A 57,325-nucleotide genomic window follows, 5' to 3' on the forward strand; every position below is an offset into this window, starting at 1 on the left:
TGGAATAGTGCGCATGCTGTCAGCCATGTGTTTCGCCATTGCCGCTTTAATACCACGCAAAGGTTCAGTTCGTTGGCCGCTAGCGCTAGTGATGGGTGCAGGTTTAGTCGCAGTGATATCTGCCGTAGTTTCAGGCGCTTGGGTTAAAAATGCCTGTAGATCTTCTTTAAGTACGCGGCCATTTTTCCCGCTGCCTGCTACTTGTTGTAAATCAATCGCTTGCTCCCGCGCTATTTTACGCACTGCAGGCGTAGCCAATGCACGGGCTTGGGTTTCTTGGGCGCTGGGTTCGCCAAGGCTTTGCGAAATAGCTATTGGTTGTTGCGTAGCGGACGAGCTTTTTAGATGAGAGGCCTCTGCCATGTCCTTGATTACGCTGTGCGTTGCTTGGGATTCTGCTAAAGCAGTTGCAGCTGTGCTGTTTTCTTCGCCCTCAATTGTTAGCGCAAATAAGGGTTGTCCCACTACTGCAATTTCGCCTTCGGCATAATAGTGTTTTGCGATTATGCCGTCATGCATCGCCGGGATTTCTACGGTGACTTTGTCGGTCATCACATCGGCAACGGTTTGGTCTTCTTTAACCGCTTCGCCTTCTTGCACGTACCAGGTTAAAACTTCGCACTCGACAATACCTTCGCCAATGTCGGGTAAAACAAAATCTACATTCATGGGGTTCTCCTTACAGCAGCGCTGCAACCTACAGGGTGAAAACTAATAGTTGATGCTGCTGCGGATCGCATCGAGGGTTCTAAATTCGTTAGGCAGATACTCTTTTTCCAGTGCATAAGGAAAAGGAGTATCCCAGCCGGTTACCCGCAAAATAGGGGACTCCAACGAGAGAAAACATTCTTGTTGTATGGTGGCTGCAATTTCAGCACCAAAGCCGCTAGTCAATGGGGCTTCATGATTAATCACTAGCCGCCCGGTTTTTTTAACCGAAGCAGCTACGGTTTCTACATCCCACGGCAGCAGCGAGCGCAAATCAATTACCTCGCAAGCAATGCCTTCCGCTGCAGCCAACTGAGCGGATTTTTCGATAATTTCCATTTGTGCGCCCCAAGCTAGTAGGGTGATATCAGTTCCTTGCTGCACAACCTCTGCTTTAGCTAACGGCAGCTCATAGTAACCTTCTGACACTTCGCCAACCGCAGCGCGATAGAGGCGCTTGGGCTCAAAGAAAATCACCGGGTCAGGGCAATTAATTGACGCCAGTAATAACCCTTTAGCCTGTTCAGGGTTGCGGGGAATCACCACACGAATTCCAGGAATATGGGTAAAGAAACTTTCCGGCGATTGGGAGTGATAATGCCCGCCGCTGATGCCGCCACCATAGGGAGTGCGTACGGTTAAGCCACCGACATTAAACTGATTGCCTGAGCGATAACGAAACTTGGCGGTTTCATTTACGATTTGGTCAAACGCAGGAAAGATATAATCGGCAAACTGAATTTCAGCCACCGGCTTATGGCCAAAAGCGGCTAAGCCGTTGGCAAAGCCTAAAATACCTTGTTCGGTCAGTGGTGTATTAAAGCAGCGCTCGCGTCCATATTTAGCTTGCAGGCCTTGGGTGGCACGAAACACGCCACCAAAACTACCCACATCTTCACCAAAGCAAATCACGCTAGGATCTTGCTGCATAGCGATATCGAGCGCTTGGTTAATCGCTTGCAGGAGATTGATTTTACTCATTATTTTAGACCTCCGGCAGTGAGAGGAAAGTGTTCAGGATAGCGTTTAATATGGGCCTCAAGCTGTTGCTGCTGTTGTTTTAAATGTTCTGGCAACTGCTGATAAACATCGCTAAATAAGCTATCTAAGCCTGGTTTTCCGAGTTGCTCGGCGCGTTTCATCGCTGCAACCACTAAGCCTGAGTATTCCTCTTTGCGCGCAAGGTCTTGCTCATCGCTCCACCAGCCTTGTTTAATGAGCCAATGTTTAAAGCGGGGTTCCTTATCTTGTTTACGCCATGGTTCCTCTTCATCTTGGCTGCGATAAGCTGATGGATCGTCGGAACTGGAGTGAGCGCCTAAACGATAAGTCATGGCTTCAATTAGCACCGGCTGTGAGCCTTCAATTGCCAAGCAGCGTGCTAGGCGCGTGGCTTCGTAAACTGCCAGCACGTCATTACCATCTACCCTTAGGGTTTTAATCCCATAACCTGCGCCACGTGCGGCAATGCCATCGCCGGCATATTGCTCGTGAGCAGGGGTGGAGATGGCGTAACCGTTATTGCGGCAAAAGAATATTACCGGCACTTTCAACACCGCGGCCATATTCAGCCCAGCATGAAAATCACCCTCGGAAGCCGCGCCCTCGCCAAAGTAACAAATCACACAGTTAGCTTGCTGGCTGACTTTAAAGCCATAAGCGTAGCCTGTGGCTTGTGGAATCTGTGTGGCTAAGGGAGATGAAATAGTCAGGTAGTTGAGTTCACGCGAGCCATAATGAATAGGCATTTGCCGGCCTTTGCCAAGGTCTAGCTCGGTGGCAAAAATTTGCTGCATAAATTGATCAAGGGTAAAGCCGCGATAAGCCAAAGCACCTTGCTCACGGTATTGGGCCATGATCACGTCATTGCTATCGAGTGCGGCGCAGCTGCCAATATCGGTGGCTTCTTCACCGGTTTCGGTCATATAAAAACTGATGCGCCCTTGGCGTTGGGCAGCAATCATGCGTTGATCTAACGCGCGAATCAGTAAATAGGTATCGTATATTTTTAGCGCGGTGGCTTGATCCAAATGGATGGAGTAATTCGGATCGTACAAACTACCGTCAGTTTGTAGCAGGCTGAACATCGGCATATTGTCGTGTTCAGGTTGAGTAAAGTGCGCTTGATGAGTTAAGACACTGGGTTTGCGTAAGTCTTGCATAGCGGTTCCCTTCTTATTGTTATGTGGAGGGAGCGAGGCATTGATTGTGTCAGTGCCCTAAGGCCCATAGGCGAGATCATCGTTTATGGGCAGTTCAGTCAGCGGTAAGCTGTTACTCACGCTAGCATGTTTGTGCCGAGTGGTAAGTTATCTAAAAGTTTTAGCTGGCGAGCTGGCGCAGCATTTACTGCCAATAGCGAGTAGAATGCAGCGTTTTGCAAGCAGAGTGATGTATGGCGTTACAACCGACCACCTTAAAAGTTGAGATCAATCTGTCTGACTTAGATCGCAATGTGTATAGCAATCAGCGTTTTACTTTGGCGCAACATCCCTCAGAAACAGCAGAACGGGTATGTGCCCGTTTATTAGCCATAGCACTGTGGTTTAGTGAGGCGCTTAAATTTGGTCGAGGTTTAGGGTTTCCCGATGAGCCTGCGTTGCTTGAGGAAAGCTTAGATGGGCAGCTTTTGCATTGGATTGATGTGGGGCAGCCTGATTTAGAGCGGATTACTGCAAGCAGTCGTAAAGCCTTGCAGGTGAGTATTTTGGCGTATGGCGGTTTAAAGAGTTGGCCCGACAAAGTGGTGGCTAAGCTGGGTAAATTGGCTAATGTGAAAATTGCTCACCTTGAACCCGAACCCTTAGCTGCACTCGCTGAAACCTTAACTCGCAGCGTGCAATGGTCGGTGCTGATCAGTGAAGGTGTGCTTTATATCACCACCCAGGATCAGCAATTCAGCATCCAACTGCAATGGTTGAAAGGAGATTAGGTCCCCCATGTTAATCCAGCAACGTCCGCTGCCAGCCCAACTGCCTTATTTAGGTGAATTACCTGAGTTGCTCCAGCGCTTATATGCCGCCCGTGGCGTGCAATCTGAGCAGGAGCTAGAAAAAGGTTTAGCTCACTTATTGCCCTATCAGCAGTTAAAAGGTATTGATCAAGCAGTTGACTTGTTGTGCCAAGGCTTAGATAAGCAGGCGAGGATATTAATTATTGGGGATTTTGATGCTGATGGGGCAACAGCCAGTGCAGTAGGGGTGTTGGGATTAAAACAGTTGGGTTTTAACTCAGTTGATTATTTAGTGCCGAACCGCTTTGAGTATGGTTATGGGTTAACCCCTGAAATTGTTGAGGTTGCCCTAGAAAAGCAACCGGATATTTTAATCACGGTTGATAATGGTATCTCAAGCATTGATGGCGTGGCTGCGGCTAAGCGTGCTGGGTTAACAGTGATTGTCACCGATCACCACTTACCTGGTCACGAGCTGCCAGCAGCCGATGCTATCGTCAATCCCAATCAGCCAGGGTGTGAGTTTCCCAGTAAAGCCATGGCGGGTGTGGGTGTGATATTTTATCTACTGATGGCATTGAGGGCTACATTACGCAATAACGGCTGGTTTACACTGCATGGTGTTACTCAGCCCAACCTAGGTAATTTGCTGGATTTAGTGGCGCTTGGCAGTGTGGCGGATGTGGTGCCATTGGATGCCAATAACCGCATTTTTGTCCATCAGGGACTGGCGCGGATTCGGGCAGGTCGCGCTCGTCCAGGATTGCAGGCGCTGTTACAAGTTGCGCGTAAAGATGCGCATAAAGTTTCTTCGGTTGATTTGGGCTTTATTCTCGGTCCAAGGCTAAATGCTGCAGGCAGGCTCGATGATATTAGCTTAGGCATTGAGTGCTTACTGTGTGAGGATCATGCCTTAGCGTTAGATATGGCGCAGCAGTTGGATCAGCTCAACCATGATCGAAAAGCCATTGAGCGCGGCATGCAGCAAGAAGCATTGGTGCAGCTGCAAGCCATCGAGCTGAATGATTTGCCATTCGGTTTATGTGTGTTTGAAGCAGAGTGGCATCAAGGCGTCATTGGCATTTTGGCTTCACGTTTAAAAGAAAAATACCATCGCCCTGTGATTGCTTTTGCTGATGCGGGTGAGGGGCAGCTCAAGGGGTCAGCGCGCTCGATTCCGGGATTTCATATTCGTGATGCGTTAGATGCTATCGCCGCGGCTAATCCTAATTTAATTAGTAAGTTCGGTGGCCACGCGATGGCTGCCGGTTTGTCGATTGCTGCTTCTCAATATGAGGCATTTGCCCAAGCCTTTGATTGCGAAGTGCGCCGTCAACTTTCAGAAGATGATTTGACAGGGCGCTTACTCTCTGACGGTCCGTTAGCAGCCAACGAGTTTGATTTGGAGTTAGCTAAGCAGTTAAAGCATGCCGGGCCTTGGGGGCAGCATTTTCCAGAGCCGTTATTTCACGGGAACTTTATTTTAGAGGGTCAGCGTTTGGTGGGCGAGAAACACTTAAAGCTGATGTTGCGAACCGAGTGCGGCAGCAAACAAGTGGATGGCATTGCGTTTAATATTGATCTTGAACAGTGGCCCAATCCTACTATTCGTCAGGTATTAGTGGCCTATAGTTTGGATGTGAATGAGTTTCGTGGGCAGGAGTCAGTACAACTGATTGTACGGCATATCCAAGCGGCTTAAGGCCGCTGGATAGCCTCAATGCCCATTACTGATAGCCTTTAAGTGCTTGATTTAAGGCCTCAATAATTTGTTGGCGGGTTGGTTGCTCACTCTCAACTTCGCCCGTGCCCTGCCAAACACCTTTACCGCTCTGGTTGTCGACTAGACGTAAATTAAAGGTAGTGACTGTACGTCGATAACTTTCTGAGTTAAGCGGAAAGTCGGCCCCGATTCCCACACCACTATAACCATGGCGAGAATAATGGCGGTTACGATGGACGCCACCGCCATAGTACACCGATGGATTGATTTGCCGCTGATAGAGGCGTTGTTGCTGACCAATAGTGAGTTGCACAGTGATCTCGGCACTTGCATCTTGTGCGGGGCGTAGGCCTTGTTGATCTAAGCGCTCTAAAACTAGCAACTCTAATTCACTGTGGGACTGATGGGGCAAACTACCATGAATCGAAGGGGTAGCCCATTGCCAGGTTTGGTATTGCGTTTGGCGCTCTGGCGCTGGATAAGCGCTGTAGTCTACTGCATGAGCGGCTTGTGGTGGCGCTGGATCTAATCCCATGGATTCTGCTTGATAGGGGTTATGCGTTGCGCAGGCAGCTAAGCCAAGGCAACTGATAGCAAAAACAAGTGAGCGCATCATGGGTTCTCCATGTGAGGTTGGCACAGCCAATGTAAATAACGTCCTAAAGGGCCAAGGCTAGGATGGCGACGATAAGACAGTTCGGTACTGATTATCTCATCTAGGGCAATTTTTTGCTGAAATTTAGGCAGCATATAATCATGGAAGACGCGTACCCCGCTTTGAGTTTTGATCTGCCAGTACGGTGTTAGCTGCTGCTGTACTTCCCGTGGGTCTAAAGGTTGTTGTGGAGTTAAGCCACCGGCATCACCTTGAAATTGCATTTTACTCAGCTTGCGCAAATTACCTTTAATTAGATTGCGAAAAATCAACGCATCTTTATTGTAAAAGGCTAAGGATAGCCAACCGTGCTGGCGCGTAAATTGCTGCAGAACAGGAAGAATAGCCCAAGGTTCAGCCAGCCATTCTAGTACTGCATGGCAAATGACTAAGTCAAAGGTTTCGCCTGCTAATAACTCTGGCAGCTTTTGCCAAGGACTATGAATAAAGCGGGCCGTGCAATTAGCTTCGGCAAAGCGTTGTTTGGCTGCTTCGAGCATCGGCTGCGCAGGTTCAGTAAAGGTGATGGCATGGCCTTGTTCAGCCAGCCATAAAGCAATATGACCTAAACCACCACCTATATCCAACACACGCAGGGGGCGTTCTGGCAGTTGTTCTAGCAGGTCTTGTTGAATTACCGCTAAACGAATTGCTCCTTTAGTGCCCCCGTAAATTTTTTCGGCAAAGCGTGTGGCCAGCTCATCAAAGTGATGATCGTGCATAATAAAAACTATCTTTTAATTTAGCGCTGCCAAGGCAGCGCTGGTCAATAATAAAATACGTGACTTAACTGAATGGAAAGCGATAAGGCTTAATGGGCTTGATCCCAGTTATCCCCCACACCTGCCTCAACAATTAAAGGAACATCCAGCTCAGCTGCGGCTTGCATACGTTCAATTAAGCCTTGGCTAATAGCATCTACCTGATCCTTTCGAACTTCTAAAATCAATTCATCATGTACCTGCATAATCATCTGGGCATCCCATTGCTTATCTTGCAGCCACTGCTGTACTTCAATCATTGCGCGTTTAATGATATCTGCAGCGCTGCCTTGCATTGGCGCATTAATCGCGGTGCGTTCGGCGGCGCGGCGCATAGCGGGATTTTTGGCCTTAATTTCGGGTAGATATAAGCGACGCCCAAAAATGGTTTCGACATAGCCTTGCTCAGCGGCTTGCTGACGGGTGCGTTCCATATAATCTTGCACCCCAGGGTAACGAGTGAAATAACGCTCGATATATTCTTGTGCTTCGCTGCGTGAGCATTCAATTTGTTTGGCTAAACCAAAGGCACTCATGCCGTAAATTAGTCCGAAGTTAATCGCTTTCGCCCGGCGCCGTTGTTCATTACTAACCTGTTCTAAGCTGACGCCAAAGACTTCAGCGGCAGTGGCGCGGTGCACATCGCGGTCATGCCGGAAGGCATCTAATAAGCTGGCGTCTTGAGCGAGGTGCGCCATGATGCGCAACTCAATTTGCGAGTAGTCAGCGGCAATCAGTTTATAACCTGGCTTGGCAATAAATGCTTGGCGAATGCGGCGACCTTCAGGGGTGCGGATTGGAATATTTTGCAAGTTTGGATTACTAGACGACAGGCGTCCAGTGGCAGTAACTGCTTGATGATAGTTGGTATGAATGCGCCCCGTGGCGGGATTAATTTGTTGTGGCAAACTATCGGTATAGGTACTTTTTAGTTTACTTAGGCTGCGGTACTCCATTAGCAGTATGGGGAGTTGATGACCATCTTCTGCTAATTGTGAAAGGACTGATTCTGCCGTGCTAGGCTGGCCCTTAGCGGTTTTGGCCAAGATAGGTAGGCCAAGCTTTTCATACAAAATAGTGCCTAACTGCTTAGGTGAGGCAAGATTAAATTCTTCACCAGCAATTTCAAAGGCTTGTCGCTCTAGTTCAGTCAGTTTTTCACCCAGCTCTAAACTTTGTTTACCTAGCAAGTGGGCGTCTACTAATGCCCCATGGCGCTCCATTTGCGCCAGTACCGGTACCAATGGCAGCTCTATCGTATCGAGTACTCTTTGTAAGCTTGGAATAGGGGCTAGCTGTTGCTGTAGTGCCTGATGTAAGCGCAGCGTCAGATCAGCATCTTCTGCAGCGTAGTGGCCGGCTTGGGCTAAATCAATTTGATCAAAAGTAAGTTGCTTAGCGCCTTTGCCAGCAATGTCTTCAAACTTGACCGTGGGCTGGCCTAGGTATTTAAGCGCTAAGCTGTCCATATCATGGCGAGTGGCGGTTGAGTTTAATACATAAGACTCAAGCATGGTGTCAGCGGCTAAGCCTTGCAGTTGAATGCCATGGTTAGCTAGCACGTTGATATCATATTTGGCGTTCTGGCAGATCTTACCAATGGCAGGATTTTCTAAAATAGGCTTAATTTTGCTCAGTACCTGTGCAAAATCCAGTTGTTCAGGTACGCCCATATAACTGTGGGCCAGAGGCACATAAGCTGCGATGCCTGGCGTGATTGCCACTGAAAAACCTACCAGCTGCGCTTGTTGTGCATCGACACTGGTGGTTTCGGTATCAAAAGCGAACACCTTGGCTTGTGCTAGCTGTTGTAGCCATGCATCAAATGTTTCCCAGGTTAGAAGGGTTTGGTAGTCGATAGCTAACTCAGGCTCGGCCGGCGGTAAATCGATGGCTTTGGCTTCGGCTTTATTACTTAAGGCGTTGAGCCAACTTTTAAATTCAAGCTCGCGGTAAAGCTCGGCGAGAGTAGCATAATCTGGCTCACTGGCTTTGAGTTGATCGGCGCGGTAATCCAACTCAACATCCAGTTTAATAGTGGCTAATTCACGGGATAAGTAAGCCATTTCACGGTGTTCTTCCATTTTAGGTGCTAATGTTTTAGCGCCACGGAAAGACAGCGTAGCAATTTTATCGAGGTTGGCATAAATCGTATCCATGCCACCGTTTAAGCCGGTCAGTAAGCCAAGCGCTGTTTTTTCCCCGACGCCAGGTACGCCAGGAATATTGTCGGCTTTATCGCCCATCAAGGCTAAAAAGTCGATAATTAACTCAGGGCCAATACCGAACTTGGCTTTAACGCCTTCTATATCCATCACGGTGTTGGTCATGGTGTTAACCAGTGTGATGTGCTCGTTGACGAGCTGCGCCATATCTTTATCGCCGGTGGAAATTACCACCGGAATTTGTAACTCAGAGGCTTGAATTGCCAGGGTGCCAATCACATCATCCGCTTCTACACCTTCAACGCATAATAAAGGCAAGCCCAAGGCTTTAACTGCTTGGTGGAGCGGAGCAATTTGGCTACGTAAGTCATCAGGCATGGGCGGACGTTGCGCTTTGTACTGCTCGAAGAGGGTGTCACGAAAGGTTGGGCCTTTCGCATCAAAGACCACCACGAGGGTGCTATCGGGATAGTCTTTTTCTAGGCTGCGGAGCATATTGAGTACGCCCTTAATCGCCCCTGTTGGCTGGCCTTTGGAGGTGGTTAGTGGAGGTAAGGCGTGAAATGCTCGGTATAAATAAGACGAGCCATCAACTAAAACTAAAGGTGCAGTAGACATGCGCAAGGTCAACCCTTGGTCAAACGACCAGTTGTAATATCAATCAGAGAATATGGAGTAAATGCTAGAGCAAAAAGTGGTCAAATTGAATGGCCTTTTTTGCTAGCCTGTTAATTCATTAGTAACTCGATATAAGGAGAGCCTCATGTTTTCATTAACAGAACAAATTGCCATTGTAACAGGTGGCGCCAAAGGGATTGGTCAAGGGATTGCTGCGACCCTAGTTAAAGCGGGCGCTAAAGTAATTATTGCGGATATTGATCAAGAGCAGGGAGCCGCCACCGCCGAACAACTCGGCTGTGCGTTTAAAGCACTGGATGTGACTTCACAAGTCCAGTGTCAGCAAGTAGTGGCTGAAGTAGTTAAAGAATATGGCCGTTTGGATATTCTCTGCTCCAATACCGGTATTTTCCCCCAAGCAACGATTGCTGAAATGACCGAAGAAAACTGGGATCAGATGCAATCAGTTAACGTAAAAAGTATGTTTTTTATGGTGCAGGCGGTGTTACAGCCGATGCGTGCGCAAAATTATGGCCGGGTGGTGATTACCTCATCCATTACCGGCGCGATCACGGGCTACCCTGGCTGGTCTCATTATGGCGCTAGTAAAGCTGCACAGTTAGGATTTATGCGCAGTGCCGCACTAGAAGTGGCGCGTGAAGGCGTGACTATTAACGCAGTCATGCCGGGTAATATTTTAACCGAGGGCCTTAAAGCCCAAGGTGAAGAGTACTTAGCGCAAATGAGTCGCAGTGTGCCGACCCACACCTTAGGTGAGCCAGAAGATATTGGGCATGCGGTGTGCTTTTTAGCCTCTAAAGAAGCTAAATTTATCACCGGACAAACCATTATTGTCGATGGTGGGCAAATTTTGCCAGAATCTCCAGAAGCATTGTTGTAATGACACTCATACACCATGGCGGCAAGCCGCCATGGTGTATGGACTTAACGGCAGCTTTCAGCTTGCACGATGGCTAACAGTTTTAGCCCAGGCACATGCTGTGCAAGCCGTAAGATCGGCGTCGTCATCCAGTTTAATCCTTGAGTTAAGCTATGGGTCAAGGGAGTGCAGTAGCCCCAAGCTAGGCTTTGCAGAGCTAAAAAAAGGCCGCCGACTAAGTTATCACTGAGCCAATGTGCGCCAGCGACTAAGCGCGGCAGAATAAAAAAGATCCCTAACGCAATGACTAACAGTCGCTGCTTACCTTGGGCAAAATAACTGGTAAAGAGCAACCACAACAATAAAACCGAGGCATGGTCACCAGGGAAACTACGACTGGAGCGGTCTTTAATTTCTAGATAGCGTTCCATCCAAGGAAAGGCTTGCGACAGTTGAAAACCATCACCAAAAAACACCGAAGGGCTAGCATGCTGTAGCCCCAGCTGGGTAATCACTTTAGTAAAAACTGTGCGCCAGATGAGCATGACAGTAAGCAAGCTGATAAAGGTCAGCAAGGCGATTTTGAGCTGGGCTTGTTTGAAAATAAAATCTTTATAAATTAAAGAAATTAACATCACGCTACCTGCAAGTAGGTCAGCTACGCGAGTACTTAAAAAAGCCCATAACAAATCCCAAGCGGCGAAATGGCCTAAACTTCCATTCAGTAGTCGATAGACGGGCTCATCCACCCACCTCCAGAGGCTGGCGGTGCTGGGTATTAGCCAGCTACTCAGTAACAGGATGCTGAATAACTGCAGTAGAATAAAGGACGTTTTACGCCAGCGTGCTTGAATAATTGATACAGAAGCCATAGATACAGAGAATTACATTGATTGGTTAAGAGTAGAAGTAAGCTATTGTTAGGTGACTATCATACAGTAATTAGTCACTGGTTTTAGCTGGCTGTTCCAGATTGCTTTTGCCCCTTAGTTTTATAGGTTGAGAGAATGCACGATAAAGATTTTACCCAGCGTTTTTTATTTGAAGACGCAGACGTCCGGGGCGAGCTAGCGCAACTGGATCAAACCTATCAGCAGGTATTGCAGCGCCATGCTTATCCTCCTGCAGTCGCTGTTCTATTAGGTGAGCTATTGGCTGCCGCGGCTTTATTGGTCGGCACCCTTAAGTTTGATGGTTTGTTAACCCTGCAGGCCCGTTCAGAAGGACCAGTTTCTTTACTGATGGTAGAGTGCTCCAGTGAGCGTGAAATGCGTGCTATTGCCCGTTATGATCAGGCCCAATTAGGTGCTGAGCAAGGCTTTAAGCAGTTGATGCCCAATGGCATTATGGCCATGACCATTGAACCCAAAGATGGCCAGCGTTATCAGGGCTTAGTGGCCTTTGAAGGAGAAACGCTAGCTGACTCACTGAATGCTTATTTCGCTAATTCAGAGCAATTAGGTAGCCATTTTTGGTTAGCCGCGGATGGTCAGCAAGCCCGGGGCTTTTTGTTGCAGCAATTGCCCGTTGACCGCGTACCAGAAGCGGATCAGCGGCAGCAGCACTGGGAGCATGTACTCACCTTAGCCCAGACCCTGACTAAAGATGAATTGTTTGCCTTAGATAATGCGACCATCTTGCATCGTCTTTACCATGAGGAAAATATTCTATTATTTGATCCGGCGACAGTGTGCTTTAACTGCAGCTGCTCACGAGAACGTTCAATTCATGCTCTGGTAAGTTTGGGGCGTGAGGACGTTGAAGCGCTGCTGAAAGAAAAACAAGATCTAATTGAGATTGATTGTCAGTTCTGCAACGAGCGCTATTTATTTGATGGTAAAGATGTGGCGCAAATCTTCGAACAAGCAGAACAGAGTGATCAGTCGCAGACCGTGCATTAATTAGTAAAAGCTGGCATAATTACGCACACAATTTTTCCATGTAGTGCCTAGCCTTTTGGCACTACAAAACTTTTGGAGGAGTCGGCACTTGCCGATGGGGACTACATGACGCAAGCAAAACCTGCTGTGTACACCAATATTAGTGCAGCTCAATTAGTAGAAGAAGCTGTATTACGTGGCGAAGGCACCTTAGCTGATACTGGTGCACTCGTTGTTAAAACTGGCCATCGTACAGGCCGCTCTCCTGCGGATCGTTTTATCGTACAAGAGGCAAGCACCGAAGCGCATATTGCTTGGGGCCCAATTAACCGTCCATTCTGTGCCGATAAGTTCGCTGCACTGTGGGATCGTGTTGAAGCCTTTAACAATGCACAAGATCACTTTGTTTCCCATGTACACGTAGGTTCTGCTGAAGCTCATTACCTACCAGTGAAAATGACTACGCAAACCGCGTGGCAGAACTTGTTTGGTCGTTGCTTATTTATTGAGCCAGAGACCTATAACCCAAGCAATAAAGATGAGTGGCAGATTCTTAACGTTGCCAACTTTGAATGTGTGCCAGAGCGTGATGGTACTAACTCAGATGGTTGCGTGATTATTAACTTTGCTGAGCGTAAAGTTTTAATTGCTGGTATGCGTTATGCCGGTGAAATGAAAAAAGCCATGTTCTCAGTGCAGAACTACCTGCTGCCAGCGGTAGATGTATTACCTATGCACTGTGCGGCTAACATTGGTGAAGAAGGCGATGTGAGCTTGTTCTTCGGTTTATCCGGTACCGGTAAAACCACCCTGTCCGCCGATGAAAGCCGTTACCTAATTGGTGATGATGAGCACGGTTGGGGCGAGGGTGTGGTATTTAACATTGAAGGCGGTTGCTACGCCAAATGTATTGACCTGTCAGAAAAGAATGAGCCTGTTATCTGGAAAGCCATTAAATTTGGTGCAGTTCTAGAAAACGTTGTGCTAGATGAGCAACGCAGCCCAGACTATGAAGATGATAGCCTCACGCAAAACAGCCGTGCAGCTTACCCTTTGACTCACGTTGAAAAGCGTTCAGAGAAAAACTTTGGCGGTGAGCCAAATGCAGTTATCTTCTTAACCTGCGACCTAACAGGCGTATTGCCACCGGTATCTATCCTGAATAACGAGCAGGCGGCTTACCACTTCTTGTCGGGTTACACGGCGTTAGTTGGTTCAACCGAAATGGGTTCTGGCGAAGGTATTCGCTCTACTTTCTCTACGTGCTTCGGTGCGCCATTCTTCCCACGTCCAGCGGGCGAGTATGCTGAGTTACTGATCAAGCGGATTAACGCCTTTGGTTCGAAAGTGTACTTGGTAAACACCGGTTGGACTGGTGGTGGTTACGGCGTGGGTCAGCGCTTTAACATTCCGACCACCCGTGCAGTGATTGCGGCTATCCAAGGGGGCACCTTAGTAGGTGCAGAAACTGAACACTTGCCAATTATTAACTTGGATGTACCAACATCAGTGCCTGGCGTAGACAGCAACTTGCTCAATCCACGCAATACATGGGCCGATAAAGCAGCCTATGATGCCGCTGCTAAAGAGCTAGCCGCTAAATTTATTGATAACTTTGAAAAGTTTGACGTATCTGAGGCGATTAAAGCTGCAGGTCCTAAGCTGTAAGTTAGTTTTGCGTTACATAAAAACCGCCTAATTCTGGGCGGTTTTTTATTGGTGGACGATTTTTCTGCAGCCTAACAATCGTTTAGTGAACACTGTGCAGGGCACCTAGGTCTGAGCTAGGTATCTGTGTAAGCCATGTTTGCAGGTGAATTTGCTCGAAGGAGAGGGTCATGAATCAGCAGCTGTTAATTTATGTCTTTGGTGGAACTGGGGATCTGGCGCTGAGTAAGCTCATTCCAGCGTTGTATGTCTTATTTAAAGATCGCTGCCTGCCAGAGCAGATGCAGATTGTCGGAATTTCCCGAAAAAAAATGAGTGATGCTGAGTACCAGCAATTGACTGAAAAAAGCTGCCGTAGTTTTGAGGGGCAAGCCTTTGATGCGGCGAGCTGGCAGCAGTTTAGTCAGCATTTAGCTTACCTTGCGTTGGATGCGAGCCACGCTGCTGAGTACGCCAAGTTAAAAGCCCATCTTCTGCAGCAGGCGCCAGATGCAGCCGCGCGCACGGTGATTTATTATCTGGCGACAGCGCCGCAGTTATTTGCCCCTATTGCTAACCACATTGGCACGATCGGCTTGGCCGAAGCCAACGCACGGATTGTGATTGAAAAACCGTTAGGGCATTCCTTAGCTTCAGCATTAGCGATTAATCAGCAAATTGGTCAAAGTTTTGCAGAAGAAAATATTTATCGCATTGATCATTATTTAGGCAAAGAAACAGTGCAAAATCTAATGGCATTACGCTTTGCCAATGCCTTGTTTGAGCCGGTATGGCGGGCTGCGCATATTGATCATGTGCAAATTAGCGTGCTGGAAACGGTAGGGATCGGCAGCCGGGGTGAGTACTACGATCAAGCTGGCGCCATGCGTGACATGCTGCAAAATCATTTGCTGCAATTACTGTGCTTAACCGCCATGGAAGCGCCTATGCGCTTTGATGCGGAAGCGGTGCGCAATGAGAAGGTTAAGGTGCTTCAAGCACTCAAACCGATCACCTCAGCCAGTGTGCAAGAGAAAACGGTGCGCGGGCAATATACAGCGGGCACGCTAAATGGTGAGGCGGTAGCGGCGTATTACTTTGAGAAAAATGTCGATAATGACAGTGACACCGAAACCTTCGTCGCACTGGAAGCTGAAATTGATAACTGGCGCTGGGCAGGCGTGCCCTTTTATTTGCGTACCGGTAAACGCTTAGCGCAAAAAACCTCAGAAATTGTGATTCAGTTTAAGCCAGTACCGCATTACTTATTTAATAACAATGCGGTTAATCGGTTAATTATTCGGCTGCAGCCAGAAGAGCGGATTACCTTAGAGTTAATGGCGAAAATTCCTGGTAAGGGCATGAATTTGCAGCCTGTAGCCTTGGATATTGATTTGGCCAATGCGTTTAAAACTACCCGCCGTTGGGATGCGTATGAGCGCTTATTGTTAGATGTAATTGAGGCTGATTCGACGCTATTTATGCGCCGCGATGAGGTGGAAGCGGCTTGGCAATGGGTGGATGGTATTTTACGCGCCTGGAAAGCCAACGCTAAGCAACCCAAAGCCTATGCCGCAGGAAGCGATGGGCCAGAAGATGCCCGGCAAATGTTAGCCCATCAAGGGCGGCAATGGTTTAAAGCACCAGCTAAATAAACTGTTGAACAATTAATAGCTGCGGAAAATATATTTTTGTAGTATAACTACAGCCTCACTACATATTGGTTTAAAGTTGAGTAGGTTGCGTGAATTTATTACAGCAGGTAGCAGAATCCCGTGAGGTTCTGCGTAAGTCAGAACTTAAAGTCGCCGATTATGTACTCCAGCATCCAGCGGATGTGATGCATAGCTCGATGGCTGAGTTGGCGGCTGCCGTAGGTGTTAGTGAGCCGACCATTGTGCGTTTTAGTCGCGCTGTGGGTTGTGCTGGTTTTCAGGATTTAAAACTTAAGCTGGCGCAAAGCCTTGCCTCTGGGGCGAGCTTTGGTCAGTTTGAAATTAAAGAGTCAGATGCGGTTACTGATTTTTCGCTAAAGATTTTTGACACCACATTGCACACCTTAATGGAAGTGCGTGAATCACTTAATGTCGATGCCTTAGAGCGGGCAATTAAAGTAATGGCGCAAGCACAGCGGGTTGAGTTTTATGGCTTTGGCGCCTCAGGCGCAGTGGCCGCTGACGCCCAGCATAAGTTTTTCCGCTTACTACTGACTGCGGCGGCTTACAGTGATCCGCATATGCAGGCCATGTCGGCGGTCACTTTAAAGCCAACCGATGTTGCCATTTGTATTTCGCAATCAGGTCGCTCGAAAGACTTGTTAACCACCGCTAACTTGGTGCGGGAAACCGGGGCGATTTTGATAACCCTGTGTCCGAGTGAAACACCGCTGGCAGAGTTAGCCACAATTCACTTAGCGATTGACGTGCAAGAAGATACCGAAATCTATACACCGCTGACCTCACGGATTGCTCACCTAGTGGTGATTGATGTGCTAGCGATGGGCGTCGCTATGGCGCGTGGGCCTGATTTAGTTAATCATTTGAAAAGCGTTAAACGCAGCTTGCGTAGTCTGCGTTTGTCGAATAAAACCAAGTAGAGTCGATATGTGCAAGGTTTCCCTGTGCTAAGAGCACAGGGAGTTAAGCGATTAGTCGTTCTTATTAATTTCGCGGTAGCGCTCATTCAGCTCTAGGCGAATTTGTCGACGTTGTTCTCCATTTTTAAAGCGGCGAATTTGCTCTGGAGTCTGTGGATTTAACGGTGGAACGGCCACGGGTTTGCGATCTTCACCCATGGCGACCATAGTAAAGAAACAGCTATTGGTATGGCGCACGTGTTTTTGTTGAATATTTTCCGTAATCACCTTGATACCAATCTCCATTGAGGTGCGACCAGTGTAGTTAACTGAGGCTAAAAAAGTGACTAGCTCACCGACATGAATCGGCTGACGAAAAACCACCTGATCCACCGATAAGGTCACTACGTAGCTGCCGGCATAGCGGCTCGCACAGGCGTAAGCAACTTCATCAAGGTATTTAAGTAAGGTGCCACCGTGTACGTTACCTGAAAAGTTGGCTTTATCAGGGGTCATTAACACGGTCATGCTTAGGGTTGAAGCTCCAGGTGTCATCATCATCTCAGTTTTACAAAAGTAGTTAACAAATAAGCTCAAATTTAAGCATTGAGCCAGACCTCACTGCACCAGTCCCAGATCGACTCCCATTCTTCATCGGTGAGTTCTTGGGTGGCATAATCCCATGCATAAATAACCCCGTCAGGATCGCTGGCATAAATTAGACTACCGGTGTCACAGACAGGCACTAAATAACGGGGTAAACCTTGCTCCCAAGCTAAGGCAGTGACCTCAGGTAAATAGGTGTGGGAGTTGGGATCGCTGGCGGTGACTGGCTCAATCGAGCCATACACCACATCACTGACAGTGAGTAAGAATTGACGTAGATCATAAGGGATATGCAGTAAAATTTCCTCTTGAATTTCCACCAAAACTTCTTCATCAGGGAGTTCAAGGGGAACCGGTGTTGCTTCACAGCGCTCTCTGAGCAGCTCGATTACTTCTTCCATTACAGGGCCTCTAAGCACCACGGCAAATATTGCATGTGGTGTGTAATTAATCGGAAATTAGCTGAGGATTTTGCCTTTCTTTTTCAGCGCCCGTTGCCGCATGGTGATATTGAGCGCCTCAACGGCTAAGGAGAAGGCCATCGCAAAGTAGATATAACCCTTAGGCACATGCACATCAAAACTTTCTGCAATCAGTAAAGTGCCGACCACGATTAAAAATGATAAGGCTAATACCTTAAGTGATGGGTGTTGATCAATAAAATTACTGATCGGTGCAGCAGCTAACATCATTACCAATACGGAGCACATAATAGCTGCCACCATGACTGGTACATGCTGCACCAAGCCAACTGCAGTGATGACAGAGTCGAGGGAGAATACAATATCAATCAGTGCAATCTGTAGCATCAGCCCCATAAAGCCGCCAGTTGACGGTTTGGCCGTTTGTTCAGCGTTTTCGCCTTCAACGCTATGCCATACCTCGGTGGTACTTTTAAACAGTAAAAATAGGCCACCGAAGAATAAAATCAAATCGCGGCCAGAAATACTTTGTTCAAAGACGACAAAGAGCTCTTTGGTTAAGCCCATCACCCAAGAAATGGATAGTAATAATAAAATTCGCGTGATCATGGCTAATCCCAACCCTAGGGTACGCCCTAACTTTTGTTGGGTTTTGGGCAGGCGTGCGACCAAAATCGAGATAAAAATAATATTATCAATGCCCAACACAATTTCTAAGGCGGCTAGGGTAATGAACGCGACCCAAATTTCGGGATTAGTTAGCCATTCCATTTCAGGTTACTCATTGTCAGCTAAGGGAAGCGGACCGTTGGCACCACGCCAGCGGCGAATAATTTTTTGAAAAAATAAGCTGTTAGGAATTTGCAGTAAGGCACCAGCATTACCTTCGGAAATATCTTCTAGGGTGGTGTAGAGCATATTAATAGCTACCACGCGCCCTTTAACACCAGGCTTTTCTGCACTTTCTAAGACTTCCACATAGTCGCCAATCCGAAACGGGCCAACGGTAAAAATTAGTGCTGCACAGAGTAAATTCGAGAGCACACTCCAAGCGGCAAAAAAAGCAATGGCAGCAACGGCGACAAATCCGGTGAGTGCGGTCCAGAGCGCGTTGGCAGAAACCCCTAAGCGTTCCAAAATGAGCATAAAGGCACTACCGAGAATCAGCCAGCGAATGGCCCCACGCAGTGGCAGTAGCATGCTGGGTGGCATGTGATAACGCTCGGCTATGCGAGTGAAGGCGCGAGTTAAAATTCGTTGAATCAACCACGCCATCAGAATAATAAATAAAATTCTGCCACCAGGAATTAAAATGCCTAGCCAATCATTAGCCCAGACTTGAAAAGTCTCATTCATTCAGCTGTCTCCAATTGTTGCTGTAGCTCCTCTAATTGCTCAAGGCATTCGAGCCACGCCAGTTCGAGTTGTTCCGCTTCAGCTTTAAATTTAGCCTGCTCAGCGAGGCAGGTTTTAAGTTGATCCTTGGCTGCAGTTTCGTAGATTGATGGATTAGCTAATTGCTGCTCAATTCGCTGGAGGTGATTTTGGGTTTGATCCAGCTGCTGTTCTAACTTATCGGCTTGCTTGCGATAAGGCGCTAGTTGTTGGCGTAACGCAGCAGCTGCTTGACGTTGGGCTTTTCGATCAATTTTATTGCTTGCCTCAGTGGAGGCCACACTCGCTGGACTGAGCTGCTGTTGTCTGAACTCTGCCAGCCAGCGACTGTAGTCGTCTAAATCACCGTCGAAGGCTTGAACGCTACCATTAGCCACTAAGTACAGCTCATCGATGGTACTTTTGAGTAAATGACGATCGTGGGAAACCAGTAATAGCGCGCCTTCAAAAACTTGCAAAGCCATACTGAGGGCTTGGCGCATTTCTAAGTCAAGGTGGTTAGTTGGCTCATCTAGCAGTAGTAAATTAGGTTTGCCCCAAGCAATTAAAGCGAGGGCTAAACGGGCTTTTTCACCACCAGAAAAGTTGTGAATTGCCTGATCGCAGCGTTCGCCCCTAAAATCAAAACCACCTAAAAAGTCTCTAAGGGTTTGTTCGCGCTCACTGGGTGCGAGACGCTGTAAATGCAATAGCGGGCTAGCCTGCATATCTAAGGCATCCAGCTGGTGTTGAGCAAAGTAGCCAATTACCAGGTTTTCACCCAGCGTGAGTTCACCGCTTAATAGTGGCAGCTCTTGCACCAGGGTTTTAATCAGGGTGGATTTACCTGCACCATTAGGACCTAACAGGGCAATGCGTGCTCCAGGCACTAACTGTAATTGAATTTGCTGCAAAATAGTCTGCTGGCCATGCCCCAGATCGGCATGCTTGAGACTTAGCAGCGGCATTGAGATTTTATCAGCTTCACGAAAACGGAAGTTAAACGGAGAGTCTAAGTGTGCGGGAGCTAAGGCTTCCATACGCTCTAGGGCTTTGACGCGGCTTTGGGCTTGCTTGGCTTTGCTGGCTTTGGCTTTAAAGCGGCGAATAAAATCTTCCATGTGCGCGCGCTGGGCTTGCTGTTTTTCAAAGGCTTGCTGTTGTTGCACGATGCGTTCGGCACGGGCACGCTCAAAGGCCGTATAGCCACCGCGGTATAAAATCAGCTTTTGTCGTTCAAAATGCACGATGTGATTGACTACGGCATCTAAAAAATCGCGGTCGTGGGAAATCAACAATAAGGTGCCAGGGTAACTTTGCAGCCAGCTTTCTAACCATAAAATAGCGTCTAGATCTAGGTGGTTAGTAGGCTCATCAAGTAGCAGCAAATCTGAGGGGCACATCAAAGCCTGGGCTAAGTTTAAGCGCATTCGCCAGCCCCCTGAAAAACTACTAACTGGGCGTTCCATTTGCGCCTCAGTAAAACCTAAGCCAGCCAGTAGTTTGCGGGCTCTAGAGTCAGCGGTGTAGCCTTGCAAGGCGTCAAAGCTGGCATGCAGCCCAGCGAGGGCTAAGCCATCGGCATTTGCCTCTGCGACTTGCAGTTGCTGTTGCACTTGGCGCAGCTCAGTATCACCGTCTAACACATAATCAATAGCACTACGCTCAAGGGTATCGACTTCTTGCTTCATATGAGCAATCCGCCAGTCAGCGGGTAAATCACAATGGCCAGCATCAGCCTGTAATTGACCGCGCAGCAAAGCAAAGAGACTGGATTTTCCCGCCCCATTGGCTCCAATCAGGCCTAGTTTATGACCGGGGTGGACGGTCAGTGAGGCGTCTTCTAGTAAGCGCAGTGGTCCGCGCTGTAGCGTCAGCTGATCAATTCGAATCATGAAAATACTCGTCGTAGAGTCAACCAAAGGCACCTAAGGGTGCCTTGGTAAAACTGAATTTTATCGAAAAAATAAATCCTGAGCTACAGGCGTAACCCCGTAGTTAGGCGAGTGACTAAGCTTTACGCAGAATCAGTAAGAGACTGAAAAGAGCGATTAAGCAGAAACTAAAAAAGCTTAGTTGAGCGAGGTTAAAGCCAAAAAAAGTCCAATCAATTTTGGCGCAGTCAGCTGTGCCATGTAAGGTTTTGTTAATCACATCAATTAAAGGAAATGCTTGAATCATATAGTCCATGGAGGGCAGGCAAGCAGGTAACTCATCAGCTGGTAAGGTTTGCAGCCACATTTGTCGTCCAGCAGTTGCCATACCTAAAGCACTAACCACTAATGTGCCCGCAGCATAGAGTTTACGACCTAAGGCTGCGGGATTATGCAGCGCTGCAATGAAAAAAATCAGGCCTAAGGTAAATACTTCAATTCGTTGCACATAACATAATGGGCAAGGCTCTAAACCCACCACATATTGCAAATAATAGGCCCCAGCGATCAGGCCGCAGCAGCCTAGAAGACCAAGGATAAATAACGGGCGAAACGATGTGCTCATAAGGATAACCAGCAGGGATATAAGCGCCTTATCCTAGCGGTAAGAATAAGGCGCTGACAAGTTATTAAGAATCGGAGGGGGCCGGTAGTTGTTGGCCGCCTGCAGTAAGCTGCAAGCCTTCGCTGAACAGCTGATTACTGCGCTGAGTTTCCCCTAGCTCACCGAGCAACTGTGCTAGCTCGACACAGGTCTGTGCTTGACGGGCATGCTGTAGGCTACGTTCAAAATAGTCTTTAGCTTTACCCCATAACTGATTTTTTACACATAAGCGGGCTAAGCAGCGTAATAAAATAGGATTGTTCGGTTGTTGTGGTAACCAGCTTTCTGCTAACTGTAGTTGTTTAGCTAGATCCGAGCCTGGAATACGGCCATAGAGTTCGATTAAACGATTATTTAATGACTGTTTAAGGGCTTGGCGTAGTAGCTGTTCAGCTTCGTTACTGGAGCCTAAACGATGTAGCTCAAAGCTGTAAGCCGCTAAGATTGCGGGATCATGGCGTAACGAGTTAGAGAGCTGTTTCCAAGCCTGTTGCAGTTTTTCGCGCGCAAGTTGTTTATCATTTTCTAACTCACAGCTTTGCTCAATCCGCCCAATCCAGGCTTTGCGCTCTAGCTCATCGAGCTGCTCTGGGGTCATGGTTTTAGCTTTACGTAGCGCTGGCAGTAAAGATAAAACCGTTGGCCAATCTTCTTGGATTTGCAGGACATGCTGCAATCGCTCTAAGACTTCTTTATTGGTGGGGTAATTATGCTGCATGGCCATTAGCGTTTCCTGGGCAGCAAAACGATCATCCCTATACCATTGCAGCTCAGCATGGGTGAGTGCTACTGCTAGTTCGGCTTTTGGCTGGCGAGCGAGGGCTTGTTCTAAATAGCTTTCAGCCTCTTCAGAGTGACCTAGGCGCTCAGCGGCTTGGGCCGCGCCAAGTAGATAGACTAAAGGCTGTGGGTTATCACGGGCTGCTAGTTTTAAGTGGCGTAGAGCCGTTTCCCAACGACCTTCAGCTAGTTCAAGCATACCTTTTTCGGCCGCAATGCGCGCGCGGCGACGGCGATTGAGGCTCGACCAAGGGTTTAACACCCCCGCAGAAATTAGCAGCATAGTGAGCAACAGTCGCACGGCGTACAGCCCCACGCCAATCACTGCCAGAATAGCTAAAAACACCCACAGGCTGGACTCAAAACGATAGCCTTTCCAAGCCAGCAGCACATAACCGGTGTGTTGGGTCATCATTACGCCAACGGCTGCGGCAATCACGATGGCGAGTAAAATAAATAAATAGGCGCGCTTCATAATTAATTAGCCTCTTGTTCAGTGGCTGCTTTAGGTTGTGCCCGTTGCTGAATATAGGTTTGCAGTGTGTGGATTGCGGCAGAAAGGTCAGGCATTTTCTGATTGACAGGTTGTTGGCTAAGTTCTTGTACCTGATTGCGTAAGGCTTGAGCAGGTTGATCTTCAGCGCTAAAAAACTCATCAATAATAGCTGCGGTTTGCTTGAGAGCGCCCTGATAGACCTCGGTTTCACCGTTTAGAGCGGCCCATTGCGCTTGTTCCAGCGCTAAGCTAAGGGATAGACGAACCTCAGTTAAACTTTTGCCGGCCAGCAGCGGCTTCAATACTTCACCGGTTTCAGTGCTGATGCGCACATATTTAGCCATTTCATCTTGCCATTCTTCCCAGCGTGTCGGTTGCTTAGTGGCTGATTTGGGGGCATCGGCTTGAAATTCAGGCAGAGCTGAAACCAAACTTTTAGCTTGGTCGCGTAGTGCACCTAAGCGCACAAATAAACCGGTACGATCCAATTTAGCTAGGCTATCTAGCTGGGTTAGATTTTTTGCTAGCGCTTCACGGGCGGCAAAGGCAGCAGGATCATTTTGGCTGTAGAGGATTTGATCTGCACCATCAATCAACACTCGCGCACTGCTAACATCTTGGAGGGCAGACAAACGTAAGCTGGCCATCCGTAATAAGTGCTCAGCTTCAGCTAAGCGCCAGTCTTGGCGACTTGAGCCTAATGCTAACTCGACCCGTTCCGCTAGTTTTTGCTGATCAGCTTGTAAGTGCGCCACTAGTTGACGCTCTTGGGCTAGCGCGTCGGCTTTAGGTAATGCGGCTAAGCGTTGCTCGAGCAGGCTCTGCTGCTCTGCTAATTGATTGTTTAATCCATCAATCGCTGTTAGCGCACTGTGTAACTCTGACTGTAGTTGTACAGTGCTGTCTGCTGAGTTTGATTGGCTTAAGCCCCAAGCCCCCAAGCCTAGACCTAAAATCGCGATGACTAAAGCGGCGCTGGCGAGGCCTTTAGCTGACTTTTCCGTGCTCTGAGTGGTTGCAGCGCTAGGTGCAGTATGAGCAGTGGTTGATTGCGAGCCAGTTGCATCTTTGCTGGAATGATTCGAGGCCGTCGCTGCAGTAGGCGCTTGAGCTGGCTTGGTTTCAGAATTAGGTGCTTGGCTCATGGCTTAATCCTTGTTCTTTAATAAAGATGAAGAGTGGTGCAGTGCGGCAATTAGTTTTTGGTTGCTTGCACCCTGACAATTAATAACCTGCTGCGCGCCTGCTTGTTTGGCGGTTGCCGCAACACGTGCACTCGGCACAAAAAGTGGCATGGCTTGCAGGAGGTTCCATTTATCTGCTGCTAACTTTAGCAAATTTAGTAGGCTTTGCTCACTACTAACGGCAATTCCATTGAGTTGCTCTTGGTTGATACGTTGAATTAACTCATCGGCTGCATAGTCAGGCAGATAGCGCTGATAAATCGGTAAAAAATCCACCTGTACTTGCTGCGCTTTTAACGTATTAGCTAAAAACTCACGCCCCGTACTACCGCGTACAATCAGTACCCGTGGCTGTACTGCTTGGGTTAGCGACTGTTGAAAGCTAGGTAGGGCCAGCAACGCTTCACTGTCATCCCCGTCATGGGGATCAGGCCAGTGCGTGACAAGTCCTTGTTGTTGCAGAATCTTTCCCGAAGCCGCGCCTACGGTAAACCAAGTTGGGTGTAGCGGTGGCTGCACCCAATAACGATCTAAGCGCTCAAGAATTAAGCGAGCAGCGGGTTTGCTGACCACCACAATGGCGTGATATTGATCTAGATTTAGCAATAGCGCGCGCTGCGCGGCTGTTTCAGTCAGTTCGCGCATGGCCAATAACGGCAAGCTGCTGCTATAAATTTGCTGCTCAGCCAGCTGCGCTGCTAGCAGAGCGCAGTCGGCAGCGGGCCGAGTGATCAATAAGCGCCATGCACTCATGGTGTTTCAGCGTCCTGATAAACTGCGGCTAAAATCTCGCCTGCGCCTTGGCTGAGTAAGTCTTCAGCGACCTGCACCCCCAATTGACTGGCTTGGGTGCGTGGAGCACGGGCTTGGGCCATCAGTAACTGACTGCCATCGGGCTGACCGACCATACCACGCAGCCATAGTTGATCTTGTTCGAGTACGGCATAGCAAGCGATAGGCACTTGGCAGCCACCATTAAGGTGCGTGTTTAGGGCACGTTCGGCGGTGACTCGATCAGCAGTATCGGGATCATGTAGCACAGCTAATAGTTGATGCAGTTCGTCATCATCGACGCGGCACTCAATACCTACCGCACCTTGGCCGCCAGCTGGAAGGCTATCTTCAACCGATAAATAGCTGCGAATCCGTTCAGCAAAGCCTAAACGTAGTAGACCCGCTGCAGCTAAAATAATGGCGTCGTACTCTCCCGCATCCAATTTGGCGAGACGGGTATTCACGTTGCCACGTAAAAAATTAATGGTTAGATCGGGGCGAAGTTTTAGTAGTTGGGCTTGGCGGCGTAAGCTGGAGGTGCCGACAATACTGCCTTGGGGCAGCTCGTCTAATGAAGAAAAATTATTGGAAACAAAGGCGTCGCGTGGATCTTCGCGCTCACAGATGCAAAATAACCCCAAGCCTTCAGGAAAATGCATAGGTACATCTTTCATTGAGTGCACAGCAATATCTGCCCGGTCTTCGAGTAACGCCAGCTCTAACTCTTTAACAAATAAGCCTTTACCGCCAATTTTCGCCAGCGGTGAGTCCAGTAGTTGGTCACCGCGACTAACCATAGGGACTAAGCTAACTTTAAGATTCGGGTGAGCTTTTTCTAACTCACTTTTAACAAATTCGGCTTGCCACAAAGCAAGCGCACTTTTACGAGTAGCAATACGAATTTCACGAGATGACATAGTTAAACATCCAATCCAAACAGTTCGGTGCGGCACAGCATGACACTCAAGGTCACACAACTAAATAAAGGATACAAGAATCACGAATGATAACAGGCAGCGCCAACGAATGCCGGATTCTTGTTTAACTGCCGTGCTCTTCAATGGCTTTACGGACTGCGCTGGCATGTCGGCGGCTAATATTTAATGGGTGGTCTAGCCCTTTAAGGTGAATTTGTAAGGCGTTACTGCTGGTTCGCTCTAGACGCTGAGCAGCATCTAAATTAATCAGTGCATTACGATGGATGCGTAAAAACTGGCTCCCTAGTTCTTCTTCTAAGGACTTTAAAGAGTCTTCGATCAGCACTTCGCCTTGTTTGTGAATCACTGATACATATTTATTATCGGCAATAAAACAAATGACCGATTTAACAGGAACGAGCTCATTACCTTTGTGGGTTCTGGCTGAGATATGGGTGCGACCATGCTCTGCTTGAGTTTTGTTTAGTTTATTAAGTTGTAGCTGGGTAAGTTTAGCCGCGTTATCTAAAGCTTTGGTGAGCTGCTCCAATCGGATTGGTTTAACCAGGTAGCCTTCAGCGCAGGCATCAAAGGCTTGTAAGGCATACTCATCATGAGCTGTACAGAAAATAACAGCAGGAGTTGGGTTTAATTGTTTAAGTTGCGCAGCTGTTTCTAGTCCAGATAGTCCAGGCATATTAATGTCTAGTAAGACAATTTCTGGTGCATACTGTTTAGCCAGTTCGATGGTCTCTTGACCATTCTTAGCCTCTTTAGCCAAAACGTTATAGCTGTTTAACTGCTTCAAAAGGCGTAGTAGTCGCTCCCTTGCTAGGGGTTCGTCGTCAGCAATTAATACATTAATCATGATTGAGTTCCCAGTCAGTTAAGGCATAGCTTAGGGTGGTAGTAAATTGCTCGCCATCTTGGTGTGCGGTTAATCGAGCTGACTCGCCAAAATAGACTTGCAGCCGCGCCTGTATATTTTTTAACGCAATCTGGCTACCTTTAGAAGGAATAGCGTTAATCGGACAGGAGTTACTGAGCATTAAGTTAAAATACTGATCCTTGATTACGGCATTTACAAAAATTGTTCCACCTTCAACTAAGGGGTGTATTCCGTGTATGAGTGCATTTTCTAATAGTGGTTGCAGTGTCAGGTGAGGAATAGGTAGCTCTGCAGGGATTGTTTCAATTTGCCAGCGCATGCTTAACCGCTCACCTAAGCGATATTGCTCGATAGATAGATAACGCTTAGCGAGTGTGAGTTCCTTTTGCCATGTGCTTAAACTATCGGGATGAGCGAGGCTGGCGCGAAATAAGTCAGACAAATCCAGGATAGCTTGTTCCGCTTTTTCAGGATCTACAGCAATGAGGCTGGCAATGCTATTTAAACTATTAAATAAAAAGTGCGGTTGGATACGGGCTTGTAGAGCGGTTAAGCGAGCGCGCAATTCCGTTTGTTTTTGTTGTTGCCAAAGGCTGATTAAGTAAAAATAACGTAAAGTCAAAGCGGCGATAATAAAGCTAATTAAACCAAAGCGAACAGAAGTAAAAAAAAGGCTTTCACTGTTAATAAAAAGCGGTGTGTACACATAAAAAACTAGCTGAGTTTGTAATAAGGTTAGCCCAACAACCCCTAGACAACAGACCACACCTGCAGTTAGCGGTCGCCAGCGTGCTAAATAAGGGTGTAGCCAGCAGATCAGTCCAGCGCTGAGTAATACGATCCACTGACTAAATAATGAAATTAAGCCAAAACGTTGCCAATCGAACTCGGTGAGGCGAGACTCTGAGAGAATCACAATTAGAATAAAGAGCTCAGTAAGGATAACCAGACTAAGTAAAGCACGGCTTTCACAGAGTTTTGGGACGAAAAATTCATCTTCTAGTTGCAGTTGCTGCTCGAATGAGTCCATGTATGCTTTTCCTTAGGCTTAGATAGTCTTGGAGCATACTATTCTAATTTAAAGTCTGTTAAGTAGAGTGCAGGAATGTAGGCTAGTACTCAGGTTGGCTAGCCAGCGCCTAGTTTCTCTGGTTAAGATAGGCCAAGGAATTTAACCTAGAAGGAGTCATTGCTGACATCGTAGCCAAGGTTACGTTTAATTAAGGTGAATTTAATGCGTAAGCCGTCAACCCAGATTGAACCCAGTGTGGGTAACCTCCATGAGCCGTGTTCCGAGCCCATTTCTGCTGTACGAGCTCAGCCCCAGGCGCGGCTTACAGGATGTGGTAGATGGCTGACAAGTTTAGTTTGGTGCCTGTTGCTGGTGGGAGTGAGTGCAGGGTTTTATTGGCAACAAACCAAGCTAGAGCAATTACAGCAGCGCTTAACTCAAGCCGAACAGGCGACTCAGCAGCAGTACGTACAAGGCGAAGAGCAGCGCGATTTAACGCTACAACAAACGTTGGCTAAACAGCAGTTGTTGGCTTCTCATTTGCACCAGTTAAAGCAGCAGATGATTGAGCAGGCGCAACAGCAAACGGTGCTGCAACGCGCACTAACGGTGTTGAATAATCAGCAACAAGAGCACGCTGCGCTCACGGTAAGCAATGCAGAACTAAAGCAGCAGCTAGCGACATTACGCACAGCCCAGCAAAGCGCGTTACAAACCCATAGTGAACATCAGCAGCAATTGGCTGAACAACAACAGGCGCAGCAGCAACTGAGCCAGACCCTAGCTGAGCGCCTTGCTCAGCAGCACACTCAGCTAACAGAACTTGAGGCGCAGCAGCGCCTGCTGCAAAGCACCGCCAATGAGCTGCAGACATTACAGCGTGAGCACTCCGCTGGGTTCAAACGCGTCACTGCCTTAGAGCAGCAACTGGCGCAACCTGAGGCAGAGTCTGCTGACTTAGCCTCGCTAAAAGCGGATAGCCTTTGGTTAAAAATGGAGTTGGAGCAGTTGCAGCAGCAATTGTACAGCCTGTCGAGTGATCGCCCGATCAGTACCGAGACGGCTGTTAGCAAACAAGAATTTGATGCCTATAAAGCACAGTTTAGTCGCCGCCTAGCAGAGCTAGAGCGGCGTTAGTTAGTGATTGAGTGGATTAATTTTACCGCGGCACTCAATCATTACCCGTTCGATACACTGATCCAGTAGTTTAATTTCCTGGTCAATGTTGGCGCCTGGGGTTTTGAGCAAGGTTTCGCAGAGCTTGCACTGCGCTCTAAGCTGCGGCACTCCGCAGTATTTGGTGGCCCCATGCAGGCGATGCACGCGTTCCAGTAAGCTTTCGCGATTCCCTTCATTAAAGGCTTGTTGAATAAAGGAGCGATCTGCTGGCAGTGAATCTAGCAGTAGTTCGAGTAAATCCAGCGCCAGTTTTTTGCGACCTCCCGCCAGTTGAATACTTTCGGAAAAATCAAATACCGCCAATTGAGTGGTGGGGTTGGCAGGGGCCGGCGGGCTCAGTGGCTGAGGTTTTGGCGGCGCGACCCAGTGCCCGGTCCAAGTTAAAATCAGTTGAATCAGGGTTTGTTCGTTAACCGGTTTGGTAATGAAATCGTTAAACCCGCGCTGTTTTAAGTCGCGCCGTTCCTCAATAAAGGCATGGGCGGTGACCGCGACAATTGGCGTTTGTGAGCGATTAACTTCTTTTTCCCAGACCCGCATTTTGTGCATTGTTTGTTTGCCGTCTAGTCCGGGCATTTTAATGTCCATTAGCACTAAATCGGGCGTATTAACTTTAAAGGCTTCTAAGGCCGACCAGCCATCGGCAAAGCTCATGACGTTGAGGTTCATTTCACGCAACAAGGTGCTAATAAAAGTCAGGTTGGCGGCATTATCGTCAACGCACATAATGTTAAGACTCCGCCCGACTGCGGTTGGCTGCGGCGCGTGACTTAAGCGGTGGTGCGGGGTGGACTCGGCTTGGGTGCTGTGACGATAAAATAGTTGTTGAATTTGCCGTAAGGCGATGGGTTTGTGGAAAATTTGGCTGGCATAGTCCGTCAGGTGCGACTGATAAGTGTCCAGTTCAGTGGTGGAGCAGATCACTAGAGTAAAACACTGCTCGCGACTTAAGGTGTCTAAAATTGGCTTGAGCACTTGGGGCGCATAGTTGCGCGTACTGATGGCTAAAATAGCATAGCGAATCGGTACCTCGAGCTTTTTGGCCTGCTGTACTTGCTGCACTAAGTGTTCTAGATCATCGGCCACCATCGGCGTGAGTTGCAGTTCTTTTAATTGTAGGTGTAGGCTTTGGCGAGCTAATAGGTGTTCTTCAAAGGTAATGACGCGCTCGTTTTCTAGATGTTCAATGAGTAAAGGTTCGGCATCCGAGAGTGACTTTTTCAGCGGCAAAGTAAACCAGAACTCTGAGCCAACGCTTGGTTGGCTATTTACCCCAATCGCTCCGCCCATTTGCTCGATTAGATGTTTAGAAATGCTTAAGCCCAGTCCTGAACCTTGGGCATGACTTGGAATGGAACTCTGCACCTGTTGGAAGGCTTCAAATAAGCTATTGAGTTCGTTCTCTTGCAGGCCAATGCCTGTGTCTTGGATACAAAAACGCAGCAGCGAGGTGTCTTCTTGTTCATCTTCGAGCATCACTCGAATAACCACGTGACCTTCATGGGTGAATTTAATGGCGTTACTAATCAAATTGGTGAGTATTTGCTGTAAACGGAGTGGATCACCGATAAAGCTGTTGGGTGTGTCTTGGTAGACTAATTGGATTAGCTCAAGCTGTTTTTCATGGGCGCTGGTGGAAAGCAGCATTAAGGTGTCATGTAAAATATCGCGCAAACTAAAGGGCATGCTTTCAAAAATTACCTTGCCAGCTTCTAAGCGTGAAAAATCCAGCACCTGATTTAAGATTCCCAGCAGATTTTCAGCTGATGACTGAATAATGTTCAGGTAATTCATCTGCCGACTAGAAAGCTCGCTTTTTTTCAGCAGGCTCGTAAAGCCTAAAATACCATTCAGCGGTGTGCGAATTTCATGGCTAATACTGGTTAAAAACTCGGTTTTAATGCGGCTGGTCTCTACGGCTTCTTTACGCGCTTTATTCAGCTCAATATTTTGTATTTCAATGGTTTCAAGGTTGTGGCGAATATCTAAGGTCGACTGCTCAATACTATTTAGCATGTCTTCTTGCGCATCTTGAATTGCAATAAACATTTGATTGAGCTTTTTAGCTAGTTGGTCTAGGTCAGGGCACCCCACAGGAGCAATACGCGTATTAAGGTCTCCAGCACTAATTTGTGAGATGTTATGAGTAATAGCGCGTAATGGCTTAATCATTTTTTCGGCAAAGCGTGCTGCAAGAAAGCCTGAAATGGCAAGGCCTAGCAAAATGATAATTAAAGTAATTAGGCCAATACGATAGCTATCTAGCAAAGTAGCTATATGTGAAACTTCTAGCTCTAGCCAGCCTAGAGGTTGGTCTATAGGAGCTGCGCTTAAAGGTTCGGTGTGGAGTGGGTAAATCGGTAGAATCAGCATTGAATATTGATAGCCGCTTACAATTTGTAGGCTACTACTGTAATAGCTGGTTTTATGCTGAGTGGCTGGACCTACTTTAACAATGGGGTTTCCATGGGCATCATGAAAGTGAACAGCGCGCACATCATGATTACCTAATATCTGTTGGGCTAAGATATGTAAGGTTTCAGTATCTTTCTGGGCTAATGCTACATTGCTTAATCGAGCGGTTTGCTCAGCAATAATGTAGGAGCGCTGCATTAATTGGGCTTCTGCTTGATTAACCAGCATCCAAATAAAGCCAACACCTAGGCTCATAGCTAGTAAAGCAGCAGGGAGTAAAGTGAAATACAGTACACGACTTTTGAGATTCAAGCGGCTGAGCACAGACTTATTCCTAGTTGCGACTAAATGAGATAAAATCAAGGTGTTTATACGGTTTGGTTATAAGTGGCCGATAAGTGACATTATCAGCTAAAGCAATTAGGCGGTATTATGCCTGAATTATTTATTAGCAGATTTAGATATCGACCATGAAAACTACCTATCCTACCGTAGCCGACTATGTGGGACAGACCCCTTTAGTGCGTTTGCAGCGCTTGCCAGGTCAAACCAGCAACACCTTATTAGTAAAGTTAGAAGGTAACAATCCTGCAGGATCAGTTAAAGATCGTCCTGCGTTGTCGATGATTGAGCATGCAGAGCGTGCGGGTAACATTGCACCGGGGGATACCTTAATTGAAGCCACCTCAGGCAATACAGGGATTGCCCTAGCAATGGTGGCGGCAATTAAAGGTTATCGTATGGTGTTAATCATGCCGGATAACTCCACTGCCGAGCGCAAAGCCTCAATGAGTGCCTACGGTGCTGAGTTGATCTTGGTTGAAAGTATGGAAGCAGCGCGAGACTTAGCCCTAGAGATGCAAGCTAAAGGGCAGGGTAAGGTGTTAAATCAATTTGCCAATCCGGATAATCCATGCGCGCATTATCTGAGTACTGGCCCTGAAATTTGGCAGCAAACCGACGGGCAGATTACCCACTTTATTAGCTCGATGGGCACCACTGGCACCATTATGGGGGTGTCGCGCTATTTAAAAGAACAAAATCCACAAGTACAGATTGTGGGTTTGCAACCCACCGAAGGGGCTTCTATTCCAGGTATTCGCCGCTGGGCTCCAGAGTATTTGCCAGAAATTTTTGAGCCAGCACGGGTAGATCAAGTAGTCGATATGAGCCAAGAGCGTGCTGAAGAGTGTATGCGTCGTTTAGCTCGTGAAGAAGGCATCTTCTGTGGCGTATCTTCTGGTGGTGCGGTTGCAGCTATGCTCGACTTATCCGAACAGCTAGAAAATGCAGTGTTGGTGGCGATTATTTGTGATCGTGGTGACCGTTATCTATCCAGCGGTTTATTTGCATGAGTCAGGGTAAAGGCGGTTTACGCTTTCAGCCAGCAGGTGGCGCTAGGCAGGCCAAAATACCCGTGGGGAAAAAACAAACGTTGCGCATTGAGCGCTTAGCCCACGATGGCCGCGGAATCGCTTTTGAGCAAGGGCGTACGTGGTTTGTAGCTGGCGCTTTGCCAGAAGAGCAGGTGCGAGCTGAAGTCTTAGCGGTGCGCAGTAAGGTGGTTGAGGCCAGAGCGGATCAAGTGTTAGCGGCTAGCCCGCAGCGTCAGGCTGCTTTTTGTCCACACTATGGCGTCTGTGGCGGCTGTACCTTGCAGCATTTATCCAGTGAGCAGCAGCTCATCTTTAAACAGCAAGCAGTACAGGAGTTATTGGCGAAAGAAGGGCTACAGCATTTGCCTTGGCAGCCAGCTATTACCGGGGCGGCTCAAGGCTATCGACGAAGAGCACGGATAGCCTTGTATTTTTCACGTAAAACGCGTCAGCTTCAGGTTGGGTTTCGTGCTCTAGGCAGCACGCAGATTATCGCGATTGATAATTGCTCGATCTTAGAGCCAGCACTGCAGCAGCTATATCAAGCCTTGCTGCCGATATTAAAGCAGCTAAAACAGCCAGAAGTATTAGGTCATTTAGAGCTATTTAGCGGTGATCAGCTGGCATTCTTTTTACGTTTAGTTAAGCCCTTAGCTACTGCTGATCAGCAGCAACTAGAGCAGTTCGCTAAGCAGCAGCGCGTGCAGTTTTGGTGGCAGCTTGAGGCTGAGCCAGTACTAGCGGCAGAGAGTGGATCCAGTCCTGATTTAAGCTTTGCTGTAGAGCCAGGCAACCTACATTTGCAGTGGCGTCCGGGGGATTTTATCCAAGTGAATACCGAAGTGAATCAGCAGATGATTCAGCAGGCGCTGGAGTGGTTAGAGTTAACGCCTAACAGTAAGGTTTTAGATTTGTTTTGTGGGCTGGGTAACTTTTCATTGTCCTTGGCGCAGCGGGCAAAACAGGTGCTAGGTATTGAAGGGGCAGCGGCCATGGTGGCGCGTGCAGCAGACAATGCTGTACGCAATGGATTGACGAATGTTGAGTTTATTCAGGCAGATTTAACGCAGCCATTATCTGTGCAATTACATCGAGCCGACTTTGATCGCATCTTACTTGATCCGCCGCGAGAAGGGGCTTATGAGTTGGTGCAGTCGTTAGCCGAGTTTAAGGCAGCCAACATTGTCTATGTGTCTTGTAATCCAGCCACTTTAGCCCGAGATGCAGCAGTCTTAGTGCAGCACGGGTATACTTTGCACAAAATTAGCGTGATGAATATGTTCCCGCAAACGGGGCACATTGAAACCATGGTGTCCTTTCGCTTGTCCGAGCACACCTAGGGTTTATTTACTGAAAGACGAAACAGGATTGCACAGCTATGGTACAGGTGCGCGCAGATCAGCCTTTGTTGGCTAACGGGCGAATTGATTTATCCCGTTGGGTAGAGCAACTTTGCGAGTTTGATGACACTCTTGATCATCAAGCCTTGCTAGAGGCATGCGAGTTTGCCGAGCAAGTTGAGCATAAACAAGGCGCCAGTGATAAAAAGTGGAGTGAAGATAGCTCGAGCCTAAAAACTGGCTTAGAAATTGCGCAGATTTTAGTTGATCTCAAACTGGATCAAGAAACCTTAGTTGCTGGGATCTTGTACCGTGCGGTGCGTGAGGGCCAAGTGCAGCTAGCTGAAATTACCAGTCAGTTTGGCCCGGTAGTGGCTAAGTTGATTGATGGCGTATTGCGCATGGCAGCGATTAGCAACAGCATGAATCCGAAGGACTCAGTGGTACTAAATGCCCAGACTCAAGTCGAGAATCTGCGCAAAATGTTAGTCGCCATGGTGGATGATGTACGGGTAGCCCTGATTAAACTGGCAGAGCGTACCTGTGCGATTCGAGCGGTAAAAAATGCGCCAGAAGAAAAACGCTATCGAGTTGCCCGCGAAGTATTTGATATTTATGCGCCACTGGCCCATCGGTTGGGCATCGGTCATATCAAGTGGGAGCTGGAAGATCTTTCATTTCGTTACCTAGAGCCGGTGCAATATAAGCATATTGCCGGTCTCTTGCATGAGCGCCGAATTGACCGCGAGCAGTACATCAACGCGGTGATGGACGAGTTAAAACAAGAGCTAGACAGCGCCGGCATTGAGGCGGAAATTAGCGGTCGAGTAAAGCATATCTACTCGATTTGGCGCAAAATGCAGAAAAAAGGACTGCGTTTTAACGAAATTTATGATGTGCGGGCGGTGCGGATTTTAGTCCCACAGGTACGTGACTGCTACACCGCGCTGGGCATTGTGCATAGTTTGTGGCGCCATATCGCCCGCGAGTTTGACGACTATATTGCTAACCCTAAAGAAAATGGTTACCGCTCCTTACACACCGCTGTGATTGGGCCCGAAGGTAAGGTGCTGGAAGTGCAAATCCGTACCCAAGCCATGCATGAAGAAGCAGAGCTTGGTGTTTGTGCTCACTGGCGCTACAAAGGCACCGATGTGAAGGGCAATTCGGATCATTATGAAGAAAAAATTGCTTGGCTGCGTCAGGTGCTGGAATGGCATGAAGAGTTGGGTGACATTGGCGGTCTAGCTGAACAGCTGCGCGTAGATATTGAGCCGGATCGAGTGTATGTGTTTACGCCCGATGGTCATGCGATTGATTTGCCGAAGGGTTCTACTCCGCTAGATTTTGCGTACCGGGTACATACCGAAATTGGTCATAATTGCCGAGGGGCTAAGGTTAATGGGCGAATTGTACCGCTGACCTATAACCTGCAAACCGGTGAGCAGGTAGAGATTATTACCGGCAAAAATGGCTCTCCTAGCCGTGATTGGCTCAACAGTAACTTGGGCTATGTAAATACCAGCCGTGCCCGGGCAAAAATTGTCCACTGGTTTAAATTGCAAGATCGCGATCAAAACGTAGTGGAAGGTAAGCAAATGCTTGAGCGTGAGTTAACGCGACTGGCTTTGCTACCCGTTAACTTTGAGCGATTAGCTGAGCGCTGCAATTTAAAAAACAGTGAAGACCTGTTTGCCGCTATTGGTGCCGGTGATGTGCGGTTAACCCATGCGGTCAACTTAGCCCAGCAGTTAGTTGAGCCAAAAACGCCGACTGAGCCGGCGGTGCCGTTAATTCCACGCAAACCAACCCAGCATGCAGGTAGTAAAGATGAGGTGCGAATTGAAGGGGTTGGCAACCTAATGACGCAAATGGCTGGCTGTTGTCAGCCGCTGCCGGGGGATGGCATTGTTGGCTATATCACTTTAGGGCGAGGCGTTACTATTCACCGGCAAGATTGCGCTACCGCTTTGTTACTTGCCAGTAAAGAACCTGAACGCATGATTCAAGTGAGCTGGGGAAGTGAGCCGGTACAAACCTATCCGGTGGATATTCAGATTCGTGCTTATGATCGTTCGGGCCTGCTGCGTGATGTGACGCAGATTTTACTCAATGAAAAAGTGAACGTATTGGCGATGCAAACCCACGTCAATAAAGAAGAAAACCGCGTGCAAATTCAATTAACCATTGAAGTATCAGGGTTAGATAGCTTGGCGCGCTTGTTGGTGCAAATAGATGGCTTGCCGAACGTGATCGAGGCTCGTCGTCAGCGTTCATCCTAGTATTTGATGAGTGAGAGAAAATAACCATGGCGTGTTTGTCTGCAGCCGAGCAGCGTTACCAGTTACAGGATTTGTTATATTTAATGCAGCGTTTACGGGATCCTGAGCACGGTTGCCCGTGGGATCTTAAGCAAGACTACGCCAGTATTGTGCCGCATACCTTAGAAGAGGCCTATGAGGTAGCAGATGTCATCGAGCGAGAGGCATGGAGTGAGTTGCCAGGCGAGCTAGGCGATTTGTTGTTTCAAGTGGTGTATTACGCCCAGTTTGCTAAAGAGCAACGGCGCTTTGAGTTTGCCGATGTGGTGCATAGCGTGACGGCAAAATTAGTACGCCGCCATCCCCATGTGTTTCCTGCAGGTACGCTGTATGGCGCGCAGGATGCGCCGCGTCTGAGCGAACGACAAATTAAGCAGCGCTGGGAGCAAATTAAAGCCGAAGAGCGTGCTGAGCGCGAAGCGCAGGCCGGCGAAAGAATTCCACAGCAGTTGTCCTTATTAGATGATATTCCTCAGGGATTGCCTGCGCTTACTCGCGCGGTAAAATTACAAAAGCGTGCGGCCAGTGGTGGATTTGACTGGGACCAATTGCCCCCGGTATTTGCTAAGCTGCAAGAAGAAATCGCCGAGGTTGAGCAAGCAGTAAGAGCGCAGGATGCGACGGCAATTCAGGATGAAATCGGTGATGTGCTTTTTAGTGTGGTTAACTTGGCTCGGCATTTATCGGTAGATCCTGAACAAGCCTTGCGTCAAGCGGGGAAAAAATTCGAGCAGCGTTTTCGTTCGGTTGAACAGCAAGCAGAGGCGACAGGTAAACGCCTGAGTGATTTTTCTTTAGTTGAGTTAGAGGCGTTTTGGCAGTTAGCCAAGCAAGCGCAGTAATACTATTTTTGGGTTGAGACAACGTTTATGAGTTCTTTGCGTGATCAGTTATTAAAAGCCGGTTTAGTGAATCAAAAACAGGCAAAACAGGCAGAAAAACAGCAGCGCAAACAGCAGCGCTTAGTTAAAAAAGGGCAGGCTGAAGCGGATGTAACAGCGCAAGAAATGGCACGTAAAGCTCAAGAAGAAAAAGCCTTGCGCGATCAAGAATTAAACCGCGAGCAGCAAGAAAAAGCCGAATTAAAAGCACGGCGTGCACAAATTAAGCAGCTGATCGAAAGTGCGCGTTTGCCTAAGTTTGAAGGGGATGATTTTTACAACTTTGTGGATAACAAAAAAGTAAAACGCATTGCAGTAAATGAGCTGGTGCGCAATAAGCTCAGTAATGGCAGCTTAGCCATTGTGAGTCATGGCGGTGGTTATGAAATTATTCCCCGTGAGGCGGCCGAGAAAATCGAGCAGCGTGACCCGCGGCGTATCCTATTACTCAATACCGCCACCAACGAAGTAGAGGCGGATGATCCTTACGCTGACTATCAAATCCCCGATGATCTTATGTGGTAATCAGTGTGAATTGCCAAGGCAGCTAACAGTTGATCTAAGCCCGCATGGAGTATAAGAAAATAGCATATTATTAATTAAGTTCTGCAGTGGTAGCTGCAGGCGAATAATGATAATGAGGAAAAAGGAGTGGTACGGATGAAGGTGAAAAGTCAATTAACGACTGCCTTTGCAGCCCTGTTTTTAAGTATTACTGCTGCCCATGGACTTGAGGGGGACGCTAAAGCTGGGGAGCAAACTGCGGCAGTGTGTGTCGCTTGCCACCAAGCAGATGGCTCGGGAATGAATATTTCCGGTGGTGAGTCTTGGCCAAAGCTTGCTGGCGTCAATGCCAATTATCTATACAAACAACTGGTGGATATTAAGGCGGGTAAACGCCAAAGTCCGACCATGATGCCGTTTGTTGGCATGTTTGATGAGCAGCAGTTAAAAAATGTTTCTCTTTACTATAGCCAGCTGGCGCCTACTGCAGGTAAAGGTGGAGAAGATGCTAGCGATGAGCAGTTAGCCTTAGGTGAAAAGCTTGCAACCCAGGGCGACTGGGATCGTTATATTGTGCCCTGCAGTAGCTGTCATGGCCCCGATAACTTAGGAGCAGGCGATCACTTTCCTGCTATTGCTGGCCAGCATGCAGGCTATATTGCCGATCAGTTACGGGCTTGGAAAAGTGGTAAGCGCGATAATGATCCGCAGCATTTAATGCTCGCCATTGCTGAGCGGATGACTGATGCCGATATTGATGCCGTTGCCAAATGGTTGTCACGTCAACCAGCACAGTCAGCTAAGTAAGGGGGATAACACGATGAGTAATGTATTGATTAAGCGCAGCTTACCCTTAGCCATTGCGGCCAGTGTTTTTAGTTTAGGGGTGTATGCCGCTGAAGCAGAGCCACGGATGCCGCTCAATATTCCGCAGCCTAAAGAAGGGGAATATGTACATGTGCCGCCGACTATGGAAGATTTAGAAAAAGCGGACATGCACCCAGAGCTAAAGCGTGTCATTAAGCGTGGGCATGACTTATTTGTTAATACACAACAGCTACGTGGCAAAAATGTATTTAACAATATGAACTGTAACAGTTGCCACATGGGAGAAGGTCGTTTGCCTTTCGCAGGACCCGTTTGGCCAGCGGCAGTGGTACTACCAAACTATCGTCCGAAAAATGACCATGTGAATAATTTAGAGGAGCGTATCGCGGGCTGCTTCTCCTACTCAATGAACGGTAAACCACCCGAGTACGGCAGTGACGATATGGTGGCGCTGGCGACCTATCATCAGTGGCTAGCCAAGGGGGTACCGATTTATCAAGACGGTAAAACAATGTATGGTCGCGGCTACCCTAAGCTGCCTGAGCCAGAACAAAAAATGGATTATGAGCGCGGTAAACAGGTTTACCAAGAAAACTGCAGCATTTGCCATGCTGAAAATGGTGAAGGCTTGGTCCAGAATGAGAAAGTAATCTTCCCTGCGGTTTGGGGAGATGGCTCTTATAACTGGGGGGCAGGCATTACGCGACATTTTACCCTATCTTCTTTTGTGAAGCACAATATGCCTTTGGGGCGTCCTAATAGCTTGACTGATCAGCAGGCGTGGGATGTGGCTTATTACATTAATAGCCAAGAACGTCCTCAAGAGCCACGTTACACAGGGGATGTTAAAGAAACCCGTCAGAAGTACCTAGACACCTTCCATACCCATACCAATTATGGGCTAGAGGTCAATGGTAAGCTGCTAGGGGATCATGATAACGTGGGCGAGAAGGATTTCTTAAAACCTGATGCGTTACGAGCACGTACTTATACTGCAGAGTAAGTACTGATTTTACCGATAGCCTCTACTGGAAACAGTAGGGGCTTTTTTATTAAGTCTGAACAGCCTATTGCACGAGGGTATTGCCCAAACGTTAAGTACAAAAAAGCCGACTTTTAAAGTCGGCTTTTTAGGAGTCACTTGAATTAAGCGGCTGCTTGAGCGAGCTGCTTAACGCGCTCGTTCAGACGGCTCTTATGACGAGCGGCTTTATTCTTGTGCAGAATGCCTTTATCGGCCATACGGTCGATAACTGGAACGGCTTTTTTATAAGCGTCCTGGGCTTTCTCTAAATCTTTAGCGTCGATGGCTTTGATTACATTTTTGATGTAGGTGCGCACCATTGAGCGTAAGCTGGCGTTGTGGCTGTTACGCTTCTCAGCCTGTTTGGCGCGTTTTCTGGCGGAAGGGCTGTTGGCCACAGTCGAACTCCTCGAAAAACAATTAGAATAAAATTAGGTCGCAAATGATGCCTATAGTTTTACGGCAAGTCAAGCAACTAACTGGTTTTAGCGATAAAAGCGCTAGAGGCGAACTTTTATAGCGGCTGCATTGTACCTGAAACCTCGGCTGAATAAACACGTGCGTGTGGTTATTTATCGTTTTTTAATCAGCTCTAGCACATAAGGGCTAGTCGCTCTGCTGGCAAATGACTAAACTGACGCACTTCCGAGGAGGCGAGATTCAGCATGAGTGAAGCAACAAAGCAGCCAGCTAGCAGCGCAAAGGGCAGTGGCTTATTACGATCCAGTGCCATTGTCAGTGTGATGACCTTATTGTCACGGGTGCTGGGCATGGTGCGTGATATGGTAGTGGCTGGCTATTTTGGTTCAAGTGCGGCGGCCGATGCTTTTTTTGTCGCTTTTCGGATTCCAAACTTTTTACGCCGCTTATTTGCCGAAGGTGCATTTGCCCAAGCTTTTGTGCCGGTGCTTTCGGAGTATCGCACCCAGCGCAGTTTGGCTGAGGTTAAGCAGCTAGTTGATCGCACTGCAGGAACGCTAGGGTTAATTCTCACGGCACTGACTGCCTTGGGCGTGGTGTTGTCGCCCTATATTATTATGCTATTTGCTCCTGGATTTCGCGGCGAACCGGCCAAGATGCAGTTGGCTGGAGAGTTACTGCAGATCACCTTTCCTTATTTAATGCTGATTTCGCTCACAGCGTTTTGTGGTGGTATTTTAAATAGCTACGGCCGTTTTGCGGTGCCGGCGGTAACTCCAGTGCTACTTAATATCAGCATGATAGGTTCCACCCTGTTTTTAACCCCTTATTTTGCCGAGCCAATTATGGCACTGGCTTGGGGGGTGTTTATTGCTGGGGTGGCACAACTCTTATTTCAGATGCCTTTTTTATGGAAAATTCGCCTACTGCCCTCGCCTAAGGTGGTGCGTAAGGATGAAGGGGTAAAACGTATTCTGACGCTGATGCTACCCGCACTATTTGGAGTAGGCGTCAGTCAAATTAACTTATTGCTCGATACGGTTCTGGCTTCGTTTTTAGAAACGGGCAGTGTTTCTTGGTTGTATTACGCTGATCGTCTTTCAGAGTTACCGCTTGGTGCCTTTGGCATTGCGGTCGGTACCGTGATTTTACCTGCTTTGTCACGGCATCATGCCAGTGATAATCCCAAAGAATTCTCGGCTACCATTGATTGGGCATTACGTATGGTGCTATTGGTGGGGGTGCCAGCCGCTTTGGCATTAGGCTTTTTGGCTGAACCCTTAATTGCTACTTTATTTTTATACGGCGCCATGACACCAGGTGCAGTGACCCAGTCTGCGTTAGCTCTACAGGCCTATTCCTTAGGGGTGCTGACTTTTATGCTGATTAAAGTATTGGCCCCTGGTTTTTTTGCTCGCCAAGATATGAAAACCCCGGTACGGATTGCGATTATTTGCATGGTGGCCAATATGGTCTTTAATTTAATTTTGATTTGGCCGTTAAAGCACGTGGGGTTAGCGCTGGCGACCTCGATGTCCTCGGTATTGAACACCGGCTTATTATTATGGGGGCTATATAAAGCTAAGGTATTTATCCCACAGCCAGGTTGGAGTAAGTTTGTGCTGCAACTTATAGTTGCTTGTGCTGCGATGTTGGCCGTGATTCTTTGGTTAAATCAACCGTCAGCCCAGTGGTTTGCTTGGGGCTGGCAGCAGCGAACAGTGCAAGTCAGTATTTTAGTCGTCGCCGGAATCACCACCTTTGTTATTGCTCTTGCACTGATGGGGTTACGCCCACGGGATCTGCGACGTTAATGTTGTTGAGTGTTACTTAGCAGATTCTTGGCGGCAGATAGCTGCGAAAGGGCAGGGATTGTGGTTATAATCGAACATTTTTAGAGTTAAGTAGCCGTTATGCAGCTGATTCGCGGACTTCATAATTTACCGTCTTTTGCACAGGGCACTGTTGTCACTATTGGTGACTTTGACGGTGTGCATCGTGGGCATCAAGCGATATTGCAGCGGCTCAAGCAAACGGCACAGCAGTTGCAAGCACCTACTTGTGTATTGATTTTCGAACCCCAGCCACGGGAATACTTTGCGCCAGAGTCAGCCCCAGCCAGACTAACGCCCTTAGCTGATAAGCTACAGTTACTGGAGCAAGCGGGGGTCGACTATGTGGTGTGTATCGCCTTTAATGAACGTTTTCGTCAGCTCAGTGCCGAGCAGTTTGTTGAGCAAGTGCTAGTAACAGGCTTGCATGTGTGCCATTTACAAATTGGTGATGATTTCCGTTTTGGCTGTGATCGAAGTGGTGATTATGCTTTTTTATTAGAGGCAGGTCAGCGCTATCAGTTTAGCGTAGAGCCCACAACGACGGTGCAGCATGAACAGTTACGGATTAGCAGCACCCGGGTGCGCGAAGCATTGGCCGCAGGCGATTTAGCTTTGACTGAGCAGTTATTAGGGCATAAATACTGGATTAAAGGGCGGGTGTTACACGGTAAAAAGCTAGGACGCACTTTAAATGCGCCTACTGCCAACGTACAGCTCAAGCGTAAAAAAGCCCCATTACAAGGGGTGTTTTTAGTTAAAGCAACGCTAGATAATGGCCAGCATTGGCCAGCGGTAGCTAATATTGGCGTTAGGCCTAGCGTGGAGACTGATGGCTTGCCACACTTAGAAGTGCATCTGCTAGGATTTCAAGGCGATCTCTATGGTCAACGCTTACGTGTTGAGTTTGTACACAAAATACGCGATGAGCAAAAATTTGCTTCACTTGATGCTTTGCAGGCAGCCATTGCCTCAGATATTAAAACTGCAAAAGATTATTGGCAAAAATTTCATACTCTTTGATTGAATGACTTGGAAACAACATGACCGACTATAAAGCGACACTTAATTTGCCAGCCACCGCTTTCCCGATGAAAGCTGGCTTGCCAACACGTGAACCCAAAATGTTGGAGCACTGGGACAGTATTAATCTGTACCAAAAAATGCGTAAAGTTGGTGAAGGTCGCCCTCGTTTTATTCTGCACGATGGCCCTCCCTACGCCAACGGCAGTATTCATATTGGTCATGCAGTCAACAAAATTATTAAAGATATGATTGTGCGCAGTAAAACCCTTTCAGGATTTGATGCGCCCTATATTCCAGGTTGGGATTGCCACGGTCTGCCAATTGAGCACAAGGTTGAAGTCACCCACGGTAAAAATTTACCGGCAGATAAAACCCGTGAGTTATGCCGTGAATATGCCGCTGAGCAAATTGAAGGGCAAAAGCAAGACTTTATTCGTCTGGGTGTATTAGGTGACTGGGATAATCCCTACTTAACCATGGATTACGCTAACGAAGCTGGTGAAGTGCGAGCGTTGGCGAAAATGGTTGAAGGCGGCTTTGTCTTTAAAGGTTTAAAGCCAGTGAACTGGTGCTTTGATTGCCGCTCTGCATTGGCTGAAGCAGAGATTGAGTACCAAGACAAACAGTCTGATGCAATTGACGTGGGCTTTATCTGTGAAGACCAGGACCTACTAGCCAATGCTTTTGGCTTAAGTCAGTTAGACAAGTCAGCGCAAGTAGTAATCTGGACCACGACACCTTGGACCATTCCCGCTAACCAAGCGTTAAATATTCATCCAGAAGCTGAATATGCACTGGTGGATGTGGGTGATAAGTATTTATTACTGGCCGATGCGTTGGTTGAGCATAACTTAGAGCGCTACGGTTTAACCGGCACTGTGGTGGCGCGGGCTAAAGGTGAAGCCTTAGAAAATATTCGCTTTAAGCATCCTCTGTATGAGCGCTTTTCGCCAGCCTATCTTGCGGATTACGTTGAGTTAGATGCCGGTACCGGTATTGTGCACTCAGCGCCGGCTTATGGTGAAGATGACTTCTATACCTGCAAAAAGTACGGCATGACTAATGACGATATCCTCAACCCGGTGCAAAGCAATGGGGTTTATGTGGATGATCTGCCGTTCTTTGGTGGGCAGTTCATTTGGAAGGCCAATGCGAGCATTATTGAAAAGCTGCAAGAAAACGGTGCGCTACTTAAGCATCAACCGATTCAGCACAGCTATATGCATTGCTGGCGCCACAAAACCCCTTTAATTTATCGTGCCACGGCTCAGTGGTTTGTCGGCATGGATAAGCAGCCCAATGCAGGTGAAACGCTGCGCGAGCGTGCACTTGAAGGTATTGAGCAAACCGTATTTACACCTGCTTGGGGTAAGGCGCGTTTGCACAATATGATTGCAGGGCGTCCAGACTGGTGTATCTCCCGTCAACGTAATTGGGGGGTACCGATCCCATTCTTCCTGCATAAAGCCACCGGTGAGTTACACCCGCGTACGGTTGAGCTAATGGAAGCAGTGGCAGAGCGTATTGAGCAACAAGGGATTGAAGCCTGGTTTAAGCTTGAGGCAGAAGAGTTACTGGGGGCAGAAGCGGCGGATTACGACAAAGTGACCGATACGCTGGATGTATGGTTTGACTCGGGTACCACTCACTGGCATGTGCTACGTGGTTCGCATCCGCTAGGTCATGCCGAAGGCCCACGGGCTGACTTGTACTTAGAAGGTTCGGATCAACACCGTGGCTGGTTCCACTCATCATTATTAACGGGTTGTGCCATTGATGGCCATCCACCCTATCGTGGCTTATTAACCCACGGTTTCACTGTGGATGAGAAAGGCCACAAAATGTCCAAGTCATTGGGCAACGTGATTATTCCGCAGCAAGTGATTGATCGTTTAGGTGCTGATATTTTACGTTTGTGGGTGTCATCGGCTGACTACTCCGGCGAAATGGCAGTATCTGACACCATTTTACAGCGCAGTGCTGATGCTTATCGCCGTATCCGTAACACCGCACGTTTCTTGCTTTCTAACCTTAACGGTTTTGATCCCGCAACCGACTTGGTGCCGTTTGAACAAATGGTGGATTTAGATCGTTGGGTAGTGGACGCTGCAGCACGTTTGCAAGATGAAATTATCGAAGCTTATGAAGAGTATCGCTTCCATAATGTTTATCAAAAAGTGCATAACTTCTGTGTGCAAGAACTGGGTGGTTTTTACTTAGATATTATTAAAGACCGTCAGTACACCACGGGGGCCGATAGCTTGCCGCGTCGCTCGTGCCAGACCGCGATGTACCTTATTGCTGAAGCTTTAGTGCGCTGGATTGCCCCAGTCTTGGCCTTTACTGCAGAAGAAATTTGGCAGAATCTGCCAGGCGAGCATAACGAGTCCGTGATGCTCAGTACTTGGTTCGAAGGCTTAGCCCGTTTACCAGAAGGCGCTGAGCTAGACCAAGGTTACTGGCAGCAGTTGATGCAAGTTAAAACTGCAGTTAACAAAGAGCTAGAAAATCAGCGAAATGCCAAGGTTATTGGCGGTAACTTACAAGCAGAAGTCACGCTGTATGCAGCGCCTGAATTAGCAGAGCAGTTAACTAAACTGAGCGATGAGCTGCGTTTTGTGCTGATTACTTCAACTGCCAGCGTTGCATCGTTAGCCGAGGCACCGACGGAAGCTGTGGAGACAGAGGTTGAAGGGCTTAAGCTGCTAGTGAAAAAGTCTGAGCAGCCAAAATGTGGTCGTTGTTGGCATCACCGTGCTGATGTGGGGGTTAATGCAGCACACCCAGAGATTTGTGGGCGCTGTGTGGATAACCTCGAAGGCGAGGGTGAGGTACGTCACTATGCATAACCTAGGCACTGGGTTAAGCACCGTTCAAGGTGGCTTGTTATGAGTCGCCTTGGGCAACTGGGCTGGTTGTGGCTCACAGTACTGGTGATCGCGCTAGACCAAGTCAGTAAGCATTGGTTTGTGGCAAATCTTAGTCTTTACCAGCAGATTCCGGTGATTGACGATCTGTTTAGCTGGACTTTAGCCTATAACCGTGGCGCAGCTTTTAGCTTCTTAGCTGCGGAATCTGGTTGGCAGCGTTGGTTATTTGCTTTAATTGCGGTGGTTGTCAGCGGTGTCTTGCTGGTGTGGCTAAAACGCTTAAAAAGTAATGAGCGCTGGACCGCCATTGCCTTAGCCTTAGTGTTAGGTGGGGCCTTAGGTAATTTATATGATCGCGTGTTTTTAGGGCACGTGGTGGATTTTATTTTGGTCCACTGGAAGACCCAGTGGTATTTCCCCGCGTTTAATGTGGCCGATAGTGCAATTACCGTGGGAGCCTTGATGCTGATTGTGGATATCTTTAAAAAGCCACAGCCAGCTAACGAATTGGAGCAGCCATGAGCGAGCAACGTATTGGTCACGACAGTCAGGTGACGTTGCATTTTGCGTTAAAAATTGATGAAGGTAATGTGGTTGACAGCACCTTTGATAAAGACCCAGCAACCTTTAACGTCGGTGATGGCAGCTTGTTACCCGGTTTTGAGCAAGTATTATTTGGCTTGAAAGCAGGGGATAAACGTAGTTTCACAATTTTGCCCGAGCAAGGATTTGGCCAGCCTAATCCGCAAAACGTACAAGTTATGCCTCGTAGTCAGTTTACTGATATGGAGCTAGATTACGGCGTATTGGTTATTTTCCAGGATGCCGCCCAAGGCGAGTTGCCAGGGGTGATTAAAGCCTTTGATGAGCAGCAAGTGACAGTAGATTTTAATCATCCATTGGCCGGTAAAGACATTACCTTTGATGTTGAAATTATTCATGTAGGTTCTAAAACTGCGTAAGGCGCAGGGTGAATTATGCAAATTAAATTAGCCAATCCACGGGGTTTTTGTGCAGGCGTGGATCGAGCCATTGAAATTGTTAATCGTGCGCTTGAAGTATTTGAGCCACCGATTTATGTACGTCACGAAGTGGTACATAACAAGTTTGTAGTCGAGGACTTACGTGAGCGTGGCGCCGTATTTGTAGACGAGCTGGATCAGGTGCCTGATGATCAGATCGTTATTTTTAGTGCCCATGGCGTAGCTAAAGCGGTTCAGGATGAAGCGATTCGCCGCGGTTTAAAAGTGTTTGACGCCACTTGCCCGCTAGTGACGAAGGTCCACTTAGAAGTGGTGCGCTATAGTCGCGATGGCCGTGAGTGTGTGCTGATAGGTCATGAGGGGCATCCTGAGGTCGAAGGAACTATGGGCCAGTATGATGCCAGTAATGGTGGCCGGATTTACTTAGTCGAAGATGAGGCCGATGTGGCCAAACTTGAGGTGGAGAATCCGGAAACCCTGTGCTTTGTAACCCAAACCACCTTGTCAATGGATGACGCTAGTCGTGTGATTAATGCCTTACGTGAAAAGTTTCCAAGTATCACCGGGCCGCGTAAAGATGATATTTGTTATGCCACACAAAACCGTCAAGATGCAGTAAAGCAGTTGGCTGCTGAGTGTGACGTGGTGTTAGTGGTAGGTAGCCCTAATAGCTCAAATTCCAATCGTTTACGTGAGTTAGCCGAGCGTATGGGTACCCCAGCTTATTTAGTGGATGGTGCTGAAGACTTGGCCCAAGACTGGTTTGCAAATAAACAAAGTGTTGGTGTGACTGCTGGTGCCTCGGCCCCTGAAGTGTTAGTGCAAGGGGTGATTCAGCAATTACAGGCATGGGGCGCAAACATGGTGCAAGAGCTAGAAGGACGACCTGAAAACGTTACCTTCTCGATGCCGAAAGAGTTACGTATCGTTGCTGTGGACTAGTGGCAATAGACTAATTGATTAAGGATTGAGCCGAAACTCACTTTATAGTGAAGCGATAAAGGTGCTGCTTAGGTGCCGGTTCAGTTCAGCAAAATGAGGAAGGGTTGTGAAGAAAGTCGTTATTAGCGGAACTGGTTTATATACACCAGAACAGAGCATTTCCAATGATGAACTGGTGGCAGCGTTTAATCAGTGGGTTAATTTATATAATCAAGAGCATGCTGAAGCTATTGAAAAAGGTGAGCTAGAGCCGGCTCGTGAGTCAAGCTCGGAATTTATTGAAAAAGCTTCAGGAATTAAAAGCCGCTTTGTGATCGACAAAAAAGGTATTTTAGATCCGCAGCGGATGAAGCCTTATATTCCAGAGCGCAGTAATGATCAGCCAAGTATTATGTGCGAAATGGCAGTAAAAGCCGCGCAGGAGGCCTTGGCCGCAGCGGGAAAAACTGCGGCTGATATTGATGCGGTGATTGTGGCTTGCTCTAATATGCAGCGTCCTTATCCGGCAATTGCCATTGAAGTGCAAACCGCATTGGGTATTAATGGTTTTGCCTATGATATGAACGTTGCGTGCTCATCGGCTACTTTTGGTATCCAAGCAGCAACCAATGCCATTCAAACTGGGCAAGCACGCGCGGTATTAATGGTAAACCCAGAAATCTGTACTGGGCACTTAAACTTCCGTGACCGTGATAGTCACTTTATTTTTGGTGATGCTTGCACCGCTGTCGTGTTAGAAGCAGCAGATACAGCTACTGCTGAGCATCAGTGGCAAGTGCTTTCAACTAAGCTGGTCACTCAGTTTTCAAATAATATTCGCAACAATGCGGGTTATTTAAATCGCTGCGATGAGTCAGGTATTGGTGCCGCTGATAAGCTATTTGTGCAAGAGGGGCGTAAGGTGTTCCGTGAGGTTTGCCCAATGGTGGCGCAAATTATTGGCGAGCACTTAGCGGACAATCAGCTTGATGCACAGCAGGTCCAGCGTTTTTGGTTACACCAAGCTAATTTGAATATGAACCATCTAATTATTCGTCGCTTATTGGGACGTGATGCCAGCGAATCTGAAGCACCGGTGATTTTAGATACTTATGCCAACACCAGTTCAGCAGGTTCAATCATTGCATTCCATAAATACCAAGCGGATCTGCCAAGTAACAGCCTAGGTGTAGTCAGTTCCTTTGGTGCTGGTTATTCTGTGGGTAGTGTAATTTTGCAGAAAGTTTAAGCGTACTTAAGCTTGATAAAAATGGGACGTTAAGTCCCATTTTTTATGGTTGTTTGACTAGTTTGCCCACTAGTTTTTGAATTCGTGGTGCACCGATGATCACTAATACAAAAGCAATTGGCCAAGCAATCAGGGCAGCATTTAACCAGCGCTCAGCGAAGCCGGCAGACAGGCCGGTATTAGCCCAAGTCACCACAAAGGTCATTCCAGTGACCATATATAAGGACATCAGCAAGGCAAAGAGTAAACGGGCAAAACGAGCAGGTATCATAGAGTCTCCACAACAGTCGCATTAAACGCCCGTTAGTATACCCGATGGAGTATTTGTATGTATCAGTTATGTGTTTATGTACCTGAGTCGCACTTAGTAGCCGTTAAACAGGCGCTCTTTGCAGCAGGGGCGGGGGCCTTAGGTGAGTACAGTCAGTGCTGCTGGCAAACCTTAGGTACTGGGCAGTTTCAGCCATCAAGTGCGAGCCAACCCTTTATTGGCGAGCCCCAGCAATTAACGCAAGTGGCAGAATGGAAACTTGAGCTAGTCGTGGAGCGGGCTTTGATTAAGCCTGTGATCCAAGCCTTAGTGGCCGCTCATCCTTATGAGGAGCCGGCTTATCATGTGTTGCCGATCTTAACCTTGGCTGACTTTTAAGCCGGTCAAAGGATAAATGTCATGTAACTGTCATGGATTAGCCGCCAATTCGTCATATTAGCCGCGCAAGATACTTCCCAGCAGCCGAACTTAAGAGGCTGATTTATTTGCCAAGCCTTAGGGGAGTTACTCCATGTATAGCAAGCCACGTCTTGTTGCTTTAAGTAGTTTTTCAGCCAGTTTATTATCACTGTTTGTTGCCGCCCAAGCGGTAGCCGGTACGGTAACCACCGATGGCCCAGATATCACCATTAAAACCAAAGGTGGGTTTGAGGCAGCGACCAGTGATAAGGCTTTTTCTTTTAAGTTGGGCGGCCGTTTACAAGCCGACTATGACCACTTTGATGGTATTTATACTAAAAATGGTAAAACCGCCAACGAAGCTTATTTTCGCCGGGCAATTTTAGAGTTATCAGGTACGGTCTACCAGGATTGGAAATACGTGATGAACATCGACTTTAATGAGTCGGGTTCTAGTAAGTGGGACGAAGCCTCGATTGCCTATACCGGCTTTAAGCCAGTAAATATCAAGGTGGGTCGTTTTGACCCAGACTTTGGTTTAGAAAAAGCCACCAGCTCCAAATGGATTAGTACCATTGAGCGCTCCATGCTGTACGACGTAGCTGACTGGGTCAATGATAAGCGCGATGGTATGGGGATTCAGGTAAGTGGCACCCATGATATGTTCTACGGTTCGGCCGGAATTAATCGCCCCGATGGTGAAGAAGATAAAAACGGCAAAAACAAAAACACCTATAACCTGCGTGCAGTAGTAGCACCGATGGCCGAAGCAGGCAACGTACTGCACTTTGGGGTGAACTACGCTAAGCGTGATGTGGATGAGTTTGATGGTCGTATTCGCTCACGAATGGGTGTTCGTGGTACCACTGAAGACAGTAAGAATGGCCATCGTCCAACCTTCTCTAGCGCTCAAGATGGCCAGTTTGATGGTGACTCGGCCTGGGGCTTAGAAGCGGCTTATGCGGTGGGCCCATTCTCGGTGCAGGGTGAGTACTTACGTCGTGCGATTGATGCGAAAAGCGGCTCGGCCTATAAAGACCGTAAAGTGGACGCCTATAACGTGCAGCTTGCCTATACCTTAACCGGCGAACCCCGTGGCTATAAGTTAGATGGTGGTAAGTTCGATAGCATTAAGCCCAATGACAAAGACTTAGGTGCGTGGGAGCTAGTCTATCGCTATGATCACGCTAAGGTGACTGACGCTGATATGGATCAGTCTGGCAGCTTCTACGATACCAAAGGTAAGGTGCACACCTTAGGCGTGAACTGGTATGCCAACGCGTCGATTAAAGTGTCAGCTAACTACTTGAAAGCGAAAACCACGAAAGTAACTAACGGTAATGACGATACTAAAGGTGATGGTGTGAGCCTGCGCGTACAGTACGCGTTTTAATTAAGCACACCGGCTTCAGCTTCTACTGGTTTGCCCCGCTTAATGCGGGGCTTTTTTTATCTTGAGGATAAATTTTTGCCCCCTTCGCAGATGCCGTACAATAGGGCAAAACCAGTGATTGAGTTAAAGAGGTTGTTATGCAGCATCCTGCTGAGTTATCGCCGTTAGGCAAGCACAGTGCTTATGTGAGTCATTATGATGCAAGTTTACTGTATCCCATTGCCCGTGAAATTAAATGGGCGGCAATGGGTTTGGCGGCCGAGCAGTTGCCCTATGTGGGCGAAGATATTTGGAACTGCTATGAATTGTCTTGGTTAATGCCAACTGGCAAACCCTGTGTGGCGATGATGAGTGTACGGGTGCCGGCTAACTCACCCAATATTATTGAGTCTAAGTCATTTAAGCTGTATTTAAATTCATTCAATCAAAGCGTATTTTCCAGTACTGAACAGTTGCAGCAAGTGCTTGAGCAAGATTTATCTGCTACAGCAGGTGCTCCGGTTCAGGTTGCGATCAGCTCATTAAGTGAAGCGGCAGCAGCCAGTCTGCAACAATTGGCGGGAGAATGCATTGATCGGTTAGATATCACCGTAGCTGACTATCATGCGCCGGCCCCTGAATTATTACGTTGCCAATCAGAGGCACAGGTTGAGGCGGCTTTGCATAGCCACTTACTCAAATCCAATTGTCCTGTAACCGGTCAGCCGGATTGGGGCAGTGTGGAGGTGGTCTATCGTGGCAAAGAGTTAGATCAGGCCAGTTTTTTGGCGTATTTGGTCAGTTATCGCCAGTGTCAGGACTTTCATGAACAGTGCGCTGAGCGAATTTTTATTGATTTGTACCGATTATTACAGCCGGAGTATCTACGGGTAACCGCGCGTTATTTACGTCGTGGCGGGATTGATATTAATCCGGTGCGCTGTACCCATGCCGAAGCCTTTGCTAATCCACGCTTGGTGAGGCAGTAAGTTATGCGTCAACGCCCAGTACAATTAGAAGATAGCTGGAAGGCAGTGCTTGAGGATGAGTTTACGCAGCCCTATATGGTGCAGATTTCGCAGTTTTTGCGCGATGAAATAGCTCAGGGTAAGCAAATTTATCCACCAGGGCCTTTAATGTTTAATGCCTTTACTTTAACGCCCTTGCCTCAAGTGAAGGTGGTTATTCTTGGGCAGGATCCTTATCACGGCGAAGGCCAAGCCCATGGTTTAAGCTTTTCGGTGCCTGAAGGCATCGCTATTCCGCCATCGTTATTGAATATCTATAAAGAGTTGCAGCGTGATTTAGGCTTGGCTATTCCGAATCATGGAGACCTCACCGCTTGGGCTCAACAGGGCGTATTGTTGCTTAATACCAGCTTGAGTGTTGAGCGGGCGAATGCTGGGTCCCACGCAAAATTGGGTTGGCAGCAGTTTACCGATAAGGTAATTGCTGCAGTCAGTGCCCAGCAACAGCACGTGGTCTTTATGCTGTGGGGGGCTCATGCTAAAAGTAAGATCGGCTTAATTGATCGCACTAAGCATCTGGTGCTGACCTCAGTCCATCCTTCACCGCTATCGGCTTACCGTGGCTTTATCGGTTGTGGGCATTTTAGCCGCTGTAATCAATTTCTCCAGCAGTCAGGTTTAACACCCATCGATTGGCAGTTAAGTTAACTCAGCCTATGAGTATCGCATTCGCCGCTGGGTATGCAGCGGCGAATGGGCGTCTGTGTTACTTGAAGCGATCAAGTAACTTGCTAGCAGCCGAAGTGGCCGCTTCAGCTGGGTTTTCACGCAGATAAGCTTCTTTATCACCCAATACCTTAAATAAGCCATCTAGCGCTTGATCGGTAATGTAGCCCTCTAGCGAGGTGTCTTGTTGTTTAAGCAGGCCTAAGCTTGAAGCTTGTGCTGCTAAGGCATTGTATTGCTGTAGCGCGCCGGTTTGATTGGTGGCTTGCTGAATTTTTGGCAATAGTTGTTGCTTAAGCTGGCTGCGGCTGGTTTTTTCTAAATACAAAGTGGCCGAGTTATTGGGGCCACTTAAGATTTGCTTAGAATCCGCTATAGTTAACTGATTAATAGACTGCATCAATAATTGTTTGACGGCTGGAATAGAGGCTTCGGCGGCTTGGTTAATGCCTTGTTCTAGGGTATTAATTTGCTTGCCTAAGCCCATGGTTTTTAAGGTTTTTGCCGCTTTTCCTATATTGCCCGGAATTTCAATGCGAACCTCGGGGTTATTGTTATAGCCACCGGGTTGGCTTAGCTGTTTAATGGCCATGTCGGCACCTTGTTCTAGTACGGCATTAATTCCAGTACCGGCGGTATTTTGGGTGAGGTCGCCTAAGGTCAGAGCATTGGCTTGCCAGCTAAACAGTAAGCTGGCGCTTAAAAGCAGAGCTTTCTTCATCATATAGATTTCCTTGAGTTAAATTGCGGCAGGGGCTTACTGGCGTTGCAGTCCAGGATAAGCACAGCCTTGCAGTTGTTGAGCCTGAGCAAATTGCACCTTGGCTTGCCAAGCACTGGTGGTGCCAGACATGGAGTCAATGCATTGCGCAGGGGTAAGCAGTAATTGAAAATTAATTTGTGAGTCACTACTGCTAATACTGATAGCGCCGCTGGGCAGGGTGGTTTCGATAAAAGGAATGGCTACTGCCGGCTGATTAAACTGCTCAAATAGTAAGCCATTTTTTTCCAGGGTGATCATCCAGCCTGGCTCATTGCCATAGGCGCGGAAAAATAGTTGTTTAAACTTAGGGTCGCTGCAGTCATGACCTTCGGCTTGTAGGCGATGCAAGGTGTGGGGAATAAATTGCTGCTGTTCAAGGCGACCGCTGCTGTCGAAAAAACTGCCCAAGCGAATAATTTCCTCAGGTGCACCTTGGCTGATAGCTTGTAAATCGCTGTTGCTAAGTGTGAGAGTCGGTTGCCCCCAGCACTGACTAAGCTGCCAGTTGCCATCATCGGTTGCTTGGAGCAGGCCCTGAACGCGGGTAGAAGCTGCGCTAGCAGAGGGCGAAGAATGCTCGAGTAAGCTGCAGCCACTTAACAGGGCGGCAGATAATAACGCGGTAAGGTAAAAACTAAGGGGCTTCATGACAGGCTCAATTCAATAATTCAAGAGTAAGAGTACTGAGTATAACCCTGATCTAGACCTGCGCCGCGGTAGATAGTTTAAGTTTGCGCTAACTGCTGTGGTGAACGCTAGTGTTGTTGTGGCTGATTCCCATGCGGAACAATGCGCCAATGTTGGTTTTTAAGCAGGCACAAAAAAGCCCTTAAGACATTAAATCTTAAGGGCTTTTGTTTGGAGGCCGAGGTCGGAATCGAACCGGCGTTGACGGATTTGCAATCCGCTGCATCACCACTCTGCCACCCGGCCTAAAACTAAAACGCCGCCATTATGATAGCGGCGCTTACAAAACTTGGAGCGGGAAACGAGACTCGAACTCGCGACCCCAACCTTGGCAAGGTTGTGCTCTACCAACTGAGCTATTCCCGCATGTCTTGGTAACAGGACGACATTATAGAGACTAAAATTAATTCGTCAAGTCTTTGATTTAAAAAAGTTACTTTTCTAACTCGGCAGCCAATTGCTCAAGGCTGTGAGCTTGAATGGTATGCTCATCGCCGCGCCAAATACGGTATTGCAGTTCAATATCGTCTGGGGTGTACACTACTACCGGCAGCTTGCTGTTATAGCGCACCAAGCCAAGGTCGGTATTAACTTGCACAAAGGCATTCTTTTTCGCTTGATCAGGTGGGCAGGCCATTAAGGTTGAAGCCGGGCCTTTGACTGAGGACAGAACATAGTAGCTATAACCCCAGCCTTGCAGATCTTTTTCTTCTAGGTCGCCACCAAAAAACTGGCGATTGCAGTCAACTTCAAGGGTTTTGCCAGGAATTAGCTCCAGCTTTAGCAGTTCTTCTTGCTCAGCTTGTGGGAGTTGAATCACATGCCGAGTCATGCCTGACTCAGCGTTGGGAAAGGCATTTAATTGCTTTTTAAAATCAGACTCCGCCATCACTGCACTACTCGCAACTAATAAAGATAAGGCTAAAACACGTTGCATGGACATTCTCCCATATCGGTCTTGATTAAATAACAGTGGCTTAGACCAACGGCTTGGTTAAAGGTTTATTTTTTATTGGGCGCCGTAGGTTTTAAGTGGGGCCCCGCAGCAATGAGGTACATCAGCATCGACCACAGGGTTAAGATTGCTGAAATCACTAATAACCCATAACCCAGTTTCACCCAGAGGGTAGGTTTGGGCGGATTGGCCAGTAACACAAATAAGGCTGCCATCTGTGCTGCGGTTTTCCATTTGCCAATATTAGAGACTGCTACCTGGGCGCGGGCGCCTAATTCAGCCATCCATTCACGAAGGGCCGAGACCACAATTTCTCGGCTAATGATAATTGCCGCAGGAATCGTCAGCCATAGCGTCGAGTGATGGGCTACTAACAACACAAGGGCCACCGCAACCAATAATTTATCGGCGACGGGATCTAGAAATGCGCCAAAAGGGGTGTTTTGCTGCCAGCGCCGAGCTAAATATCCATCGAGCCAGTCAGTAATACTGGCTAAGCCAAAAATAGCCGCTGCCGTCCAATAGCTCCAGCTAAAAGGCAGACAATAAAAGAGCACTAAAAAGGGAATCAGCAGTACTCTCAGCGAGGTTAAAATATTTGGGATATTCATAGAGAAATGATTAAGACCAAACTAGTGACTATGAAGGGCTGCGTAGATAGTTTCCGCTAGTGTACGACTTATCCCCGGTGTTTTGGAAATTTCTTCAATACTGGCGCGGGACAACTCTTGCAAACCACCAAATTGTTTTAACAGTTCACGCCGTCGCTTTGGCCCCACATTAGGAATACCTTCTAAAGGTGAAGTGCGTCGTGCTTTACCACGTCGTGCGCGGTGTCCAGTAATAGCAAAGCGGTGCGCTTCATCACGAATATGTTGGATTAAGTGCAAAGCAGGTGAGTGGCTAGGCAGGGTGAACTCATGCTCAATTGAGTTAAGGTACAAAGTTTCAAGGCCAGGTTTACGGGTCACACCTTTAGCAATGCCAAGTAATGTAATGTCATTTAAAGCCAGTTCGTTAAGTACCGCTTTGGCCATTTGCAATTGACCTTTACCACCGTCAACAATCAACAAGTCCGGCAATTTAGCGTCAGCTTGCTTACTGGCTTTAGCTAAACGGCGCTCTAAGGCCTGTTGCATAGCAGCATAATCATCACCGGCGGTTACACCTTTAATATTGTATAGACGGTAGTCTGACTTCAGTGGCCCATCTGGGCCAAATACGACACAAGAGGCCACGGTTGCTTCGCCACTGGAGTGACTAATATCAAAGCATTCTAAACGCTCGGGCGTGCTGTCTAGTTGCAGTGCTTGGGTGAGCTTATCAAAGCGATCGGCGATTTGTGATTTGTCGGCGAGCTGAGTTTGTAGGGCATGTTCGGCATTGGTTTGGGCCAGTTGTAGCCAGCGCAGGCGATTGCCGCGAACCGTATGCAGTAACTCAATTTTTTTCTGGTGCTCGGCTGATAATGCCTCGGTCAGGGCGGTACGGTCGTCCAGCGCTAAGTTAGTGATTAAGGTATTGGGTAGGTCACGTTCAGCGCCTGTTAGGTAAAGCTGGGCAATAAAGGCCGTAAGAATTTCGCTATCAGTTGACTCTAAAGCAAGTTTTGGATAGTAATTTTTACTGCCTAAGACTCGACCATCGCGTACCTTAATCAGGTGTACTGAAGCAACGCCGGCACTGCTGGCTAAGGCAATCACATCGACATTGCCATGGCCGCCTTCTATTGACTGCTGATCTTGCACACGTCTAAGGGCGGAAATTTGGTCACGAATCACCGCTGCTTGCTCGAAATCTAGCTGCTTTGCCGCTTGCTCCATATGGGTTTTTAACTCATCAGTTAGGGCATGACTGCGACCGGTTAAAAATAATTTAGAGTGCCTTACATCTTGAGCATATTCATCGGCCTCGACTAAGCCGACACAGGGTGCTTTGCAGCGTTTAATTTGATACTGCAGGCAGGGACGGCTGCGATTTTTAAAAAAAGTGTTATCGCACTGGCGAACCTGAAAGGTTTTTTGCAGTAAGTTTAAACTTTCGCGAATGGCTACGCGGCTTGGGTATGGCCCAAAAATTTCACCTTGGGGTTTTTTCTTGCCTAGATGGATACTGAGACGGGGATAAGGGTCATTAGAGAGCAAGACATAGGGATAAGACTTATCATCGCGCAGCAAAATATTATAGGGCGGGCGAGATTGCTTAATCAGCGTTTGTTCAAGTAATAGCGCTTCGGTTTCATTATGAGTGAGTGTGACTGCAATGCGCGCTATTTTTTTGACTAAGGCTGCGGTCTTCGGCGCTAGCTGTTGGGTTTTAAAGTAACTGCTGAGCCGGTTTTTCAGGTTTTTGGCTTTGCCGACATAGAGAAGTTGGTCATTTGCATCAAACATTCGATAGACGCCAGGGTGCTGGCTGCAACTGGCAAGAAAAGCTGAGGCATCAAATACAGTCATAA

53 protein-coding genes and 2 tRNA genes (2 of these 55 cut by a window edge) are annotated in these 57,325 nt (G+C 47.8%); 26 read left to right on the forward strand and 29 right to left on the reverse strand.

Annotated elements, in window-relative coordinates; all coding sequences use genetic code 11:
• The 3 genes in view from AC2T15_RS01685 to AC2T15_RS01695 are tightly spaced (at most 42 nt apart) and all read right to left on the reverse strand, a layout consistent with a single transcriptional unit that may run on beyond the window.
• Nucleotides 1-669, reverse strand: partial view of a 2-oxo acid dehydrogenase subunit E2 gene (locus AC2T15_RS01685; RefSeq protein WP_486778570.1) — the 5' portion only. The gene continues 624 nt to the left of window position 1, outside the view; the window shows 669 of its 1,293 coding nt (coding positions 1-669); its start codon is at nucleotides 667-669; the stop codon falls past the left edge of the window.
• 42 nt (nucleotides 670-711) lie between these two features.
• Nucleotides 712-1,689, reverse strand: coding sequence for an alpha-ketoacid dehydrogenase subunit beta (locus tag AC2T15_RS01690; protein ID WP_486778571.1), 978 nt, complete (start codon nucleotides 1,687-1,689; stop codon nucleotides 712-714).
• Complete coding sequence (locus AC2T15_RS01695; protein WP_486778572.1) at nucleotides 1,689-2,870, reverse strand: thiamine pyrophosphate-dependent dehydrogenase E1 component subunit alpha; 1,182 nt, start codon at nucleotides 2,868-2,870, stop codon at nucleotides 1,689-1,691. The genes AC2T15_RS01690 and AC2T15_RS01695 overlap by 1 nt, the downstream gene beginning before the upstream one ends.
• 233 nt (nucleotides 2,871-3,103) lie before the next feature.
• On the opposite strand from AC2T15_RS01695, the gene AC2T15_RS01700 reads away from it, so the two are divergent.
• Nucleotides 3,104-3,640, forward strand: coding sequence for a YaeQ family protein (locus tag AC2T15_RS01700; RefSeq protein WP_486778573.1), 537 nt, complete (start codon nucleotides 3,104-3,106; stop codon nucleotides 3,638-3,640).
• A gap of 7 nt (nucleotides 3,641-3,647) precedes the next feature.
• Nucleotides 3,648-5,363 carry a single-stranded-DNA-specific exonuclease RecJ gene (recJ, locus tag AC2T15_RS01705; RefSeq protein ID WP_486778574.1) on the forward strand — a complete coding sequence of 572 codons (1,716 nt, stop codon included), beginning with the start codon at nucleotides 3,648-3,650 and terminating at the stop codon, nucleotides 5,361-5,363.
• 25 nt (nucleotides 5,364-5,388) lie between these two features.
• Here the strand turns inward: recJ and AC2T15_RS01710 are convergent, their stop codons facing one another.
• The 3 genes from AC2T15_RS01710 to polA form a co-directional block, all read right to left on the reverse strand.
• A complete protein-coding gene (locus AC2T15_RS01710) occupies nucleotides 5,389-6,000 on the reverse strand; it encodes a DUF4136 domain-containing protein (protein WP_053103407.1) in 612 nt (203 codons plus the stop codon).
• On the reverse strand, nucleotides 5,997-6,761 hold the full coding sequence (locus AC2T15_RS01715; RefSeq protein ID WP_486778575.1) for a methyltransferase domain-containing protein: 765 nt from the start codon (nucleotides 6,759-6,761) through the stop codon (nucleotides 5,997-5,999). The genes AC2T15_RS01710 and AC2T15_RS01715 overlap by 4 nt, the downstream gene beginning before the upstream one ends.
• Nucleotides 6,762-6,850: 89 nt before the next feature.
• Entirely contained in the window at nucleotides 6,851-9,583 is a 2,733-nt protein-coding gene (gene polA, locus AC2T15_RS01720) for a DNA polymerase I (protein WP_053108074.1), read from the reverse strand.
• A gap of 145 nt (nucleotides 9,584-9,728) precedes the next feature.
• Here polA and fabG point away from each other — a divergent pair, with 145 nt between their 5' ends.
• Entirely contained in the window at nucleotides 9,729-10,484 is a 756-nt protein-coding gene (gene fabG, locus AC2T15_RS01725; RefSeq protein ID WP_486778576.1) for a 3-oxoacyl-ACP reductase FabG, read from the forward strand.
• 44 nt (nucleotides 10,485-10,528) lie between these two features.
• On the opposite strand, the gene AC2T15_RS01730 is transcribed toward fabG, so the two are convergent.
• Entirely contained in the window at nucleotides 10,529-11,335 is an 807-nt protein-coding gene (locus AC2T15_RS01730; RefSeq protein ID WP_053101107.1) for a phosphatase PAP2 family protein, read from the reverse strand.
• 135 nt (nucleotides 11,336-11,470) lie between these two features.
• On the opposite strand from AC2T15_RS01730, the gene hslO reads away from it, so the two are divergent.
• The 4 genes from hslO (at nucleotide 11,471) to hexR (ending at nucleotide 16,586) form a co-directional block, all read left to right on the forward strand.
• Nucleotides 11,471-12,364 carry an Hsp33 family molecular chaperone HslO gene (gene hslO / locus AC2T15_RS01735; protein WP_286637975.1) on the forward strand — a complete coding sequence of 298 codons (894 nt, stop codon included), beginning with the start codon at nucleotides 11,471-11,473 and terminating at the stop codon, nucleotides 12,362-12,364.
• A gap of 105 nt (nucleotides 12,365-12,469) precedes the next feature.
• The gene (locus AC2T15_RS01740; protein WP_053103412.1) at nucleotides 12,470-14,011 is read left to right on the forward strand and encodes a phosphoenolpyruvate carboxykinase; all 1,542 of its coding nucleotides are present in this window, start codon (nucleotides 12,470-12,472) and stop codon (nucleotides 14,009-14,011) included.
• 170 nt (nucleotides 14,012-14,181) lie between these two features.
• The gene (gene zwf, locus AC2T15_RS01745) at nucleotides 14,182-15,645 is read left to right on the forward strand and encodes a glucose-6-phosphate dehydrogenase (protein ID WP_486778577.1); all 1,464 of its coding nucleotides are present in this window, start codon (nucleotides 14,182-14,184) and stop codon (nucleotides 15,643-15,645) included.
• Between the two features lie 89 nt (nucleotides 15,646-15,734).
• The gene (gene hexR / locus AC2T15_RS01750) at nucleotides 15,735-16,586 is read left to right on the forward strand and encodes a transcriptional regulator HexR (protein ID WP_053105104.1); all 852 of its coding nucleotides are present in this window, start codon (nucleotides 15,735-15,737) and stop codon (nucleotides 16,584-16,586) included.
• A 51-nt stretch (nucleotides 16,587-16,637) separates the two neighbouring features.
• Here the strand turns inward: hexR and AC2T15_RS01755 are convergent, their stop codons facing one another.
• The 12 genes from AC2T15_RS01755 to AC2T15_RS01810 all read right to left on the reverse strand — a co-directional run bounded on the left by AC2T15_RS01755 (nucleotide 16,638) and on the right by AC2T15_RS01810 (nucleotide 27,575).
• Nucleotides 16,638-17,120, reverse strand: coding sequence for an acyl-CoA thioesterase (locus AC2T15_RS01755; protein WP_053101987.1), 483 nt, complete (start codon nucleotides 17,118-17,120; stop codon nucleotides 16,638-16,640).
• A gap of 44 nt (nucleotides 17,121-17,164) precedes the next feature.
• On the reverse strand, nucleotides 17,165-17,572 hold the full coding sequence (locus AC2T15_RS01760; RefSeq protein ID WP_486778578.1) for an SMI1/KNR4 family protein: 408 nt from the start codon (nucleotides 17,570-17,572) through the stop codon (nucleotides 17,165-17,167).
• Between the two features lie 57 nt (nucleotides 17,573-17,629).
• Nucleotides 17,630-18,364, reverse strand: coding sequence for a TerC family protein (locus tag AC2T15_RS01765; protein WP_053101113.1), 735 nt, complete (start codon nucleotides 18,362-18,364; stop codon nucleotides 17,630-17,632).
• A 6-nt stretch (nucleotides 18,365-18,370) separates the two neighbouring features.
• The gene (locus AC2T15_RS01770) at nucleotides 18,371-18,949 is read right to left on the reverse strand and encodes a mechanosensitive ion channel family protein (protein ID WP_053101114.1); all 579 of its coding nucleotides are present in this window, start codon (nucleotides 18,947-18,949) and stop codon (nucleotides 18,371-18,373) included.
• Nucleotides 18,946-20,862 carry an ATP-binding cassette domain-containing protein gene (locus AC2T15_RS01775; RefSeq protein ID WP_053101115.1) on the reverse strand — a complete coding sequence of 639 codons (1,917 nt, stop codon included), beginning with the start codon at nucleotides 20,860-20,862 and terminating at the stop codon, nucleotides 18,946-18,948. The genes AC2T15_RS01770 and AC2T15_RS01775 overlap by 4 nt, the downstream gene beginning before the upstream one ends.
• A gap of 115 nt (nucleotides 20,863-20,977) precedes the next feature.
• Nucleotides 20,978-21,466 carry a disulfide bond formation protein B gene (locus AC2T15_RS01780; protein ID WP_053101116.1) on the reverse strand — a complete coding sequence of 163 codons (489 nt, stop codon included), beginning with the start codon at nucleotides 21,464-21,466 and terminating at the stop codon, nucleotides 20,978-20,980.
• Between the two features lie 64 nt (nucleotides 21,467-21,530).
• Entirely contained in the window at nucleotides 21,531-22,760 is a 1,230-nt protein-coding gene (locus AC2T15_RS01785; RefSeq protein WP_486778579.1) for a heme biosynthesis HemY N-terminal domain-containing protein, read from the reverse strand.
• Nucleotides 22,761-22,762: 2 nt separating this feature from the next.
• Complete coding sequence (locus AC2T15_RS01790; RefSeq protein ID WP_053105982.1) at nucleotides 22,763-23,926, reverse strand: uroporphyrinogen-III C-methyltransferase; 1,164 nt, start codon at nucleotides 23,924-23,926, stop codon at nucleotides 22,763-22,765.
• Nucleotides 23,927-23,929: 3 nt separating this feature from the next.
• Entirely contained in the window at nucleotides 23,930-24,718 is a 789-nt protein-coding gene (locus AC2T15_RS01795) for a uroporphyrinogen-III synthase (RefSeq protein ID WP_486778580.1), read from the reverse strand.
• A complete protein-coding gene (gene hemC / locus AC2T15_RS01800) occupies nucleotides 24,715-25,656 on the reverse strand; it encodes a hydroxymethylbilane synthase (RefSeq protein ID WP_053101121.1) in 942 nt (313 codons plus the stop codon). Before hemC ends, AC2T15_RS01795 begins: the two co-directional genes overlap by 4 nt.
• Nucleotides 25,657-25,780: 124 nt before the next feature.
• Nucleotides 25,781-26,521 carry a LytR/AlgR family response regulator transcription factor gene (locus tag AC2T15_RS01805; RefSeq protein ID WP_486778998.1) on the reverse strand — a complete coding sequence of 247 codons (741 nt, stop codon included), beginning with the start codon at nucleotides 26,519-26,521 and terminating at the stop codon, nucleotides 25,781-25,783.
• A complete protein-coding gene (locus AC2T15_RS01810) occupies nucleotides 26,517-27,575 on the reverse strand; it encodes a sensor histidine kinase (protein WP_486778581.1) in 1,059 nt (352 codons plus the stop codon). Before AC2T15_RS01810 ends, AC2T15_RS01805 begins: the two co-directional genes overlap by 5 nt.
• A gap of 204 nt (nucleotides 27,576-27,779) precedes the next feature.
• Here AC2T15_RS01810 and AC2T15_RS01815 point away from each other — a divergent pair, with 204 nt between their 5' ends.
• Nucleotides 27,780-28,694 carry a hypothetical protein gene (locus AC2T15_RS01815; protein WP_486778582.1) on the forward strand — a complete coding sequence of 305 codons (915 nt, stop codon included), beginning with the start codon at nucleotides 27,780-27,782 and terminating at the stop codon, nucleotides 28,692-28,694.
• On the opposite strand, the gene AC2T15_RS01820 is transcribed toward AC2T15_RS01815, so the two are convergent.
• The gene (locus tag AC2T15_RS01820; protein WP_486778583.1) at nucleotides 28,695-31,475 is read right to left on the reverse strand and encodes an ATP-binding protein; all 2,781 of its coding nucleotides are present in this window, start codon (nucleotides 31,473-31,475) and stop codon (nucleotides 28,695-28,697) included.
• A gap of 146 nt (nucleotides 31,476-31,621) precedes the next feature.
• On the opposite strand from AC2T15_RS01820, the gene cysM reads away from it, so the two are divergent.
• The 7 genes from cysM to AC2T15_RS01855 all read left to right on the forward strand — a co-directional run bounded on the left by cysM (nucleotide 31,622) and on the right by AC2T15_RS01855 (nucleotide 39,404).
• Entirely contained in the window at nucleotides 31,622-32,506 is an 885-nt protein-coding gene (cysM, locus tag AC2T15_RS01825; protein ID WP_053101126.1) for a cysteine synthase CysM, read from the forward strand.
• Nucleotides 32,503-33,867, forward strand: a complete 1,365-nt coding sequence (gene rlmD, locus AC2T15_RS01830) for a 23S rRNA (uracil(1939)-C(5))-methyltransferase RlmD (protein ID WP_486778584.1) — start codon at nucleotides 32,503-32,505, stop codon at nucleotides 33,865-33,867. The genes cysM and rlmD overlap by 4 nt, the downstream gene beginning before the upstream one ends.
• Before the next feature lie 38 nt (nucleotides 33,868-33,905).
• A complete protein-coding gene (gene relA / locus AC2T15_RS01835; RefSeq protein WP_053101130.1) occupies nucleotides 33,906-36,149 on the forward strand; it encodes a GTP diphosphokinase in 2,244 nt (747 codons plus the stop codon).
• 26 nt (nucleotides 36,150-36,175) lie between these two features.
• A complete protein-coding gene (gene mazG / locus AC2T15_RS01840; RefSeq protein WP_053101132.1) occupies nucleotides 36,176-37,030 on the forward strand; it encodes a nucleoside triphosphate pyrophosphohydrolase in 855 nt (284 codons plus the stop codon).
• A 27-nt stretch (nucleotides 37,031-37,057) separates the two neighbouring features.
• Entirely contained in the window at nucleotides 37,058-37,594 is a 537-nt protein-coding gene (locus AC2T15_RS01845; protein ID WP_053101133.1) for a DUF2058 domain-containing protein, read from the forward strand.
• Between the two features lie 135 nt (nucleotides 37,595-37,729).
• Nucleotides 37,730-38,380 (forward strand): c-type cytochrome, encoded by a 651-nt coding sequence (locus AC2T15_RS01850; RefSeq protein ID WP_053101135.1) that lies wholly within the window; start codon nucleotides 37,730-37,732, stop codon nucleotides 38,378-38,380.
• A 13-nt stretch (nucleotides 38,381-38,393) separates the two neighbouring features.
• Nucleotides 38,394-39,404 (forward strand): c-type cytochrome, encoded by a 1,011-nt coding sequence (locus AC2T15_RS01855; RefSeq protein WP_286593018.1) that lies wholly within the window; start codon nucleotides 38,394-38,396, stop codon nucleotides 39,402-39,404.
• A 143-nt stretch (nucleotides 39,405-39,547) separates the two neighbouring features.
• Here the strand turns inward: AC2T15_RS01855 and rpsT are convergent, their stop codons facing one another.
• On the reverse strand, nucleotides 39,548-39,823 hold the full coding sequence (gene rpsT / locus AC2T15_RS01860; protein WP_053101138.1) for a 30S ribosomal protein S20: 276 nt from the start codon (nucleotides 39,821-39,823) through the stop codon (nucleotides 39,548-39,550).
• Nucleotides 39,824-40,090: 267 nt separating this feature from the next.
• Here rpsT and murJ point away from each other — a divergent pair, with 267 nt between their 5' ends.
• The 7 genes from murJ (at nucleotide 40,091) to AC2T15_RS01895 (ending at nucleotide 48,726) form a co-directional block, all read left to right on the forward strand.
• Complete coding sequence (murJ, locus tag AC2T15_RS01865) at nucleotides 40,091-41,659, forward strand: murein biosynthesis integral membrane protein MurJ (RefSeq protein ID WP_486778585.1); 1,569 nt, start codon at nucleotides 40,091-40,093, stop codon at nucleotides 41,657-41,659.
• Nucleotides 41,660-41,758: 99 nt separating this feature from the next.
• On the forward strand, nucleotides 41,759-42,700 hold the full coding sequence (ribF, locus tag AC2T15_RS01870) for a bifunctional riboflavin kinase/FAD synthetase (RefSeq protein ID WP_053101142.1): 942 nt from the start codon (nucleotides 41,759-41,761) through the stop codon (nucleotides 42,698-42,700).
• Nucleotides 42,701-42,720: 20 nt separating this feature from the next.
• Complete coding sequence (gene ileS / locus AC2T15_RS01875) at nucleotides 42,721-45,552, forward strand: isoleucine--tRNA ligase (RefSeq protein WP_053105977.1); 2,832 nt, start codon at nucleotides 42,721-42,723, stop codon at nucleotides 45,550-45,552.
• A 39-nt stretch (nucleotides 45,553-45,591) separates the two neighbouring features.
• A complete protein-coding gene (gene lspA, locus AC2T15_RS01880) occupies nucleotides 45,592-46,095 on the forward strand; it encodes a signal peptidase II (protein WP_486778586.1) in 504 nt (167 codons plus the stop codon).
• Entirely contained in the window at nucleotides 46,092-46,535 is a 444-nt protein-coding gene (gene fkpB, locus AC2T15_RS01885; RefSeq protein WP_053101148.1) for an FKBP-type peptidyl-prolyl cis-trans isomerase, read from the forward strand. Before lspA ends, fkpB begins: the two co-directional genes overlap by 4 nt.
• Before the next feature lie 15 nt (nucleotides 46,536-46,550).
• The gene (gene ispH, locus AC2T15_RS01890; protein ID WP_486778587.1) at nucleotides 46,551-47,498 is read left to right on the forward strand and encodes a 4-hydroxy-3-methylbut-2-enyl diphosphate reductase; all 948 of its coding nucleotides are present in this window, start codon (nucleotides 46,551-46,553) and stop codon (nucleotides 47,496-47,498) included.
• Nucleotides 47,499-47,604: 106 nt separating this feature from the next.
• Nucleotides 47,605-48,726: a beta-ketoacyl-ACP synthase III gene (locus AC2T15_RS01895; protein ID WP_486778588.1), complete on the forward strand. Its 1,122-nt coding sequence runs from the start codon at nucleotides 47,605-47,607 to the stop codon at nucleotides 48,724-48,726.
• A gap of 43 nt (nucleotides 48,727-48,769) precedes the next feature.
• Here AC2T15_RS01895 and AC2T15_RS01900 read toward each other — a convergent pair whose 3' ends face one another.
• Nucleotides 48,770-48,997 (reverse strand): DUF2798 domain-containing protein, encoded by a 228-nt coding sequence (locus AC2T15_RS01900; protein WP_053103430.1) that lies wholly within the window; start codon nucleotides 48,995-48,997, stop codon nucleotides 48,770-48,772.
• Nucleotides 48,998-49,054: 57 nt separating this feature from the next.
• Here AC2T15_RS01900 and AC2T15_RS01905 point away from each other — a divergent pair, with 57 nt between their 5' ends.
• The 4 genes from AC2T15_RS01905 (at nucleotide 49,055) to ung (ending at nucleotide 52,444) form a co-directional block, all read left to right on the forward strand.
• A complete protein-coding gene (locus AC2T15_RS01905) occupies nucleotides 49,055-49,375 on the forward strand; it encodes an NGG1p interacting factor NIF3 (protein WP_486778589.1) in 321 nt (106 codons plus the stop codon).
• A 133-nt stretch (nucleotides 49,376-49,508) separates the two neighbouring features.
• The gene (locus tag AC2T15_RS01910) at nucleotides 49,509-50,789 is read left to right on the forward strand and encodes an OprO/OprP family phosphate-selective porin (protein ID WP_486778590.1); all 1,281 of its coding nucleotides are present in this window, start codon (nucleotides 49,509-49,511) and stop codon (nucleotides 50,787-50,789) included.
• 137 nt (nucleotides 50,790-50,926) lie between these two features.
• Nucleotides 50,927-51,757 carry an NADPH-dependent 7-cyano-7-deazaguanine reductase QueF gene (gene queF, locus AC2T15_RS01915; RefSeq protein WP_486778591.1) on the forward strand — a complete coding sequence of 277 codons (831 nt, stop codon included), beginning with the start codon at nucleotides 50,927-50,929 and terminating at the stop codon, nucleotides 51,755-51,757.
• A gap of 3 nt (nucleotides 51,758-51,760) precedes the next feature.
• On the forward strand, nucleotides 51,761-52,444 hold the full coding sequence (ung, locus tag AC2T15_RS01920; RefSeq protein ID WP_053101160.1) for a uracil-DNA glycosylase: 684 nt from the start codon (nucleotides 51,761-51,763) through the stop codon (nucleotides 52,442-52,444).
• A 58-nt stretch (nucleotides 52,445-52,502) separates the two neighbouring features.
• Here the strand turns inward: ung and AC2T15_RS01925 are convergent, their stop codons facing one another.
• The 7 genes from AC2T15_RS01925 to uvrC form a co-directional block, all read right to left on the reverse strand.
• Entirely contained in the window at nucleotides 52,503-53,186 is a 684-nt protein-coding gene (locus AC2T15_RS01925) for a DUF4197 domain-containing protein (protein WP_486778592.1), read from the reverse strand.
• 33 nt (nucleotides 53,187-53,219) lie between these two features.
• On the reverse strand, nucleotides 53,220-53,873 hold the full coding sequence (locus AC2T15_RS01930) for a COG3650 family protein (protein ID WP_486778593.1): 654 nt from the start codon (nucleotides 53,871-53,873) through the stop codon (nucleotides 53,220-53,222).
• A 211-nt stretch (nucleotides 53,874-54,084) separates the two neighbouring features.
• Nucleotides 54,085-54,158 (reverse strand) — tRNA-Cys (locus tag AC2T15_RS01935).
• A 44-nt stretch (nucleotides 54,159-54,202) separates the two neighbouring features.
• Nucleotides 54,203-54,278, reverse strand: a tRNA-Gly gene (locus AC2T15_RS01940).
• Between the two features lie 67 nt (nucleotides 54,279-54,345).
• A complete protein-coding gene (gene eco, locus AC2T15_RS01945) occupies nucleotides 54,346-54,849 on the reverse strand; it encodes a serine protease inhibitor ecotin (protein WP_486778594.1) in 504 nt (167 codons plus the stop codon).
• A 65-nt stretch (nucleotides 54,850-54,914) separates the two neighbouring features.
• Complete coding sequence (gene pgsA / locus AC2T15_RS01950) at nucleotides 54,915-55,478, reverse strand: CDP-diacylglycerol--glycerol-3-phosphate 3-phosphatidyltransferase (RefSeq protein ID WP_486778595.1); 564 nt, start codon at nucleotides 55,476-55,478, stop codon at nucleotides 54,915-54,917.
• A 21-nt stretch (nucleotides 55,479-55,499) separates the two neighbouring features.
• Nucleotides 55,500-57,325, reverse strand: the 3' portion of a protein-coding gene (gene uvrC / locus AC2T15_RS01955; protein WP_486778999.1) for an excinuclease ABC subunit UvrC. It continues 1 nt past the right edge of the window; the window shows 1,826 of its 1,827 coding nt (coding positions 2-1,827); only part of the start codon is in view: it crosses the right edge, with 2 bases visible at nucleotides 57,324-57,325; it ends in the stop codon at nucleotides 55,500-55,502.

The organism is Thiopseudomonas sp. SA1F2-1K (genome assembly GCF_057443035.1).

Coding starts and splice junctions, on each gene's coding strand:
- ispH (WP_486778587.1), top strand. CDS start 46,551: ATGCAAATTAAATTAGCCAATCCACGGGGTTTTTGTGCAGGCGTGGAT.
- AC2T15_RS01785 (WP_486778579.1), bottom strand. CDS start 22,760: ATGAAGCGCGCCTATTTATTTATTTTACTCGCCATCGTGATTGCCGCA.
- eco (WP_486778594.1), bottom strand. CDS start 54,849: ATGCAACGTGTTTTAGCCTTATCTTTATTAGTTGCGAGTAGTGCAGTG.
- AC2T15_RS01760 (WP_486778578.1), bottom strand. CDS start 17,572: ATGGAAGAAGTAATCGAGCTGCTCAGAGAGCGCTGTGAAGCAACACCG.
- recJ (WP_486778574.1), top strand. CDS start 3,648: ATGTTAATCCAGCAACGTCCGCTGCCAGCCCAACTGCCTTATTTAGGT.
- AC2T15_RS01930 (WP_486778593.1), bottom strand. CDS start 53,873: ATGAAGCCCCTTAGTTTTTACCTTACCGCGTTATTATCTGCCGCCCTG.
- AC2T15_RS01740 (WP_053103412.1), top strand. CDS start 12,470: ATGACGCAAGCAAAACCTGCTGTGTACACCAATATTAGTGCAGCTCAA.
- AC2T15_RS01700 (WP_486778573.1), top strand. CDS start 3,104: ATGGCGTTACAACCGACCACCTTAAAAGTTGAGATCAATCTGTCTGAC.
- AC2T15_RS01855 (WP_286593018.1), top strand. CDS start 38,394: ATGAGTAATGTATTGATTAAGCGCAGCTTACCCTTAGCCATTGCGGCC.
- AC2T15_RS01695 (WP_486778572.1), bottom strand. CDS start 2,870: ATGCAAGACTTACGCAAACCCAGTGTCTTAACTCATCAAGCGCACTTT.
- AC2T15_RS01815 (WP_486778582.1), top strand. CDS start 27,780: ATGCGTAAGCCGTCAACCCAGATTGAACCCAGTGTGGGTAACCTCCAT.
- pgsA (WP_486778595.1), bottom strand. CDS start 55,478: ATGAATATCCCAAATATTTTAACCTCGCTGAGAGTACTGCTGATTCCC.
- lspA (WP_486778586.1), top strand. CDS start 45,592: ATGAGTCGCCTTGGGCAACTGGGCTGGTTGTGGCTCACAGTACTGGTG.
- AC2T15_RS01765 (WP_053101113.1), bottom strand. CDS start 18,364: ATGGAATGGCTAACTAATCCCGAAATTTGGGTCGCGTTCATTACCCTA.
- AC2T15_RS01730 (WP_053101107.1), bottom strand. CDS start 11,335: ATGGCTTCTGTATCAATTATTCAAGCACGCTGGCGTAAAACGTCCTTT.
- AC2T15_RS01755 (WP_053101987.1), bottom strand. CDS start 17,120: ATGACACCTGGAGCTTCAACCCTAAGCATGACCGTGTTAATGACCCCT.
- AC2T15_RS01790 (WP_053105982.1), bottom strand. CDS start 23,926: ATGAGCCAAGCACCTAATTCTGAAACCAAGCCAGCTCAAGCGCCTACT.
- ribF (WP_053101142.1), top strand. CDS start 41,759: ATGCAGCTGATTCGCGGACTTCATAATTTACCGTCTTTTGCACAGGGC.
- rlmD (WP_486778584.1), top strand. CDS start 32,503: ATGAGTCAGGGTAAAGGCGGTTTACGCTTTCAGCCAGCAGGTGGCGCT.
- hslO (WP_286637975.1), top strand. CDS start 11,471: ATGCACGATAAAGATTTTACCCAGCGTTTTTTATTTGAAGACGCAGAC.
- ileS (WP_053105977.1), top strand. CDS start 42,721: ATGACCGACTATAAAGCGACACTTAATTTGCCAGCCACCGCTTTCCCG.
- AC2T15_RS01910 (WP_486778590.1), top strand. CDS start 49,509: ATGTATAGCAAGCCACGTCTTGTTGCTTTAAGTAGTTTTTCAGCCAGT.
- AC2T15_RS01845 (WP_053101133.1), top strand. CDS start 37,058: ATGAGTTCTTTGCGTGATCAGTTATTAAAAGCCGGTTTAGTGAATCAA.
- AC2T15_RS01850 (WP_053101135.1), top strand. CDS start 37,730: ATGAAGGTGAAAAGTCAATTAACGACTGCCTTTGCAGCCCTGTTTTTA.
- AC2T15_RS01710 (WP_053103407.1), bottom strand. CDS start 6,000: ATGATGCGCTCACTTGTTTTTGCTATCAGTTGCCTTGGCTTAGCTGCC.
- AC2T15_RS01690 (WP_486778571.1), bottom strand. CDS start 1,689: ATGAGTAAAATCAATCTCCTGCAAGCGATTAACCAAGCGCTCGATATC.
- fabG (WP_486778576.1), top strand. CDS start 9,729: ATGTTTTCATTAACAGAACAAATTGCCATTGTAACAGGTGGCGCCAAA.
- AC2T15_RS01905 (WP_486778589.1), top strand. CDS start 49,055: ATGTATCAGTTATGTGTTTATGTACCTGAGTCGCACTTAGTAGCCGTT.
- cysM (WP_053101126.1), top strand. CDS start 31,622: ATGAAAACTACCTATCCTACCGTAGCCGACTATGTGGGACAGACCCCT.
- murJ (WP_486778585.1), top strand. CDS start 40,091: ATGAGTGAAGCAACAAAGCAGCCAGCTAGCAGCGCAAAGGGCAGTGGC.
- fkpB (WP_053101148.1), top strand. CDS start 46,092: ATGAGCGAGCAACGTATTGGTCACGACAGTCAGGTGACGTTGCATTTT.
- ung (WP_053101160.1), top strand. CDS start 51,761: ATGCGTCAACGCCCAGTACAATTAGAAGATAGCTGGAAGGCAGTGCTT.
- AC2T15_RS01925 (WP_486778592.1), bottom strand. CDS start 53,186: ATGATGAAGAAAGCTCTGCTTTTAAGCGCCAGCTTACTGTTTAGCTGG.
- zwf (WP_486778577.1), top strand. CDS start 14,182: ATGAATCAGCAGCTGTTAATTTATGTCTTTGGTGGAACTGGGGATCTG.
- AC2T15_RS01775 (WP_053101115.1), bottom strand. CDS start 20,862: ATGATTCGAATTGATCAGCTGACGCTACAGCGCGGACCACTGCGCTTA.
- polA (WP_053108074.1), bottom strand. CDS start 9,583: ATGTCTACTGCACCTTTAGTTTTAGTTGATGGCTCGTCTTATTTATAC.
- hemC (WP_053101121.1), bottom strand. CDS start 25,656: ATGTCATCTCGTGAAATTCGTATTGCTACTCGTAAAAGTGCGCTTGCT.
- AC2T15_RS01900 (WP_053103430.1), bottom strand. CDS start 48,997: ATGATACCTGCTCGTTTTGCCCGTTTACTCTTTGCCTTGCTGATGTCC.
- queF (WP_486778591.1), top strand. CDS start 50,927: ATGCAGCATCCTGCTGAGTTATCGCCGTTAGGCAAGCACAGTGCTTAT.
- AC2T15_RS01810 (WP_486778581.1), bottom strand. CDS start 27,575: ATGGACTCATTCGAGCAGCAACTGCAACTAGAAGATGAATTTTTCGTC.
- AC2T15_RS01795 (WP_486778580.1), bottom strand. CDS start 24,718: ATGAGTGCATGGCGCTTATTGATCACTCGGCCCGCTGCCGACTGCGCT.
- AC2T15_RS01715 (WP_486778575.1), bottom strand. CDS start 6,761: ATGCACGATCATCACTTTGATGAGCTGGCCACACGCTTTGCCGAAAAA.
- AC2T15_RS01780 (WP_053101116.1), bottom strand. CDS start 21,466: ATGAGCACATCGTTTCGCCCGTTATTTATCCTTGGTCTTCTAGGCTGC.
- relA (WP_053101130.1), top strand. CDS start 33,906: ATGGTACAGGTGCGCGCAGATCAGCCTTTGTTGGCTAACGGGCGAATT.
- mazG (WP_053101132.1), top strand. CDS start 36,176: ATGGCGTGTTTGTCTGCAGCCGAGCAGCGTTACCAGTTACAGGATTTG.
- AC2T15_RS01770 (WP_053101114.1), bottom strand. CDS start 18,949: ATGAATGAGACTTTTCAAGTCTGGGCTAATGATTGGCTAGGCATTTTA.